This is a genomic window from Marichromatium bheemlicum (genome assembly GCF_012276755.1).
Lineage (GTDB): Bacteria > Pseudomonadota > Gammaproteobacteria > Chromatiales > Chromatiaceae > Marichromatium > Marichromatium bheemlicum.
In genome coordinates this window covers 1-56,383 of record NZ_JAAXKX010000009.1, presented here as the reverse complement: position 1 = coordinate 56,383, position 56,383 = coordinate 1, and the positions used below count along the sequence as shown (strand labels likewise).

The window sequence follows — 56,383 nt, the reverse complement described above, 5'->3', positions numbered from 1 at the left end:
GCCCACCGACCCCGAGATCGCGGCGATGCGTCGTGAACTCTGCGACCTGCGCAGCCTGTTGGTACAGCACCAGAATGCCAGCGAGGCGGCGCGCTGGGCCGCCCGCCATCCGCTCGCTGCCGAATTGGTGGGACGACTGACCGATTGCGGCTTCACCGACAAGCTCGCCCGTAGCCTCGCCGGCGGGATCCTTGAGGAGACCTCGGTGGAGAGCGCCTGGTCGCGGCTGCGCGCGCGGCTCTCGGCGGCGATCCCGACAGCGCACTCGCCGGTGCTCGATCATGGGGGAATGCTGGCGCTGGTGGGACCGACTGGGGTGGGTAAGACTACTACCTTGGCGCGATTGGCGCTGCGCCAGATCCGGCGCATGGGGCGTGACTCGGTCAGCCTGGTCTCACTTGACCGCCAGCGCATTGGCGCCTACAAGCAGTTGCAGGCATTCGGCCAGATGGCCGGGGTCTCGGTGATGTTGCTCGAGAGCGAACATGAACTGGCGGCGTTGTCGAGTCGCGCCGGTGATGGCAGACTGATTCTCATCGATACGGCCGGGCATGCTGCACGCGATGCCGCCGAGCGCCGATTGTTCGCGCAGGTGCGTGAGCGCATCGAGCTCGAGACCTGGCTGGTGATTGCCGCTACCCATCAGTCGATGGTGCTCAGACAGGTGCTCGAGGCGTTCCAGTCGAGCGAACCCTCGGCCCTGGTGTTGACCAAGGTGGACGAGACGGAACAGCTCGGCGAGACCCTGTCCGTATTGATGGAACAGCGGCTCGGTTTGATTTTTTACAGTGATGGTCAACGCATGACCGAAGATTTCCACAAGGTCGATACACTCTATCTCACCCGGCTGGCGCTCCAGGAGCGGGCCCACACCATGGCCGCGTCGGCCGCCGGCGCGCGCGCTCCACACGATGCGCTGGCAATGAACGCGATGTCGGCGCCGGCACGGGCATCTGCTGAACAGGGCGGCATGGTTCTGGAGTCGGTCTTGCCCTTCAGGACACCTGCCCATGCAATCGCCTAGCCGCCGGCTCAGGACCATCGCCGTTGCCAGTGGCAAGGGCGGTGTCGGTAAGACCAACGTTTCGGTCAACCTCGCCGTGGCGCTCGCGCGCCTGGGACGGCGGGTGATGCTGTTCGACGCTGATCTGGGGTTGGCCAATGCCGACCTGCTACTCGGGCTGCGCCCGACCAAGACCCTGCACGACCTGGTCGAGGGGCGGGTCGAGGGGCTCGACGAGATCTTGGTACAGGGGCCGCAGGGGCTGCAGCTCATCCCCTCGGCCTCGGGTATCGCCAGTATGGCCAACCTCACCCCGGCCGAGCACGCCGGGCTGATCCGTGCCTTCAGCTCCTACCGTCAGCCGCTCGATGTCCTCATCGTCGATACCTCGGCTGGGGTGCAAGAGTCGGTCACCGCCTTCTGCAGGGCGGTGCAAGAGGTCATCGTGGTCGTCTGCGACGAGCCGGCCTCACTCACCGACGCCTATGCGCTGATCAAGGTGTTGCACCAGGATCATGGCTTGCGTCGTTTCCGCATGGTCTGCAACATGCTAACGTCGCCCGAGGCCGGTCGGCGGCTGGTACGCAAGCTCTCGACGGTGTGTGCCCAATACCTGCCCGAGGTCATGCTCGAGGCATCCGGGATCATCCCGCTCGATGACAGCCTGCGCCGTGCGGTGCAGCGGCGTGGGCCGGTGGTCGATCTGTATCCGAGCAGCCCCTCGGGGCGTGCCTTCTCCGAGCTTGCGAACCGGGTCGAGCGCTGGCCCATCGCCGAGACCGACCTGGGCGGGATCGGCTTTTTCGTCGAGCGGATGTTGCAAAGTGCCTGATGGCCCCGAAACGTCCATTGCAGGGGTATCCTAGCCTGATCGACCGGCCCGATGAGCTGGTCGCGGCCAATGTCGACCTGGTCTACCGCATTGCTCACCATCTGGCGGCGCGGTTGCCGCCATCGGTCCAGCTCGATGACCTGGTACAGTCCGGGATGGTGGGCCTGATCGAGGCCGCCCGCCAGTTTCAGGCAGGGCAGGGGGCGACCTTCGCGACCTATGCGACCATCCGTGTCCGTGGTGCGATGATCGACGAGCTGCGCCGGGCGGACTGGACGCCACGTTCGGTCCACCGCAACACCCGCCGTATCGCCGAGGCGATCCGTGTGGTCGAGACGCGCGAGGGCCGCGCTGCGAGCGACGCCGAGGTTGCCGCCGAGCTTGAGATCGGGCTGACCGACTATCACGCGATGCTGCAGGACAGTGCGAGCGCCAACGTCCTCGGCATCGAGGACCTGGGGGGGCCGGAGATGGATGCCGAGCGCTGGTTGCCGGGCACCGAGGAGGCGCCCCCCGATCAGCTGCAGCAGGCACAGTTCCGCGTTGCCCTGGCCCAGGCACTGGGGGCATTGCCCGAGCGCGAGCGCCTGGTCATGAATCTGTACTACAACGAGGCGCTGAACCTTCGTGAGATTGGCGCGGTACTCGGGATCACCGAGTCACGTGTCAGCCAGATCCGTAGTCAAGCGGTGCACCGGTTGCGCGCGCGCCTGGCCGATTGGACCGACGGGGGCAGTGAGTCGCTGTTGTGATCGATAAATCCGACAATTGACACTGGGAGTTCAGTGTGGACAAAGGCATGAAGATCCTCGTCGTGGATGATTTCTCCACGATGAGACGCATCATCAAGAATCTACTGCGTGAGCTGGGGTTCAATAACACCATGGAGGCCGATGACGGCACCACGGCGTTGCCGATGCTCAAAGGGGGCGGCTTCGACTTCCTCATCACCGATTGGAACATGCCCAACATGGAAGGGATCGAACTGTTGCGCCAGGTGCGCGCCGACCCCGAACTCAAGGAGCTGCCGGTGCTGATGGTGACCGCCGAGGCCAAGCGTGAGCAGATCGTCGAGGCCGCCCAGGCCGGGGTCAATGGCTACATCGTCAAGCCCTTTACTGCCGAGACACTGAAAGAAAAGATCGATAAGATCTTCGAGCGGGTCGCTGGCTAGACTGGTCTTGAGCGGATGCCCCGTACCGCGGCCTTGCAGCGCTACCCGCTGTCACGTCACCGCCGGTGCGCGTGGAGGTGCACGCGAACCCGGCTCGTCCGGCATGCCTCCAGATGGCCCATTCACGCCAAGGGTAACCTTTTCGTTTGGCCTGGGAACAATCGATGGACAATGACGAAACACGTTTGACCGCGCAGCTGGGCCTGGCGCAGCAGTTGGTCGAGCACCTCCAGAACGGTGATGAGGACGGCGCCCGCCTGATCCTCCAGCAGCTGCGTCTCCCCTACGAGCGCGAGCTGTTCGAGGAGCTCGGCAAGCTCACCCGAGAACTGCACGAGGCACTGCAGAGTTTTCGTGGCGACTCGCGTCTGGTCGAGATCACCCAGGATGAGATCCCGGACGCCAAGGAGCGGCTCTCCTATGTCGTGACCATGACCGAACAGGCCACGCATCGCACCCTCAACGCGATCGACGAGGGGTTGCCCATCGCCGAACAGGTGCACGATAACGCGGTGCGGCTCTCCGAGCGTTGGGGACGGTTCCGGCGGCGCGAACTCTCGCTCGAGGAGTTTCGCGAGTTTGCACGTGAACTCGACGACTTCTTCACCGCCACCGGTCAGGAGACCGAGCGGCTGCGTTCGCTGATGTCCGAGATCATGATGGCCCAGGACTTCCAGGACCTCACCGGCCAGATCATCGGGCGGGTCATCCGGCTGGTGCAGGATGTCGAGGAGAACCTGGTCGGCTTGATTCGGCTCTCGAGCGGACGCATGGAGGGAAGGGCCGGTACACCTCCTGCCGAGACCGCCCCCGAGCAAACGCCAGCCCCCGAAACCGAGACCTCCCCCGCGCGGTCCGTGGGTCCGGCAGTGCCCAACACCAACGACGACATGGGGGATGTTGTCTCGGGTCAGGACGACGTCGACGCCCTGCTGTCCAGTCTCGGCTTCTAGTTGCCCGAGCCCATCGAGTTCAGAGGATAAGGTGAATGCCAATCGACCCGAATGACGAAATTCTTCAGGATTTCCTGGTCGAGGCCGGCGAGCTGCTCGAAGGCTTGAACGAGCAACTGATCGATCTGGAGCAGGATCCGACCAACCGGGACCTGCTCAACTCGGTCTTCCGCAGTTTCCACACCATCAAGGGCGGAGCGGGGTTTCTCAACCTCAACGCACTGGTCTCGGTTTGCCACCATGCCGAGGACGTCTTCAATCTGCTGCGCAACGGCGAACGTCAGGTCGACGCCCAGCTGATGGATACGGTGTTGCGGGTGCTCGACGTGCTCAATGTCATGTTCGGCGATCTGCAGGCGGGCAGGGAGCCCGAGCCGGCCGCCCCCGAGCTGATCACCGAGCTCGAGCAGCTGGCCTCGCCTGCTGCCGCGCCGGCCCCCGAGCCCCCGCCCGCTCCACCGGCGCCCCCATCCGTGGCTGCCGTGCCGGAGCCTCCTCCAGAGTCTCCGGTGCCGTCCCCGGAACCGGTGTCGGCCGAGCTTGCCACCGAGGGCGATGATGAGATCACCGAGCAGGAGTTCGAGGCATTACTCGACGCCCTCGGTGGTCCGTCCGGCGCGCTAGCCGAGCCGGACGTGGTCGAGTCCGACGCGGCGGTATCCCAGGCCGCCCCCCCCAGCGCCGCTGATGAGACGCCGGAGCACCCAGCGGACGCGGGGCAGGGCGATGACCTCATCACCGACGACGAGTTTGAGAACCTGCTCGATCAGCTCCATGGCAAGGGCGCCTTCTCGCCGACGCCCAAGCCGGCTGTCGCGGAGGCACCGGCCTCTGCGTCGCCCCCTAGCGACTCCCCCGCACCCGCCAAGCCAGCGCCGGCCCAGTCCAGTAGTAGTGCGGCGGCAGCGGCGGCACGTGCGGTCAAACAGGCATCGACCCCGACCGAGACCTCGGTGCGGGTCGATACCAATCGTCTCGATGAGATCATGAACCTGGTCGGCGAGCTGGTGTTGGTGCGCAACCGGCTGAGCATGCTGCGCTCGCAGACCGAGGACGACGAGGTCTCCAAGGCGATCAACTCGCTCGCCCTGGTCACAGCCGATCTGCAGGCGGCGGTGATGAAGACCCGCATGCAGCCGATCAAGAAGGTCTTCAGTCGCTTCCCGCGGGTGGTGCGCGACCTCTCGCGTTCGCTTGGCAAGGAGATCGACTTCCAGACCTATGGCGAGGAGACCGACCTCGACAAGAACCTGGTCGAGGCCCTGGCCGATCCCTTGGTACACCTGATCCGTAATGCCGTCGATCATGGCATCGAGATGCCGGATGTCCGTGAGGCCGCGGGTAAGTCGCGGCGCGGCAGCGTGACCCTGGGCGCAGCCCAAGAAGGCGATCACATCGCCCTCACCATCGAGGACGACGGGCGTGGGATGGATCCCGAGGTGTTGCGTCAGAAGGCAGTGGAGAAGGGGTTGCTCGAGCCGTCGATGGCCGAGCGGCTCTCCGATCGTGATGCCTTCAACCTCATCTTCATGGCTGGCTTCTCCACCAAGGAGGCGATCTCGGATGTCTCTGGACGTGGTGTCGGCATGGATGTGGTCAAGACCCGTATCGCCCAGCTCAACGGCTCCGTCGAGATCGATTCCGAACTCGGGCGTGGCACCCTGCTGCAGGTCAAGTTGCCGCTCACCCTGGCGATCCTGCCGGCGCTGATGGTGATCCTCGACGAGCGTCGTTTCGCCATTCCACTGGCCTCGGTCTCCGAGATCCTGGACCTCGATCTCTCGCGCAGCCGTTTCGTCGACGATCAGGAGGCGATCGTGGTGCGCAATCACGCACTGCCGATCTATCACATCGGTCGCTGGGTTCGTCCCGAGCGTGTCGAGGCCACGCGAGGCGAGGCCCATGTGGTGGTGGTCCAGGTCGGACAGCGTAAGGTTGGGCTGGTTGTCGACGGGTTGGTCGGACAGGAGGAAGTGGTGATCAAGCCGCTTGGTCTCGGGTTGCGTCATGTCTCCGGACTTGCGGGGGCCACCATCACCGGCGACGGTGGTATCGCGTTGATCCTCGATGTCCCCGAGCTGCTCAAGGTGATGGGGCGCTCGGAGTTCGGTGGTCGTCGCGATCTCGAACAGTCGGCCATGGCGACGGGGAGCTGATCGGTGCCGCTCAAGGTTGTCGTCGTCGACGATTCCGCCTTCTTCCGGCGTCGGATCGTCGAGATCCTGAATGCCGATATCGGTATCGAGGTCGTGGGTACCGCCGGTGATGGTCGTGAGGCCATCGAGGTGGTCAAGCGGCTCAAGCCCGATGTGGTGACCATGGACATCGAGATGCCGGTGATGGATGGCATCACCGCGGTACGCCGGATCATGGCCGAGTCACCCCGCCCGATCCTGATGTTCTCGACCCTGACTACGGATGGTGCGACCGCCACCCTCGATGCCTTGGACGCCGGCGCGATGGACTTCCTGCCCAAGCGCTTCAGCGAGATGGCCAAGGACGAGGACAGCGCCAAGATGCTGTTGCGCCGGCGGGTCCGGGCCCTCGCCCGGGGGCGCGGCGGATCCTCGGCCGTGGCCCGCTCGCCGGCTCGCACCGAGTCGCGTCAGCTGCCCTCGAGCCCTGCTCCCTCAACGCCAACTCAGGCACCGAGTCCGGCCGCGTCTGCGCCCCGCTCCTCGAGTAGCGTGCGAGGTGAATCGCTGCGCTCGCTGCGGGCGTTGCTGATCGGCACCTCGACCGGTGGGCCAGTTGCGTTACAAGAGGTGCTCAAGGCCCTGCCGGGGCGCTTTCCACTCCCGATCGTGGTGGTGCAGCACATGCCCGCGAGCTTTACTCCGGCCTTTGCCGATCGTCTCAACAACCTCTGTCAGATCGAGGTGCGCGAGGCGGCCGATGGCGATGTGCTCAAACCCGGGGTGGCGTTGCTTGCCCCCGGAGGAATGCAGCTGGTGCTCGAAGGGGGGGGGCAGCCACGGGTGCGGATCATCGACAGCCCGCCCGGGACGATCTACAAACCCAGTGTCGATATCACCTTCACCTCCGCCGTGGCCGCGTTGCGGGCCCAGGTCTTAGGGGTGATCCTGACCGGGATGGGGGCCGATGGACGAGAGGGCGCGCGTGCCCTCAAGGAACAAGGGGCTCGCATCTGGGCGCAGGATGCTGCCAGTTCGGTGGTGTTCGGGATGCCGGCTGCGGTGATCGAGGCCGGATTGGCCGATCAGGTGCTGGCATTGCAGGATGTCGGGCCGGCGCTCGTCAAAAGCCTCTGTTGAGCTGGACATCCTGACCCTGCTCGGGATCCTGTTGGGTCTCGTGGCCGTGGTCGGAGGGTCCATCGCCAAGGGCAGTGGTCTCGGTGCACTGTGGAACCTTGCTGCCTTCACCATCGTGGTGATCGGGACCTTGGGGGCTGCATTGGTCCAGGCCCGATTACCGGTGTTCCGCCACGGCCTGCGTATCCTGCCCTGGGTGGTGTTGACACCGCGACTGGACCCACAGTCGATGATTCGACGACTCGTCGACTGGGCGCACCTGTCACGGCGCGAGGGGCTGCTCGGGCTCGAGGCGCTCTCCGACGAGGAGTCTGATCCCTTCGTGCGCAAGGGGTTGCAGTTGCTCGTCGATGGCACCGAACCGCAGGTGCTGAGACAGATCCTGGAGTCCGACCTCGATAACCGCGAGCGCTTCGATCTGCAGGGTGCTAAGGTCTTCGAGAGCATGGGCATCTATGCCCCGACGCTGGGGATCATCGGTGCGGTGATGGGATTGATGGCGGTGATGCAGAACCTTGCCGATCCGAGCAAACTGGGGCCGGGGATCGCAGCGGCCTTCGTGGCCACCATCTATGGGATTGCCTCGGCCAACCTGTTGTTCCTGCCGGTCTCGAACAAGCTCAAGGGCCTGATCCAGGCGCGTGTCAATTACCAGACGATGCTCCTCGAGGGCCTGGTGGCAATCGCTGAGGGTGAGAATCCGCGCAACATCGAGAACAAACTAAGCGGTTTCATCCAGCGTTGAGGCGGCCCCATGACGCGGCGACGCAGACTCGAAGAGCATGCCAACCACGAGGCCTGGGCGATCCCCTACGGTGATCTAGTGACCCTGCTGATGGCCTTCTTCGTGGTGATGTATGCGGTCTCGAGCGTCGATGCCGGTAAGTACCGGGTGCTGTCGGACTCCATGGAGCAGGCCTTTGGCGTCGAACCCAAGGTGGCGCCGGTGCAGCTCGGTGATCCGCTGATCGGCGATGCGCTGATCGGCGAAGAGGTGCGTCGTTCGCTGGCTCCATTCAACGCCAGCCTGTCGATGCTCGACCCGGCCCTGCTCGATCCGTTGATCGATATGGCCGACTCCTCGGCCGACGTGGCGGTGCGGACGCTGCTCGAGGCCGAGCCGGATGCACGCCGCCGCGAAGTCTTGCGCGAGATCGGCGAGATGGCCGGCGAGATCGAGGGTGCGCTGGGCGGACTGATCGAGGACGGACGCATCCAGGTCGATCGCCAGGCCTATTGGCTCGAACTCGAGATCAACACCAGCCTGTTGTTTCTCAGCGGCTCGGCGACCCTGGAACCCGGGGCGTTGCCCGTGCTCGAAGAGGTGGCCAAGGTATTGGCCAAGCGCGATTCGCGCGTGCATGTCGAGGGGCATACCGACGACCTACCGATCGGTAACTCGATCTATCCCTCGAACTGGGAGTTGTCCTCTGGACGTGCGGCGACGGTGGTCAATCTGTTTGCACAGAATGGCGTCGATCCACGACGCATGGTGGCGATCGGCTATGGTGAATTCCAGCCCGTTGCCTCCAACGAGACCCCTGAGGGGCGGGCACGTAATCGGCGCGTGGCCATCGTGGTGCTGCCTGGGCCACCGCCGCGTTCCGACACCCGGGTCGAGCCCGAGTGGCTCAAGCGTGACCATGTTCCCGGTGCGGGCGAACCCGGGGCCGCGTCCGGGGATTGATCCGGGCGCCGCTGCCGACCATCATTCAGCATGACCTCCGGCAGTGCGTGACCGCCGGACATCAAGGCGAGGAATCCATGAGCGAACCAAACACCCAGACCAATAGCGTAGGTACCTCCTCCTCCTTCGTGACCTTCAGCCTGGCAGAGGAAACCTATGCCATCGATGTGCTGCAGGTCCAGGAGGTGCTCAAGATCACCGAGATCGCCCCCGTGCCCGGGGTCCCGGACTATATCCTCGGGATCATCAACCTGCGTGGTGACGTGGTCACCGTGATCGATGCGCGCCGACGCATGGGGTTGCCGCCCCGCACCCCTGACGATGCCTCGCGTATCGTCATCATCGACATCGACAACCAGAATGTCGGCATCCTGGTCGATGCTGTTGCCGAGGTGGTGCAGATCGATGCCAATTCGGTCGATCCGGCCCCCGCAGTGGGCAACGATCAGAGCAGTCGGTTCATCCTCGGGGTGACCAGTACCGAAGATGGCTTGACCATCCTGATCAGCCTCGAGAAGCTGCTCTCCGATGACGAGTGGGAATTGGTGCGCAGCGTCGGCTGAGTCGAGTCGATAGGGCGGCGAGCATGGTCCTGCCCCAGGGAGTGCGGCGGTTCAGGAGGGAAGTATGAGTGATCCGATCAAGCCGACGTTGCCCGTCCAATCAGGACTCAGGGGGCGCGATTCGGATGAGGACCAGGGACAGGCAGCATCGCTCTGGAGCCCACTGGTACGTCGCCAGGGTGAGCGGCGCGAGCGACGTCAGGGTGAGCGGCGTCGTGGTGAGCGGCGTCATCTCGAACGCCGGGCTGAGGAGCGGCGCACGCAGGAGCGTCGTGTTGGTGCTCCGCGTTCCCAGGAACGCCGTTCGCAGGAGCGGCGCCTGCTCGAGCGGCGCCAAGGCGAACGCCGCCAGGGTGAGCGGCGCCGCGCGGATGGCAAGCCACCGCGACTACACGGGGGCGCGCAGCAACCTCAGCAGCCGATCCGCAGGAAACGTCGAGGATTCATCGATGAATATGCCTAGTCTGATCGGGGGGAGAACACCCACGCTCACCGCCCCCGGCTGTTGCTGAGTCCATATCCCCTTGATCGGTCTGGCGGAAATCCTGGCCATGGTGGCCGTGTTGCTAGCGGCCCTTGCGCTCGCCGCCTGCGTCTATCTCGGGCGCGAGTTGCGGCGGTTGCGCCGTGAATTAGGGCGTCTGGACCCAGCCTTGCAGAGCCTGCATCGCGATCTCCGGGTCATCGCGGGTGAAAGTTTTCATCGTGGTCAGGATCGGATGATGCTGGTCAATGCCCTGGAGCGCCTGGCCGATCAGCAGCAGGAGATGCGTCTCGAGATGCGCATGCGGGACGCCGATCAGAGTCCCTACGCCCAGGCGATCAAGCTCATCCGCAGTGGTCAAAATCGCGAACAGGTGCGCCGACTCTGTGCCCTGACCGATGCCGAACTCGAGTTGTTGTTCGGTTTGCACGGCCACGGGCTCGGTGACGATCGGCCCCAAGATCGACTGTCCGATACCAGGACTTGAGGACTTGCGGCATCGTCAATCCGTCGCCTCCTCTGAGGTCGACGGGCGGGGATCGATGCCGGCGAGCGCGAACACGAATGCCAGGACCTCGGCAACGGCGACATAGAGTTCCGGTGGAATCTCGTCACCGATTGGAATCTGCGCCAGTGCCTCGGTGAGCTGGCGATCGGCGTGCAGCGGGATGTCGTGTGCCTCGGCGATGCGCACGATCTGCTCGGCGGTGATGCCTTGTCCGGAGGCGGTGATGCGAGGTGCGTTACGCGTGTCCCAGTGCAGTGCCACTGCCTTGCCTGGGGTCTGCTCACGCAGTTCGTCGTCTCTGCTCATGCCTGCTCGCTGAACAGGGGGCCAACCGGTCGTGCGGGGTCCGGGGTACGCCCTTGACCGGCATGTAGAGAGGCGATCTCGAGTTCGCGTGCCTCGAGTTGGTGGCGCAGCAGCGGTAACTGATGACGTAGTAATGCTGCGGTGGTTGCCTGCTCGGCCACGAGGCTGGCACGCAGTTGCTGCTCTTTGAAGGTAAGACGAATGGCGAGTGGGCCGAGTTCGGGCAGGTCCAGCCGCAGGCGGATGGTCCAGCCGGCCTCCTCGGCATCTTCTGGTCTTCGTTCACGCTCGATCTCGGCCTGGACCGTATTCACACCCCCGCCCTCACGATAAGGCAGCTCGAGCACCCAGCGTGGTTGCTCAGCCGGCTGCTCCAGTGGTTGTAGCTGAAGGCTGATGAGCTGTTTGAGCATCCCTTCGGCTTCTTTCTCCAGGGCCTTGCTCGCGGCGCTCGAGAGCAGGCTGCGCTGTGCTGCATCGGCGGTTACCTGATCCTGGTGGTGTCGTCTGAGTTGCTCGGCAATTTGTAATAACTGTCCCTTGAGGTCATCAGCGAGGGTGGTGGTGGCGCCTGGGGTGTGCGCAAGCTGTGCCAGTCGGGCCTCGAGCCAGATCCCTGAGCCCTCAACCCTTTGCTGCAGGCGTCCGGGATCGGTCAATGTGGCGCTGTCCGGCAAGCGGTTGAGCAGTCGAGTGAGGCGGGCCATGAGTGGATCGGTGGCGGCACCACTGTCGGGGGCGAGCCCCTTGGGGCTGGCTGGAGTAGGGGAGCTTAGCCGTTGAACCCAGTGACCGAGACCCTCGGCGAGTGCTTGCGCCTGGGGGAGGTGGGTCCTGAGTTGTTGAACCACCCAGTCGTGCGTCATCACCACACCGCCGCCGGGTGTCGGGGTGCCGGTTGCGGGGAGCAGGCGCAGGGTCGGGATGGGGCGCAGTGCGATGACCTCAGCGGTTACCGGTGTGGTCGGGGTGGGGGGAGCGGTCCCGGCGGCGGCTGGAGCGCTACCCTGTGGGCGACTGTTGCCGGGCATCAACAGCTGTAGACGCACGGGCGCTGACCAGACCGAATCCCCACCGGCGGGGCGGATCCGGGCGATGGTCTCGGTTGTGGTAGTGCTACGCGCCGTAGTGGACTCGAGCTTGAGTTCGAGTCGCAGACCCAGGGTCAACTCTAGGGGTTGACGCATCGGCTGGTGGGGGGAGGCGCCTTGGGGCTGCTGCGTCGTCTGCGCCTGGCGCGTGGTGTTTGAGCCGCCGCCGTGCATGGTAGCGGGGGTGAGCCGTTCTGCAACCTGAGTGAGCGCGCCGCTGCGAATCGGTGTGAGATCGGGCGTGCTGAGTCGTGCCAGGGATTGGGTCTGGACCAAGGACTGTGTTTGGCTCCCCTGAGCCCCCTGAGCCCCCTGAGCCCCCTGAGCCCCCTGAGCCCCCTGAGCCCCCTGAGGGGAGAGGTTGGGTCGTGGTGGTAGCGCTGTTGGTTTGGGGGGGATGGGTGCGCTCATCGGGGACGTCGGTGCGGGTTAGACGGCGACCTTGCGGGCCTCGCGTTGATAGTGCAGGGTCGCGCGCATCAGTGCGCGCTCGGTGCCCTGGTCGAGGTTGACGATGCGAAAGCCGGCCGCAAAGCGTCCGGGTTCGGCCACAGGACGGCTATTGATCAAGACCGCCTCTCCGGTCAACGGGGTGTTGAGCATCGGTAGCTGCATCCCGGTGTAATGCAGCAGGGTGCCGGGCTCGAGACGGGCGATATCGCTCCAGTCGACCTCGAGGCAGAAGCCCTTGGCCGAGAGATCGAGCAGTCGACCGCTGAGGGTGTCGCTCGAGTTGACATGGTGCAGATGGACACGGCGGATCTCGCCGAAGGGCAGGGGGGCGCGGAAGATCTCGCGGCGCTGTAGATAATTGAGCGCCTCGGGATAGGGGCAGCCATAAAGCGCGATTCCATCCTCCTCGAGGATGTCGGCGACCTGGGTCGAGAAACGGATGGCGATCCCCCGCAGGTTGCCATAGACGCGGATCTGATGCGCCTGACTGACCTGGTGGTGTCCCTCCTCGGGGTGGAGTTCGTCGAGAAACAGGGTGCGTTGCGTACTGTCGAGCCGGATCAGCGAGGAGGCGAACAGCGGACCGTCGGGATCGATGCGGACGTTGACCACCAGCAGGCGGTGATTCATGTCGCTGAGAATGGTGGAGATGCGCTGGGCGCTGGTGATCAGCTCTTCTGCGGCCATGGTGCTGCTCGGGTTGTGTGTGGCTCGGGGAGCGCCCGGGCGAATTGTGTGATGCCGCTGCGTCCGGGGTCAGGCGCGGCGGATGGTGCGTCAGGCGCGGCTGATGGTGCGGCTGTGTGGGGTGCCGTTGTCGGCCTGGCCGCGTGGGTCGTAGGTCGTGGCGTTGGGGTCTTCGCCGCGGAGGATACGTAGCGAGAGGGTGACGCGTTTGCGGTCGCGATTGATCAGTGCCGCATTGGTGCGGTTGAGCTGGTCGCAACGTACGATGAAGTCGCGCAACGCGTCCCAGCGCTCGGTGAGGGTGCGCTGTGGATCGACGTGTTCGAGCAATCGCTCCACCCCTTGGGCGTTGAAGGTGTGCCCGGCCTCCTCGACCCACTGCTTCATGCGCAGCGTTTCCTCCTCGAGCTGGTCGGCCAGTTGCTGTTTACCGGCGACGACGTGTTGCAGCTCGTCGGGATCACGCAACTCGATCGCCCGGGTCTCGTCGAACAACGCCTGCTCGAGACGCGTCGCTAAGGCGATGGCGGTCTCGAGTGAGTGCGCGAAGGGACCGGTGTGCTCCATGGACCAACCTCGTCAGACGGTGATTCAGGCCAACAGGCGCTCGAATTCGATGATGTTGTCGGCCAGTTGCTGATTGTCGATCGGATAGCGCCCCTCGGCGATGGCCTGCTTGATCTGCGCGACCTTGGCCTCGTCGACCGGTGGTTCGGCGGCGTCGGTGCGCGCTGCGCTCATGCTCTGGGCGGCCGAGGTCAGGGTGACCATTTCCCCACCCTCGCTGCCAGCGCGCGCCGGGGCCTCGCCCGCTGGCGCCTTGGCGCCGCCGCCGCGCACGCTGCTGCCGGTCGAGTTGTTGCCATCGGTGCGGAATGCGGTCTGGGTGAGGTTCTTGATGTCCATTGGCGTGGCTTCCGATCGACGTGGGCTCACAACTGGTAACGGCCGTCGACTAGGAAACTGTAGTCCATTGTCGTGTCTCCGTTGCAGCCCCACCATTGGCTACAATGGTACGTGGATATGCCCTGAGGGTTCCACATAACCTTCGACGATTCGGCGTGAGGAGCGGTTGCGTACCCGGATACGCTGCCCTGCCGTTCCGTCCTCGAGCGCCTCGCCGGACATTCGGACCATCAGGCCGCCACTCCCCGAGTAGATGGTGACCAGCTGTCCGCGCTCGACGAGCTTGCGGGGTGCGACATGGGCGCTGGTGAGAACCTGTCCCGGGGTCAGGGCACGTCGGGCCTCCATGCCGATGACGGCATCCAGCTCCTTGAAGTAACCGCCACTGAGGCTCGAGAGGGCCTGGCGCTCGCGGCGCAGGTCTTTCGCCTGCAAGCGTTGTTGTCGGGTGATCGGTCGCGCGACCACCAGCACCTGGGCGTAGCGCTCGACCCGTGCGGGTACGAAGATCGACCATGGTACCGGCTCGGTGCAGCGCAGGTTGACCGTGGTCGCGCCGACGGTGCGGGCGCCGGGGGCGAGGCTGGCGCTCGGGGTGCGAGCGCAGCGGGCCAGACGCAGGCGCGCATCGAGCTGGCCGACCTCGACCTCGACCTCGTCGGTGCCGCTGCGCTGGGTGATTGCGGAGAGATAGGTCGCAACGGTGTCGCGCAGGCGCTCGATCGACTCGACCTCATCGGCGTAGGCGGGCGCTACCGAGACGGCGGCAAGGAGCACGATGAGCGCGAGCGTGCCCCGTATCAGTGTCTGGGCGAGAGGGGAGAGGGGGCCGTCGGTGGCGATGGATGGCTGCATGGGGGTCACCACTGTGAGTCTGGGGGCGTCGAGAAACGGGTGCGTGGACGCCGGGTATCGGAAAACATGCAAAAATCACACCGTTCCCGATCACCGCGGAGTCGTCCACCGCTGTTGATCTGAGCGGTGGCATGCGGGACCTTGTGGTCCGAATTCATTCATGCAGCTCGTCTGCTTGGGCTATCATGCTCAAGGCGTAAGGCACCCTGGCCGGCGGGCCTCGACTTGGAGGTGGTAGATGAGTCAGTTTATTGACGATGTCGATCAGCGTACCCGCATGGTGGGGCAGAATCGCATGGAGTTGCTGCTGTTCCACCTCGGCGGCGATCAGACGTTCGGCATCAATGTGTTCAAGGTGCGCGAGGTGATCGCACGCCCCAAGCTGCAGCAGTTGCCTGGGGCGAGTGCGATCGTGCGTGGGGTGGCCACCATTCGCGATCGTACGGTCTCGATCATCGACCTGGCCCAGGCCATCGGCTTCATCGACAGGCCCGTGGACGACACCGACGCCAAGGTGATCGTCACCGAGTTCAACCGCTCGGTACAGGGGTTCTGGGTCTCTGCCGTCGATCGCATCGTCAACGTCAACTGGGAGACGGTGAAGCCTCCGCCACGTGGGACCGAACAGGAGAGCTACCTGGTGGCGGTCACCGAGGTCGAGGGCCGGCTGGTGCAGATCATCGATGTCGAACGGGTGTTTGCGGCCATCAATCAGCTCAAGGAGGACGTCTCGGAGACGACGCTGGAGCGTGCCGAGCACATCGATCACCACAAGTCCATCCTCGTGGTCGACGACTCCATGGTCGCACGCAAGCAGATCGAGCGGGCCATCGGCGAGATCGGTTTCCAGGTCGAGACTCGCTCCGACGGGCGTGCCGCGCTCGACTTCCTCGAGGAGCTGGCCGAGACGGGAGTGGTTGCCGATACCATCGAGATGGTCATCTCCGATATCGAGATGCCGCGCATGGATGGCTATACGCTGACCCGCAAGATCCGCGACAATAACAAGCTCAAGGACCTGCCGGTGGTGCTGCACTCCTCGTTGAGTGGCCAGTTCAACGCCGACATGGTCAAGCGCGCCGGGGCCAGCGACTTTCTGCCGAAGTTCGATCCGGACGAACTCGCGGCGATAGTGATGAAGTATGCCGGCCAGTCCGTTGGCGAGTCCTGACCAAGGCGGTTTTCCCCGTCCTCTTGAAGCTGAAAGTGTGAGTATTCCATTGATTGATTCGATCAGGGTGGTCCTGCGCCTGGGTAGGGCGGATGCGAACGGATGTATCGGTCGAGGTCTGTCGTGATAGATCCGCAAGACTACGCCGAATTCTCGCGCTTTCTCTCCGAGTGTTGTGGCCTGGTGCTGGGCGAGAACCGTCAGTATCTCGTCTCCAGTCGGCTCTCGCGGCTGCTCGGCGAGTTCTCCTTCTCCAGTGTCGAGGAGCTGCTGCGCGCACTGCGCCGTTCACCGGATCCGACGCTCAAGTCGCGCGTGATCGACGCGATGACCACCAACGAGACCTCCTGGTTTCGTGATGTCTATCCGTTCGAGATCTTGCGCCACGTCGTCCTCCCCGAGTTGGCCGAGAAGAAGCGTCCGATCCGTATCTGGTCGGCGGCCTGCTCGAGTGGACAGGAACCCTACAGTATCGCCATGGTGCTGGCCGAGTGGGAGCAGAGCTTCCCGCCGAAGAACATCCAGACCAGCGTGCTCGGAACCGATCTCTCCGATACCGTACTCGCCGAGGCGCGCGCGGGTCTCTACGATGGCCTCGGGATCGTGCGCGGGCTGAGCAAGGAGCGGCGCGATCGTTTCTTCGAGACCGTGCCCAACGGGCATCGCATCAAGCCCGATATCCAGCGCCGGGTGCGTTTCCAGAAGCTCAACCTGATGGAGTCCTACGCCGCACTCGGCAAGTTCGAGATCGTCTTCTGTCGCAACGTGTTGATCTATTTCTCGGCTGAGACAAAGCGTCGAGTCTTTGACGGTATCGCCCGACAGATGGAGCCCGGTGGCTATCTCTTCGTCGGCGCCTCCGAGTCGGTCGGCTCCTATACCAGCGCCTTCGAGATGGTGCGTACGCCCAAGGGGGCGGTGCTGCGGCGCCGCTAGCCGTTAGCGGCCCCGTGGCGATCCCGCCGTGCTGAAGAGGCGCGCGCGGGAAGCCCGCTGGCACCAACCCTGACCTCTGCTCTATTCTTTCCAGCCCAGCCCAGCCCAGCCCAGCCCAGCCCAGCCCAGCCCAGCCCAGCCCAGCCCAGCCCAGCCCAGCCCTGGTCCTTGTTCGTGACGCGCTGCCGGCGCTGTCAGCCTCCTTCTGTTTTTGGCTCAAAGTTTGCATTGGTTTTGCTAACTCAATGCGACGGGCATGTTCCAAATGAGTCTTTCACTCGATAAGGCACTGGGGATCCAGCCTGCGGCGGTACAGGTGCGGGCGCAGCGTCTGGAGCTGCTAGCCTCCAACCTTGCCAACGCCGACACCCCCAACTACAAGGCCCAGGACATCGATTTCAGGGCCGCGCTCGCCACTCAGGTCGAGCGTGATGACCTGCTGCGTCTGGAGCAGACGCAGCAAGACCATCTGCCACCGCCCCGCGCCGATCTGGACTCGGCGATGGCGCCGCTCTACCGCATCCCCTCCCAACCGGCACTCGACGGTAATACTGTCGATCCCCAGTTCGAGCGCGCCGCCTTCGCCGAGAACGCCATGCAGTTCCAGAGCAGCCTCGAGTTCCTCAACCGTCGGGTTTCCGGCATCCGCTCCGCACTACGCAAGGAGTAAGGCATGAGCACCCTCTTTAGTGTCTTCAACACCTCGGCCTCGGCGCTGACCGCGCAGTCGGTGCGCCTGAATACCGTCGCCTCCAATCTGGCCAATGCCAATACTGCGGCAAGCTCACCGGAGGAGACCTACAAGTCGAAGCAGGTGCTGTTCCAGACCCTGCTCGATCGCAGCGACCCCACGGGAGCGGCCCGTCCGGTGCGGGTGGCCGATATCGTCGACTCCACCGCTGAGCCGATCCCCAACTACGAACCCAACCACCCGCAGGCCAACGATGAAGGTTATGTCTTCCGTCCGGCGATCAGTGTGGTCGAGGAGATGGCCAACATGATGTCGGCCTCGCGCAGCTATGAGGCCAACGTCGAGGTGATGAATACCTCGCGTCAGCTGTTGCAGCGCACCCTGCAGGTCGGCCAGCGCTAGGAGCCCAGTCATGAGCGAGATCACCAATGACGTCCTCAGCGGTCTGGGGCTCAACAGTTATGAGGCCACCAAGAAGGAGCCGACGGACAATTCGCTCGGCCAGGAGGACTTCCTCAAGCTGATGACCACCCAGCTCTCCAACCAAGACCCGCTCAAACCGATGGAGAATGGTGAGTTCCTCGGTGAGATGGCGCAGTTCTCCACGGTCACCGGGATCGAGGAGTTGACCGTCGCCTTCGAATCGCTGGCGCAATCGTTCAGTCAGTGGCAGACCCTGCAAGGGGCCTCGCTGGTCGGTCGCGATGTGTTGGTGCCGGTGGAGAACTTCGAACTCCAGTCGGGCGAGGCGGTGCAGGGCGCCATCAGCCTGCCGAGTTCTGGGACCGGGGTCACGGTCGAGGTCTATGACGAGGCCGGGCAGGTGATTCGCACCATGGATCTCGGGAGCAAGGCATCCGGTTTGCATGATTTCACCTGGGACGGTTTGACGGATGCGGGCACGGAGGCGCCGAGCGGGACCTATGAATTCCGCTCCCGGGCGCTGCTCGGGGAGGGCTCGGAGGCGCTCTACACCCTGGTCAATGGCGAGGTCAACAGCGTCGCCCTGGGCGGGGAGGACAGCGGGCTGGTGCTGCAGGTGCAGGGCATCGGCAACGTCGATTTCAACAGTGTGTTCCGCATCGGTAGTTAGCGTGTGCATGGAGGCCGCGCGTCACCAGACCCGGGGACGTCATCGCAGATATCAGCTCTAGTTCAGGAGACGCATCATGCCTTTTCGCATCGGACTCAGTGGTCTGAACGCCGCCTCGGCCGACCTCGAGGTCACGGGTAACAACATTGCCAACGCCGGTACCGTCGGTTTCAAGGAGTCGCGTGCCGAGTTCGCCGATGTCTTTGCCGACTCCTATGGTGACATCGCCAAGACCGCCATCGGTTCGGGCGTGCGCCTGGAGGCGGTGACCCAGCAGTTCAACCAGGGCAACATCGACTTCACCGACAATGCCCTCGATCTCGCCATCAATGGTGAGGGCTTCTTCGTGCTCAACGACAACGGCGAGCAGGTCTATACCCGTGCCGGGGCCTTCCAGGTCAATCGCGACGGCTTCGTCGTCAACAGCGCCGGTCAGCGCCTGCAGGTGTTCCCGCCGATCGAGGAGAACAGCCCCGATCCCAATTTCAGCACCGGCCAGTTGAGCGACCTGCGTCTCGAGTTCGGCGACAACCCGCCGCGCTCGACCTCGGAGGTGGACATGTCGCTCAACCTCAGTTCCGAGGCCGAGCAGATCGTCGACGAGGAGGCGGGGGTGATCGACGTGACGGCCGTGCTCGCTGGTGGTAGTGCAGTGACTGAATCGCGTGTCTTTGTGGTTGACTCCAGCAATCCAGCCTATCTGGCCGGCGATATCATCACTTATGACGAGACCAATAACCAGTACACTGATAATGGCGGTAATGTCATCCCGGCTGAGAACGTCACCGTCAGTGGTGACAAAACCACCATCACCTATAACGGTTGGTCGATGGAGTTGTTCGGCGCGCCGGCCGATACAGACCAATTCACTATCGGGCCCTCCTTCAATGCCGAGGCGGCGGCTGGCAACACGGGGGCTGTTACCAATGTCGATGTCGCAGTGACCAATTCGTCGAACCCAGATATCCTCGAGCCTGTGACCCTCGTTTATCAGGGTGCTAATGCTGTGACAGGCGAAGAGGAATATCTACTCAACGGTAGGTTGGTGACGGCCAATGTGGTGGCTGGTGAACACGTCATTGAAGAGAATGGTTGGCAAATGACTCTAACTGGAGGAGTGCCAGCCGTTGATGACGAGTTCACCCTGGCCTTCGAGCCCGGCGCTCCGGTGAAGTTTGATCAAACCGACCCCAATTCATATCAATATTCGACTTCGCTGACCCTCTACGATTCGCTCGGTGCGCCGCGTACCGCGACCATGTACTTCGTCAAGACGGAAAACACCCTGGAATGGGAGGCCTATGTCGATCTCGCCGGTTCCAACCTGTCGCCACCGCAGCCGCAAGGCCCGGTGAAGCTCACCTTCGATTCCAACGGGGTGATGACCAGTCCGACCACGGCCACTGATTTCGAATTCGATCTGGCCAACTACGATCCGGTCAACGGCGGTAAGCTCGGAGAGATCGATCCAGCGACCGGAGAGGCCTCCGGTGTGGTCTCGATCGACTTCTCCGACATCACCCAGTTCGGGCCTCAGTACTCGGTCGACGACCTCAATCAAGACGGCTTTACTACCGGGCGTCTGGTCGGGTTCGATGTCGATCAGTCGGGGGTGGTGTTCGCGCGCTACACCAACGGTCAGGCGGCGGCCTTGGGGCAGGTGGCGTTGGCCAACTTCACCAACCCGCAGGGCCTGCTCAAGCTCGGCGACAACAATTGGGCGGAGTCCTTTGCCGCCGGTGATGTGGTCTATGGCGAGGCCGGCACCAGCAGCCTGGGGTTGGTGCAGTCGGGCGGGCTCGAGGCCTCGAACGTCGATCTCGCCGAGGAACTAGTCAACCTGATCGTCGCGCAGCGTAACTATCAGGCCAACGCGCAGACCATCTCCACGGCCGACGCCATCACCCAGACCATCATCAATATCCGCTAAGGCGCGGGTCACGGGGCTGAGTCATGGATCGTTTTCTGTACATCGCGATGTCCGGGGCCAAGGAGAATCTCTACGCCCAGAGCATCAACAACCACAACCTGGCCAATGCCGACACCCATGGCTTCCGTCAGGCGCTGGCCGATGCCTACACCGCGCCGGTGCGCGGGCCGGTGTATCCGTCGCGCGACTATGTACAGGTCGGCAACGAGGCCATTGACTTCACCCCGGGGCCGTTGCAGAGCACCGGGCGCGATCTCGATGTCGCCGTCCGCGGCGAGGGCTTCATCGCCGTCCAGGCGCCGGACGGGGGTGAGGCCTACACTCGTGCCGGCAACCTGCACGTCGACAACGTCGGCATCCTGCGTACCGAGCGCGGGTTGCCGGTGCTCGGTGACGGCGGGCCGATCGCGGTGCCGCCCTTCGAGTCGATCCTGATCGGTACCGACGGCACCATCACCGTGCGCCCGCAAGGCGCCGCCCCCAACACCTTGGCTGCGGTCGAGCGCATCCGCCTGGTCAACCCCGACACCGACAACCTGATGCGCACGGATGATGGCCTGATTCGTGCAAAGGATGGTCAACCGGTGCCGCCGGATGCCGATGTCCAGGTCGTCACCGGGATGCTCGAGGGTAGCAACGTCAATACCGTGGCGGCGCTTACCCGGCTGATGGAGCTTTCCCGGCACTTCGAGATGCAGGTCAAGATGATGGATACCGCCGACAGTCTCGAACAGACCAGCAATCGACTGCTGGGGATCAGTTAACCGCGTCCGCGCCATGACAGGAGCTGCACCATGAATCGTGCCCTCTGGGTCGCCAAGACCGGACTCGATGCGCAGCAGACGCGCATGTCGGTCGTCTCCAACAACCTCGCCAACGTCAACACCACCGGCTTCAAGAAGGGGCGGGCGGTGTTCGAGGACCTGCTCTACCAGACCGTGCGCCAGCCCGGTGCCCAGGCCACCCAAGAGGCACAGCTGCCCTCGGGCCTGACCCTGGGGACCGGCGTGCGCACCGTGGCCACTGAGAAGCTATTCAATCAGGGCAACCTGATCCAGACCGAGAACGCCCTCGACATGGCCATCGAGGGGCGCGGCTTCTTCCAGATCCTGCTGCCCAACGGTGAGATCGGCTACACCCGCGACGGCTCCTTCCAGCTCAACGCCGACGGCGAGGTGGTGATGTCCAACGGCTATCCGCTGCAGCCGGGGCTGGTGGTCCCCGAGGACACCCAGTCGCTGACCATCGGCAAGGACGGGACCGTCACCGCCCAGCTGCCCAACCAGCCAGAAGGGGTGGAGCTGGGGATCATCCAGCTGGCCGATTTCATCAACCCCGCCGGGCTGCAGCCGATGGGCGAGAACCTGTTCCTCGAGACCGGCGCCTCGGGCGCGGCGCAGCAGTCCAACCCTGGTCTCAACGGCATCGGCACCGTGATCCAGGGCACCCTCGAGAGCAGCAATGTCAACATCGCCGAGGAACTGGTCAACATGATCGAGACTCAGCGCGCCTACGAGGTCAACTCCAAGGCCGTCTCCGCCGCCGATCAGATGTTGCAGTTCGTCAACAACAACCTGGCCCGCTGACGGCCGGGACGAGGCACCGCATGAACACCCGCCCCTTGATGACACTGGCACTACTCTCCACCGCACTCTCCGGGTGTGCCAGCCTCGATCCGCCGCGCCCCGGCGACTCGCCCGAGTATCAGCCGGTGGCGCCGTCCACCGCGGCCGCCAGCGCCTTCAATACCGGCGCGATCTTCCAGCAGGCGCAGGCCAAGACCCTGTTCGAGGACTACAAGGCGCGGCGGGTCGGCGACATCCTCACCGTCGAACTCGACGAGAGCACCAATGCCCAGAAGACCGCCGAGACCTCGACCTCCAAGGACTCCGGCTATTCGATGGATCTCGGCAGCGTCAGCATTGCCGGTCGTCCGGTGACCGCCGGCGGTGCTTCGCTGTTCGCCGCCGAATCGAACGCCGGGCGCACCTTCGACGGTGCCGGTGACTCCAAGCAGAGCAACCAACTCACCGGTAGCATCACTGTGACCGTCGCCCAGGTACTGCCCAACGGCAACCTGGTGGTGCAGGGCGAGAAATGGCTGGGGATCAACCAGGGGCAGGAATACGTCCGGTTGCGCGGGATCGTGCGCCCGGTCGACATCAGCGCCAGCAATACGGTGCAATCGACCCAGGTCGCCAACGCCCAGATCTACTACGGCGGCACCGGGGCGCTGGCCGACAGCAATGGCCCGGGATGGCTCACCCGCATCGCCAACAGCCCGCTGTTCCCCTTCTGAGGGATGGGCAAGAGGTTTGACATGAACGATCGCAGTCGCGCCTTGCTGCTCTCGCTGCTCTTTTGCCTGCTGGCGCCACTGGCGTTGGCAGGCAATATCGAGGCCCCGGATGATGTCAGGATGACGCGGGTCAAGGACCTCGCCACCATCTCCGGTGTGCGCGACAATCAGCTGCTCGGCTATGGCCTGGTCGTCGGGCTCGACGGCACCGGTGACCAGACCACCCAGACCCCCTTCACCATCCAGACCATGAAGAACATGCTCGGCCAGCTCGGCATCACCGTGCCGGCCGATGTCAACCCCCAGCTCAAGAACGTCGCTGCGGTGATGGTGACTGCAGATCTGCAGCCCTTTGCCAAGCCGGGGCAGCGCATCGACATCACCGTCTCGTCGATGGGTAACGCCAAGAGCCTGCGCGGTGGCACCTTGCTGATGACCCCGCTCAAGGGCGCCGATGGTGAGATCTATGCCATGGCACAGGGTAATCTGATCGTCGGTGGTTTCGGTGTCGAGGGCGCCGACGGCAGTCGGGTCACCGTCAATGTCCCGAGCGTCGGCCGTATTCCCCGGGGCGCGACGGTCGAGCGCGAGGTGCCGAGCGCCTTCGCCCAGGGCGGGCTGATGGTGATGAACCTGCATCGTCCTGACTTCACCACCGCCAGCCGGCTTGCCGAGGCGGTCAATCGCACCTTCGGCAACGATGTCGCCCAGCCGATGGACGCCTCCTCAGTGCAGATCCATGCCCCGGCCGACCCGGGGCGTCGGGTCGACTTTGTCGCCACCCTGGAGAACCTGGAGGTGGAGACCGGCGAGCCCGCCGCCCGGGTGGTGATCAACTCACGCACCGGTACCGTGGTCATCGGTTCCGGGGTGCAGGTCTATCCCGCCGCCGTCTCGCACGGCAGCCTCACCGTGACCATCAGCGAGGACGCGCTGGTCTCGCAGCCGCAACCGCTCGGCGGTGGTCAGACCGCGGTGGTGCCCGATACCGACATCGACGTGACCGAGGAGAACAACCGCATGTTCCTGTTCGCCCCGGGGACCTCACTCGACGAGATCGTGCGTGCGGTCAACAACGTCGGCGCCGCGCCCGGTGACCTGGTCTCGATCCTCGAGGCGCTGCGCGAGGCCGGCGCGTTGCGCGCCGAGCTGGTGGTGATCTAGCCATGCTGCCGCTCGACTCCAGCTCTGCGCTCACCGCCCGGGCGGGCCTCGGTAACCGTCTGGCCGCTGACCCGGCGAGCCTGAAATCGCTCGGTACCGTGGTGCGGCGCAACGATGCCGCCGCGCTCGATACCGCCGCGCGCGCCTTCGAGTCGCTGCTGGTCGGGCAGATGCTCAAGCAGATGCGCACCGCCTCGCTCGGCGAGGGCATCCTCGACTCGCAGCACAGCCGCATGTACCAGGAGATGCACGATCAGCAGATCGCCGCCAACCTGAGCGAGGGGCGGGGGCTGGGCATCCGTCAGGCGCTGCTACGCCAGCTCTCGCCGGCGGGGCAGGCGCTCGATCCCGAGGCCGGCGCCGAACGCACCCTCAGCGTCCCCGAGCGCACCCCTTGGTTGCGGCGGATGCACCCGGCGGCGACCTCGACCGATGCGGCATCGACCGCCCGGAACGAGGAGGCCGCCCCGGGTGCGACCTCGACGGGCATCGCCCGCGCCGGCGCGGGGCGTTGGCCGCCGCGTGATGCGCAGGAGTTCCTCGACTATCTCGCCCCGCACGCCGAGCAGGCCGCCGCGCGCCTGGGGGTCGACCCGCACGTGTTGCTCGCGCAGTCGGCGCTGGAGACCGGTTGGGGGAAGCACGTGCCGCGTCATGCCGACGGTAGCAGCAGCTTCAACCTCTTCGGCATCAAGGCCAATCGCGCCTGGGAGGGCGAGCGGGTCTCGGTCGGCACGCTCGAGTATCGTGACGGCGTGGCGCGGCGCGAACAGGCGCGTTTCCGGGCCTACCCGAGTCCCGCTGGCTCATTCGAGGACTATGTCGATTTCCTCCAGCGCAATCCTCGTTATGGTGATGCGCTGGCCAGTGCCGACTCGCCGCGCGATTTCGTGCGTGGGTTGCAGCGCGCCGGCTATGCTACCGATCCGCGCTATGCTGAAAAGGTCCTCAGCATCCACGCCAGGCTGCAACGGATGAGTGCCGAGCAGGCCGCGGAAGCGACTGGTGCGACTCAAGTTTCTCGTGCCCAGGCCGATAAGACTCAGGCACGGGGGTAGGGGGTGCGGCGTATTCTTCATCACGGCCCAAGCGGGTGGTCGATCCTGGTTGACGGCACCCTGGCATCCATCAACCGGCAGATCCACGGGAGACGGGTATGAGTATTCTCGGGACGGGGGTATCGGGGCTGCAGGCCTTCCAGCGTGCGCTCGCCACCACCGGACACAACATCGCCAATGCCGCCACCGAGGGTTATACCCGCCAGCGGGTCGACTTTAGTACCCGCACGCCCCAGTTCACCGGTGGTTACTACGTCGGTCAGGGGGTCGGTGTCGACGGTATCCGCCGCATCCAGGATGACCTGGTCGATGCACGGCTGCGCACCAGCCTCTCGGACAACGGCTATGGCTCGGTTCGTGCCGGCTTCGCCGAGCGTGTCGACAGCCTGCTCGCCGACGCCACCACCGGCATGGCGCCGGTGCTCGAGAACTACTTCGCCGCTGTCCAAGACGTCGCCGACGACCCCACCTCGATCGCGGCGCGCACCGCCATGATCGGCGAGGCCGACAGCCTCGTCGAGCGGTTCTCGCGCGTCAGTGGCGAACTCCAGGAGCAGCGCGGTCTGCTCAACGGTCAGATCCGCGCCAGCGTCGACGAGATCAACCAGATCTCCGGTGCGATCGCCGAACTCAACACCCAGATCGTCACCGGTGATTCGCGCGGCAGCCAGCCCAACGACCTGCTCGACCAGCGTGATCTGCTGCTCAATCAACTCGCCGCGAAGGTCGATCTCAACACCACGGTGCAGAACGACGGTTCGATCAACGTCTTCATCGGTAACGGTCAGTCGCTGGTCGTCGGCGCCGAGGCCCGTGAGCTGGTCGCTCGCTCCTTCTCCGGCGACGGCAACCTCGAGATCGGTCTTCAGGTCTCGGGGGATCACCCGCCGGTGAACATCTCGCGCTTCATGACCGGCGGTGAGCTCGGCGCCATGCTCGAGACCCGCTCGAACATCCTTGATCAGGCGCAGAACACCCTGGGCTTCATCGCGCTCAACCTGGGGACGGCGTTCAACGAGCAGCATGCCCTTGGCATCGATCGGGACGGCAATCTTGGCGGTGAGCTCTTCTCCCTACCAGAGCCCGATGTCTTCCCGACCCCGGGGAATGGCGCGAGTGGTCAGATCGAGGTCACCATCGAGGACGTTGGTGCGTTGACGCCGAGCGACTACCAGCTGCGTTTTACCGGTAGTGCCTACCGCCTCGAGACCCTGCCTGATGGTACCGATATCCCCTTGACCCTCGACCCGGACGATTCGAATGTGCTGATCGGTGGTGGGTTGCGGATCGATACCAGCGATATCTCGGAGGCTGCGTCACGCGATCAGTGGTTGATCCAGCCGACGCGTTATGCCGCCGACTCGGTGGCGGTCGCGATCCGCGACCCGGAGAAGATCGCCGCCGCCGGGGCCATGGTCGCCGATGCCGGCGATCTCAATGCCGGCACGGCGCAGATCACCTCGATCGTCGCCGTTGACGGCGACGATCCGCGGCTGCTCAACAGCGCCGTGGTCGGCTACAACGGCTATGGCTATACCCTCGATGGCGTCGAGTTGCCGCCGAGCGCGGTCAACGTCGACGAGCAGGGTTTCACCACTATCAGCGCCAACGGTTGGGCGCTGACCCTCGATGGCACGCCCGAGGTCGGCGACGAGTTCTCCGTCGCCGGCAATGGCGGCGTCGACATTGCCCTCGATGAGGGCAATCTGCGCCCGGAGGTGGTCAGCCGCAGTGTCACCGACACCACTGACCCCGATTTGCTCAACGAGGTGGTGATCGAGTTCGACGGCACCGACTACACCCTCGACGGCGTTGCCCTGACACCACCGGATCTCACCACGCTGCCCTCGGGCAACATCCAAATCACCGCCAACGGCTGGCAGCTCGAGCTGCAGAACGATTGGATCGCCGGTGATCGCTTCACCGTCGGTGGCGGCGGCACCTTGGCGGTGACGCCGAACGCCGGCAACACTGGCACGGCAGCGGTGCTCGAGAGCCGCGTCACCGATCCCGAGGCGGATTTCTCGACGCCTTCGACTCTGGCCTTCAACGGCACCAACTACGTCCTCGACGGCACCGTGCTGCCGAATTCGGCGGTCGAGGTGGCGCCGGACGGCAATACCACCACCATCACCGCCGGCGGCTGGGCGCTGACCCTCGACTCGCAGCCCGCCGCGGGAGACCAGTTCGACATCGGCGGCCTTGCCGAGATCGCCGTCTATCCCGATCCGGCCAATGGTGTCAGCGCCGCCGAGGTGCGGGTGACCGACCGCGAGCACCCGCGTTTTGCCGATACCGTCGAACTCAGCTACGACGCCACCACCTTCCAGTACAGCCTCGATGGCGTGCCGCTGCCGACCTCGGCGGTGAGCGGGAGCGCCGATGGGCGAGTGACCATCGCCGCCAATGGTTGGGAGGTCACCCTCGAACGTGCACCCAATGATGGCGAGGTCTTCGAGATCTCCGGCAACACCCAGCGCACCGGCGACAACCGCAACATGCTCGAGCTGACCCAGCTCCAGGACGCACGTGTCCTGGAGGGCGACGAGAGCATCCAGAATGGTTACAACAGCCTGATCTCGGAGGTCGGCACTCAGACCCGTCAGGCGCAGATCGTGCGCGACGCCAGCGCCACCCAGCTCGAGTCGGCCCAGGCCCAGCGTGAGTCGATCTCTGGGGTGAACCTCGACGAGGAAGCGGCCAATCTGTTGCGCTACCAGCAGGCCTATCAGGCCTCGGCACAGGTGATTGCCACCACCAGTACCATCTTCGATACCCTGATCAACGCGGTCAGGCGCTAAGTTTCCCGGAGACCAGCCAGCATGCGTATCTCCACCCAGCAGGCCTTCCAGAGCGGCGTCACGGCAATGCAGCGGGCGCAGTCGAATCTCAGCCACACCCAGCTGCAACTGGCCACCGGGCGGCGTATCCTCACCCCCGCCGATGACCCCGCCGGGGCGACCCAGGCCGGTCAGCTCAATGCCGCGATCCGGGCCACCGAGCAGTACCAGCGCAACGCCGACTATGCCCGGCCACGGCTCGAGCAGGAGGAGGCGAACATCATCGCCACTGAAAACCTGCTGCAGCGTGCCCGTGAACTGGTGCTCGCGGGTAACAACGACACTCAGAACGACCAGACCCGTGGCTATCTCGCCAGCGAGATTAGACAGTTGCGCGACGATCTAATCGACATCGCCAACACCAAGGACGCCAACGACGAATACCTGTTCGCCGGGACCCGCTCGTTCGTCCAGCCCTTCAACAAGGAGGCTGACGGCTCGGTCGGTTATGTCGGCGCCCAGGGGGCTGGCGCGGTACGCGAGGTCGAACTCTCGTCGACCAGCACCATCACCGTCGGTGACAGTGGCGATGTCCTTTTCATGGACCTGCCCGAGCGCAGCGGTCAGGTGCTCGAGGCGCGCCAGCGGTTGGGTAATACTGGTTCGCTGGTAGTCGAGGGGACGCGGACCGTAGACCAAGAAAATCTAGCTTTGCCTTCGGCAGAACTGGATCCGGGAAATGATCCCACTAGTACGCTGCAGGTTGACAGTACGGAAGTTGATGACCAGGGCCGCTTTAATGCTCGCGTAAGCGAGCAATTTGAAATCGTTTTTGACGATAGTAGCGGCCCCATGCAATACAGCGTTTTGGATGAGGCTGGAAACTTTGTTCGAGATCAAAGTGGGGTAGAGATTAAGGATCGTGCTTATACGAGTGGAGATCCGATTATATTCGCTGGACGTCGCGTTACCCTAAGTGGAACTCCGATGACTGGAGATAAGGTAATTTCGCCGCCTCCAGAGGATTTTGAAGCTGACCTTTCTGCTCAATTTGAAATTAAGTTTTCAAAAAAAAGTAACGGCGATATGGTTTACACCGTGTCCGACGACCTTGGTAAACCGCTACTTGAAGATATTCCCTATAGCAGTGGGACTCCGATCGAGTTCGCCGGACGTAGCGTGACCCTGAGTGGCGAGCCCGACGATGGCGATGTCGTGGTCTCGCGTCCGGCCAAGGAGCGCGATATCTTCACCACCCTCGACGAGATCGCCACCGCGCTGGAAACCCCGGTGAGCGATCCCGAGGTCCGGGATCGACTCTCCGAGTCGGTCGAGATCGCGCTCGTCAACATCGACGCCGGGCTCGATCGTTTCAGTGAGGTCAGGAGTACCGTCGGCACCCGCTTGCAGACGCTCGAGACCCAGACCGAACTCAATGCCGAGCGCGGTCTCAATCTCGAGAGAGCGCTCTCTGACATCCAGGACCTCGACTACGCCGAGGCGATCAGTCGCTTCAGGCTGCAAGAAGTGGTCCTTCAGGCCGCGCAGCAGACCTATGTGCAGGTCAATCGGCTGTCGCTGTTCGACTTCCTCTAGGGTGTGTCTCGCGTCGACATCCTATTTGGGGCCTCCATAGGCCTTGCGCATCCGCTGCACGGTGTGTGCGGGGCGTTGGTCTTGGGGGGTCTCGCCGGGCGGTGTCCGCAGCCGTTGCAGCTCGCGTAGGATCTCGGCGCGTCCGGCGATCGCTCGCGTCTCGGCCCGGCCCTCCTGCTCGAGCACCTGTTGTAGTCGCTGTCGCGCCGACTCGCTCAGCGTCTCTGCCGAGACGCTCGCGCACAGCCGCTCGATCAGTACGCGCCGTCGTTTCTGCAGTCGTTCGACCAGCGGCCAATCGGCGCCGGTCGCGGCACCGAGTAATTGCGCGGTGGCATGTTCGAGTTGGCTGATCAGGTCGTCCGGCATGGTCATGGTCCGCGCCCCTTGTGACTAGGTTGAGTGGGGTGGCGTGCGACGGCCGCCCGGTGCCCGGACTGTGCCACCGGGAGCAGTTGCCGGGCAAGCACTGCTGGTTTTTGGATGCACTCTGGATCGGTGCTAGGATGCCGAGCATGCATGCGGGGCAGGTGGGCTGTGTGCGCCGCCTCCCGAACCTCCAACGTCAACTGGAGCGACGATCGTGACCGACTCCCAACGACTGCTCGATCAAGCCATCGAACATCAGCGTGGCGGACGGGCTGAAGCCGCCGAATGGCTGTATCGTGCGGTGCTGGCGCTCGACGCCGATCATGCCGAGGCCAATCACAATCTCGGTATCATCGAGATCGAGCGTGGTGATGTGGATGCCGGGCTGGCGCACGTCCAGCGGGCGCTTGATCTGGCCCCGGAGATGGGTGGTTATTGGCTGACCCTGATCGAGGGCCTGCTGGTCGCCAAGCGCCCGACGGAGGCCGCCGAGATGATGGAGCGGGCGCGCGGCCTCGGGCTCGACTCGCCGGAGGCCGACGCGCTCGGTGTACGTCTTGCCGAGGCCCTCGCCGGAGCGGAGCAGACACCACCGACGACGACGGGCTCGCCCCCGAGTCCGGCACCAGCCCCGAGCCCGGTACCCGAGGTGGGGACGCTCGCTGCCGGTGAACCGGTGCCACCGTCACCCGCCGGAACCGATACGCCATTGCTGCTCACGCTCGCCGATGGCATGCGCATCTATGTCCCCAATGATATCGACGCCATGCCGACCTACCTGTTGCTCGAACACGAGGACTGGCCCGAGCCCGAGTTGGCGCTGGTGCGCCGCCTGGTCGAGGGTGATGATCTGGCCCTCGATCTCGGCGCTGGCCTCGGTGTCTATAGCTTGGCGATGGCGCATGCGATGGGGCAGGGGAGTGGGCAGGTGTTGGCGCTCGAGCCGGTGGCCGAGTCGGCGGCGTTGTTGGCGCTGAGCCTGACCGAAAACGACCTGGTCGGGCGAGTCCACGTGCTCGAGCAGGCGCTGGCCGCCGCCCCTGGGACGGTCGAGATCAAGGTTCGCGAGCCGGTGCGTCCACATAGTCTGGAGCCCCCCCAGACCACGCGTACCGTCTCTGCACTCACCCTCGATGGGCTCCTGCAACAACCGGCATGGCCGGCCGCCGCCAGCCCTGCGCTGGTGCGTCTGAACCTAGCCGATGCCGACCTGCCCGGGGTGCTCGACGGAGGGAGGGCGTTCTTCGCCGCGTACGATCCGTTGCTGATGTTCCGGGTCACCCCAGCGGCCGATCTGGGGGCATTGCGCCAGGCACTCGGGGCGATCGGCTATCAGCTCTACCGTCAGGTCGATGCCCTCGGTGCGTTGGCTCCCTGCGGTACGGAAGAAACACTCGACGGGCGCCGGCGCAACCTCTTTGCCAGCACCTCAGCACGGGCCGAGCGGCTGCGTGGACGTGGCCTGATGGTATGAAGCGGCTCAACTGGAGATGACGATGACCGAGAGCGCATGGTACATCCGGCTGGGCAACTACCCCTATGCCCAGCCCTTCCTGATCGATTGGCAGATCGCTGATCACGATCGTGATCCCTTCTGGTCACGCTACGAGGCGGCGCTCGAGCGCTACCTCGACAGTCACGACCAGGATGCTGCGGTGGGTGAGCGCTATCAGGCGCTGACCGAGGCGCTGGCGCGTTTTGTCGAGATTCGTTCCGAGGGCGACGGCCATCTTGCCACTCGCATGGCATTGATCCGCATCCTCTTCGACCTCGGTGAGCGTCAGCGGGCCGGTAACGAGGTGGCGGCCCTGCTCCAGGGCATGACCTGGCTGGCCGAACCGATCCCGGATGATCTGCAGATCCACGTCAATCGACCGTTGATTGCGCCCATGCCGGCCTTCGATCGGCGTCCGGTCAGCGGTGACCTGGGGCTGTGGTTGCAGGCCGCGTTGCTCGAGACGCTCGAGGTCACCAAGGCCGACTCGTCTTACTTCCACAACGACCTGCATCTGTTCAAGCTGCTGTTATCCAACCCCAATCACAGCCTGGAGATGGAGCGTCGCCAGCGCCTGCTCGCCACCCGGTTGGGGATCCCGCTCGGCCCGCCCGAGGTTGCGGCCGCCGATCGTGACCTCCGCCCCGAGCGAAATGCCGAGGTCTGGTCGCTACTGCGCGCGCCGACCTGAGGGGCGCGTGGCGCCGCACGCCAAGCGCTGCTCGGCCTGAACACGGCGCGGCGCTGATGCGCTCGCGTCCAAGCACTGTCCTCGTCATGGGCGAGGACAGTGCAGTCCTGTCGACACGGCATCTCCGCGCATGCGAGCACGCTTGGGTCGTTGGCGATGGTGGCCGACGCCACGGTGTACTCGAGCACGCCCGGCCCGCCCCGCCATGAGTTCCAGCCCGCCACGATCGCCGGCGCCGAGCGAGGCGTCGGGTCGGTGCTCGGCTGAGTTCTGTTCGGTTGTGGCCGACCCGACCTGCTGGAGATCGAGCACTCGATCCGGGGTCCTCGGCGCCGTGCCGTCGGTGTCGCGCTCTGTCCTTGGGTGGCGATCGGCGTATCGACTGCGTTGCAGCTAACCGCTCTCTGGCTACTTGGCCGCGGAATCGACCGCGCAGTATCCTGCAAGCCCCATCCATCGACCTTGCCGACAACCATGATTCAAGCGTCGTCCCTCCCTCATGCGCTCTATCGTGCCGAGCAGGCCCGCGCGATCGATCGCGCCGCCTGTGCCCAGCTCGCCATCAGTGGTCGTGTGTTGATGGAGCGTGCCGCGCGTGCCGCACAACGACTGGTGCGCTTACGTTGGCCGCAGGCGCGGCGGATATGTGTGCTGGTCGGGGGCGGTAACAACGGGGGCGATGGCTATGCCCTGGCGCGGTTGCTGCGCGAGGCCGGACTCGAGGTGCGGGTGTTGAGTCTGGTCGATCCTGGGCGGCTGCACGACGAGGCGGCTGCGGCCTATCGCGATTGGCGGGATGTTGGGGGGCAGGTCGAGCCCTGGAGCGGGGTGTTGCCGGCGGCGGAGTTGTTGGTCGATGCCTTGCTCGGTATCGGCTTGGAACGACCGTTGCGTGCGACCTGGGCAGAGGCGGTGAGCGCGCTCAATGCTCATCCGGCCCCGGTCCTGGCGCTCGATATCCCTACGGGTCTGCATGCCGATCGCGGTTGTGTGCTCGGTGCGGTGGTGCGAGCGAGCGCCACCCTCAGCTTCATCGTACTCAAGCAGGGGGCGTTGACCGGGGCCGGTCCCGGCTGCTGTGGTCAGCTCTACTGGGATGCGCTGGGCGTGCCCGAGGCGTTGCTGGTGGCCGAGTCGGCGAGCGCGCTGCGAATCGACTGGGCCAGTCAGCGAACCTGTCTGGAAGCGCGTCGCGGCGACGTCCACAAGGGGCAGTGTGGCCATGTGTTGGTGATCGGCGGTGCGCCGGGGATGTCGGGAGCGGCGCGTCTGGCCGGTGAGGCGGCGCTGCGTGGTGGCGCCGGGCTGGTGACCATCGCCACCCACCCCGACCATGCGGCCCTGCTGAACCTGACCCGACCGGAGCTGATGGTGCGAGGGGTCGTCTCGGGCGCTGACCTGACACCCTTGCTCGCCGTTGCCGACGTGGTGGCCATCGGTCCCGGGCTCGGTCGCGATGATTGGGGGCGTGGGCTGTGGCAGCAGGCGTGCGAGTGCGGGTTGCCGCTGGTGGTCGATGCCGATGCCCTGAACCTGCTCGCCGAGGTGCCCGTGCACCGTGACGACTGGGTACTCACCCCACACCCGGGCGAGGCGGCCCGGTTGCTTGGTTGCGAGGGTGGGGCGGTGAGCGCCGATCGCTTTGCAGCGCTGGCGGCGTTGCGCCAGCGCTATGGCGGTACCCTGGTGCTCAAGGGGGCCGGGACCCTGGTCGGCGGTGCGGCCGAGACGCCGCCGGCGATCTGTAGCGATGGTAATCCCGGCATGGCGACCGCTGGCGCCGGGGACGTGCTCACCGGGGTCATCGCCGCGCTGATCGGCCAGGGGCTGACGTCGGAGCGCGCCGCCCGCACCGGCGTCTGTCTGCATGCCGCCGCTGGCGATCACGCCGCGCTCGAGGGTTCGCGTGGCATGGTTGCCGGTGACATCATCGCGGCCCTGCGCACCCTGGCCGATGGGAGTGAATAACCATGCATGAGATCCATCTCGCCGACGAGGCCGCTCAGCTCGCGCTCGGGGGGCGTCTGGCCGAACGACTGCGCGCGCCCTTCGTGCTCTATCTGCAGGGTGATCTTGGCTGTGGCAAGACCACCCTGACCCGTGGGTTGCTGCGTGGGCTCGGTCATCAGGGGGCCGTGCGCAGTCCGACCTATACCCTGATCGAGCCCTATACGCTCGCTACCACCCAGCTCTATCACCTCGATCTCTATCGGCTCACCGACCCCGAGGAGCTTGACTATCTCGGGCTGCGCGACCTGCTCGAGATCCCGGCGATCTGGGTGATCGAATGGCCGGAGTGTGGCGCCGGTGCGCTACCGCCGCCGGATCTACGACTGCAGCTCGAGCATCGGACCGATGGTCGTTGTCTGCGCCCCGTGGCCACCACCGAGGCGGGGTTGGCGCTGGCCCGTGTGCTCTATGAGGGATAGCTGTGGTGCAGGGGAGACAACGTGCTCCAAAGCTTTTCAAAAAGCTAGGCTAATCCTTGGTTTTTTCTTGGAATAGTTTGGGTGAAGCTGCTATCTTAAAAACAACGAATCGTCCACTGCCGGGCCTTGGTTGGCGCCTCTGTCGTGCTCCCGTGGCCCTTGAAAGACCGTGTCGCCGGCGTCCCGACGACCTTGAGGCTGCGACGTGAAACGGGTTTTTGCTCTCCTCTTCTGTGTCCTGCTGACCCGGCCCGTGCTCGCCGCACAGGTCACGGTCGAGGGTGCGCGCCTCGGTGTCGAAGACGGTCGCACCCGGGTCGTGCTCGATACCCGCACCGCCGTTACCCACAAGATCTTCACCTTGCAAGGGCCCGACCGGGTCGTCGTCGATCTCAGCGATGCTCGGTTGGCCGGCGCGCTACCCCGGCCGCGCGCCAATGATCCGGCGCTCGTCGGGTTGCGTAGCGGCATCCGTGACAAGACCGATCTGCGTATCGTCTTCGACCTGAAGGGACCGGTTCGGGTCAAGAGCTTCAGTCTGCCGCCGGAGCGCCGCCATGATCACCACCGTCTGGTGATCGATCTGTTGCCGCGTGCCGCCGATGCGCCGCCGCGTACCACGGTGGTGGCCGGTCGACGTCAGTCGCCCTCACGCCCTGAGGTGCTGATCGCCATCGATGCCGGTCATGGTGGCGCCGACCCCGGCGCCATCGGCAAGCGTGGCACCTACGAAAAGGATGTCACCCTGGCCATTGCCCGCAAACTCGCCGCCCTGGTCGAGCGCGAACCAGGTATGCGCCCGCTGATGATCCGCGACGGCGATTACTATGTGCGGCTACGCCAGCGCATCGAGAAGGCGCGTAAACACCAGGCCGATCTCTTCATCTCCATCCACGCCGATGCCTTCACCAACGATCGCGCCCACGGCTCCTCGGTCTATACCCTGTCGTTCAATGGCGCGAGCAGCGAGGCGGCGCGCTGGCTGGCCAATCGCGAGAACGCCGCCGATCTCATCGGTGGCGTCAACATCGCCGACAGCGACGACCTGCTCGCCAGCGTGCTCATCGACATGACCCAGAACGCCACCATTGAACACAGCACCGAGGCCGCCAGTGCCGTGCTCTCGCATCTGGGGCGGATCAGCGACCTGCACAAACGCCGTGTCCAGCGCGCGGGGTTCGCGGTGCTCAAGTCCCCAGACATCCCCTCGATGCTGGTCGAGACCGCCTTCATCACCAATGCCGAAGAAGAGCGACGCCTGCGTGATCCCGCCCACCAGGAGCGCCTGGCTCAGGCCATTCTCACCGGGATCAAGGCCTACTTCCGCAAGTACCCGCCCCAGGGCGCGTTGTTGCAGGCGGCCAACGGTCGGTCGAACCCGCGGCGCCATGTCACCCACCGTGGCGACACCCTTTCCGAGATCGCCCAGCGCTATCGTGTCAGCCTCTCCTCGCTGCGCGCCGAGAACGGCCTGATCGACGACACCATCCGCGTCGGCCAGGTGCTCGCCATCCCCGAGGACTCGTGACCTCGCCAGCCGCTAAAAAAGCTTGAACCGCAAAGGGGAGATAGCCACCGGCTTTCAGCTATCAGTCGCCAGTGAGGGGAGGGCTTGTCTCGTCCGCGATAGTTGATTACAGACCGATACTGGAGGCTGTTGACTGAAAGCTGACCACTTTCTTCGCGTCCTTCGCCCGTTCGCGGTTCGCGTGGGCTTTCAGTGGCCAACCTCCAGCAGAGCGCCACGCCTGCGCTGGGGGCCTGAACACACAAACCCTTTGCGCGCTTTGTGTCTTTGCGGTTCAATGCCGCTGGCCGCTGGCCGCTGGCCGCTGGCCGCTGGCCGCTGGCCGCTGGCCGCTGGCCGCTGGCCGCTGGCCGCTGGCCCGGCGGGTGAGAGGCGAGTCGATCGATGGGGTGAGTGACCGATAGGCCCAATGCCGATCATCGGCATTTGCGCGTGCTCTCTCATCCCATCCCGCCTTCAATCCCTTCGTGCCCTTGGCGCCTTTGTGGTTCGACCTATTGCTGGTCGCCCTTGCCGTCTGCGCGCCGATCTGGTTCCATCTGCGCGATGGCTTCCCCGATCCGTACCCTCGCTCCCCATCTCGTCAACCAGATCGCCGCCGGCGAGGTCGTCGAGCGTCCGGCCTCGATCGCCAAGGAGCTGATCGAGAACAGCCTCGATGCCGGTGCCGAGCGCATCGAGATCGAGGTGGAGCAGGGAGGGGTGAGGCTGCTGCGGGTGCGTGATGACGGTTGTGGCATCCCGCGCGACGAGTTGGGGCTGGCGCTCTCGGCCCATGCCACCAGTAAGATCGCCGCGCTCGAGGACCTCGACGGCATCGTTACCCTGGGCTTTCGTGGCGAGGCGTTACCGAGCATCGCCTCGGTCAGTCGCCTGACGCTGACCTCGTGTCCGCGCGAGGCGCCCGCGGACACCCCGGCCTGGAGTCTTGGTGTCGGTGCCGATGGCAGGCTCGAGTCGCCGCGCCCGGCCGCGCACCCGCCCGGCACCTCGGTCGAGGTGCGTGAGTTGTTCTTCAATACTCCGGCGCGGCGCAAGTTCCTGCGCACCGAGCGCACCGAGTTCGGACACCTCGAGCAGGTGGTGCGGCGTATCGCCCTGGCCTGTCCCGAGGTCGGTTTCGTGCTGCGCCACAATGGCCGCCAGGTGTTCGACCTCGCCCCGGCCGGTGGCGAGACGACGCGTGAGCGCGCCCGGCTCGCTCAGCTGCTCGGCCAGTCCTTCGCCGAGCAGGCGTTGACGGTGGAGGCCGAGGCCGTTGGGTTGCGGCTGCACGGTTGGGTCTTGCCGCCGGCCTTCTCGCGCAGCCAGGCCGACCAGCAGTACTTCTACGTCAATGGCCGCATGGTGCGCGATAAGCTGGTGGCGCACGCGGTGCGTCAGGCCTTCAGCGATGTGCTCCATCACGCCCGTCATCCGGCCTTCGTGCTGTTTCTCGAACTGCCGGCGCGTCAGGTCGACGTCAACGTCCATCCGGCCAAGCACGAGGTCCGCTTCCGCGAGAGCCGTCAGGTGCATGACTTCCTGTTCAGCAGTCTGCAGCGGCGACTCGCCAGCGGTGTACTCGGGGAGGCGGCGGCCGCCACGACTGCGCCTGTCGCGCCGCCCGAGGTGACCGACGCGTCTGCCCCGGTCGCTCCTCCTGGCGCTCGCCGGCGCTCGATGCCAGCGGCCCGCGCCGGGGGCGGCGCCATGGGGACGGCCTGCGGTGGGCATGATCGCGGCACGGGCGTTCATGCCGGGGTCGCCGAACGCCCGGCGCGCTATCAGGCCGATCTCCTCTTCCAGCAGCCACGCCCGGCGGCTGCGCCATTGGCGCCTGTGCCCGACGCCATGGTCGAGACGCCGACAGCCGCTACCGCGCCCCCGTCGCCACCCCATCAGCACGCGGCCTCGGCCGCCGCGCCGCCGCCACTCGGCTTCGCCTTGGGACAGGTCAATGGGGTCTTCCTGCTCGCGCAGGCCAGCGACGGGCTGATCGTGGTCGATATTCACGCCGCGCATGAGCGCATCGGTTACGAGCGGCTCAAGCAGGCCTGGGCGCGGGGGCGTATCATCTCCCAACCATTGCTGCTGCCGGTCACCCTTCAGGTCAGTCGGGCCGAGGTCGAGTTGCTGGAGACGCAGTGCGAGACCCTGGCTCGGTTGGGCCTGGTGATCGAGCCACTCGGTGCCGAGACCCTGGTGATCCGCGAGGTCCCGGCGCTATTGCGTCAGGCCGAGATCGCGCCGCTGGTGCGTGATCTGCTGTCCGATCTCGCCGAGCACGGCCGCAGTACGCGGCTCGATGCGGCCATCGACGCGGTGCTCGCGACCATGGCCTGTCACGGTGCGGTGCGCGCCAATCGTCGGTTGACCCTCGAGGAGATGAATGCGTTGCTGCGCGAGATGGAGCAGGTCGAGCGTATCGATCAGTGCAATCACGGTCGCCCGACCTGGGTGAAGATGACCCACGACCAACTCGACCGGCTGTTCGAGCGTGGCCGCTGAGCCGCGCGCACCCCGACGCATTCCCGAGAGGACCGCCCCGCCATGACCGTCTCGACCGACCCACGACCGTGGGCCATCCTGCTGCTCGGCCCGACCGCCGCCGGCAAGACCGATCTCGCCGTCGAGCTGGTGCGTCGGTTACCGTGTGAGATCATCAGTGTCGATTCGGCGATGGTCTATCGCGGCATGGACATCGGTACCGCCAAGCCCGGACCCGAGGTGCTCGCCGAGGCCCCGCACCGGCTCATCGATATCCTCGACCCGAGTGAATCCTATTCGACCGCACAGTTTCGTGCCGATGCCTTGGCGGCGATGGCCGAGATCAGTGCACGGGGGCGGATCCCCTTGCTGGTCGGTGGCACCATGCTCTATGTGCGCGGTCTGTTGCGCGGCCTGGCCGAGTTGCCGGGGGCCGACCCGATGGTGCGAGCCGCACTCGAGGCCGAGGCCGCACGACTCGGTTGGCGGGCGATGCACGCGCGGCTCGCCGCAGTCGATCCGGCGAGCGCGGCGCAGATCCACCCCAACGACCCGCAGCGTATTCAGCGTGCGCTCGAGGTCCACGCCCTTGCCGGCCGGCCGATGAGCGCCCTGATCGCCGAGGCCCGGGCCCGCGCCGAGCCACCCTATCGATGGGTGAAGCTGGTGCGCGCCCCCGCCGAGCGCGCGCTGTTGCATCAGCGTATCGAGCAGCGCTTTCGCGGGATGCTCGGGCAGGGGCTGGTGGGTGAGGTCGAGCGACTGTGGGCGCGCGGGGACCTGCACCCGGAGCTGCCCTCGATGCGCTGCGTGGGTTACCGCCAGGTGTTGAAATACCTGCATGGTGAATACGACGATGTGGAGCTGCTGCAACGCGGTATCTACGCCTCCAGACAGCTCGCCAAGCGTCAGCTGACCTGGCTGCGCGCCGAACCCGACTGCCACTGGCTCGATGATCGGCCCGACCCTTGCGCGCAGGCCCTGGCGGTGCTCGAGGCGGCCGGTGTCACTACCCCCGTGTGCGCCTGAGCCTTGGATCCAGTGCCTGGTCCTTGCCGTGGCGCCCCTCGGCGAGGCATGCTCATCGAGCCCCCGGCCTGGGGGTGTGCTCCAAGCCGGCTGGCGCCGGAATCAGGCAGGATGTCTGCGACCATCGCGTGCCCTGGTGCGTGGTGATGGCGTGCGTGAGCGAGACCGGGGTAGGGCGCTGACTCAAGGCCAAGGCGCGCGGGGACCGCGGGCGCAGGGCATCTGCCGAACGAATGACAACAAGGAGACTCAACGACATGGCAAAGGGCCATAGCCTGCAAGACCCGTTTTTGAACACCCTGCGCAAGGAGCGTGTACCGGTCTCGGTGTTCCTGGTCAACGGTATCAAGCTACAGGGACAGATCGAGTCCTTCGACCAGTTCGTCGTACTACTCAAGAACAACGTCAGTCAGATGATCTACAAGCATGCGATCTCGACCGTGGTGCCGGCGCGTAACATCAAGCTGCCACCGGCCGATGAACCGCAGAAAACCGAGGGCAAGTCAGACGATGCCTGAGTTGCGCATGCCTGAGGGCCAGGGGCTGCACGGTGTTTGAGCGTCCCGATGTCGGTGAACGGGCCATCCTGGTCCAGATCGACCTCGGCGGCGAGCGCGTCGAGGACGATCGCCGCGAGGAGTTCGTCCTGCTCGCCGAGTCGGCCGGTGCCGAGGTGTTGGCGACCCTCCGTGGCAGTCGTGCCGCGCCCGATCCGCGCTATTTCGTCGGGACCGGTAAGGCCGAGGAGCTCAAGGGGTTGGTGGCTGCCAGTGAGGCCGATCTGGTGATCGTCGACCATCCGCTCTCGCCGGCACAGGAGCGCAATCTCGAGCGGCTGGTGCAGTGCCGGGTGCTCGATCGCTCCGGGCTGATCCTCGACATCTTCGCCCAGCGCGCGCGCTCCTTCGAGGGTAAGCTGCAGGTGGAGCTGGCGCAGCTGCGTCACCTCTCGACCCGGCTGGTGCGCGGCTGGACCCACCTCGAGCGCCAGAAGGGCGGCATCGGGCTACGCGGTCCGGGCGAGACCCAGCTCGAGACCGACCGCCGGCTGCTCGGCAAGCGGGTGGCGATGCTCGAACGCCGGCTCGGCAAGATCGAGGGGCAACGCGCACAGGGGCGCAAGGCGCGCGCCAAGGCCGAGCTCTCGGTGGTCTCGCTGGTCGGCTACACCAATGCCGGTAAGTCGACGCTGTTCAACCGTCTCACCGAGGCCGGGGTGTTCCAGGCCGATCAACTGTTCGCCACCCTCGATCCGACGCTGCGTCGCCTGGCGTTGCCCCACGGCGATCGGGCGCTGCTGGCCGATACCGTCGGCTTCGTCAGCGATCTGCCCCATGAGCTGGTGGCCGCCTTCCGCTCGACCCTGGAGGAGGCGCGCAACGCCGCCTTGCTACTGCACGTGATCGACGCCGCAGCGGGACACCGGGCGCGGTTGATCGGTGACGTCGAGCTGGTGCTCGACGAGATCGGTTGCAGCGAGATCCCGCGTCTGGAGGTGTTCAACAAGATCGACCGGCTCGAGGAGGGCGAACCGCGCCTCGAGCGTGATGCCGATGGGGTGGCGGTGCGGGTGTGGATCTCGGCGCGCGAGGGCGCGGGGATCGAGCTGCTGTTACAGGCGATCGCCGAGCGTGTCGGTGATCAGCGCGTCGAGTGTCGGGTACGGCTCGAGCCGGCTGATGGTCGGGTGCGGGCGCTGCTCTTCAGCCATGCCCAGGTCTTGGTCGACACCCCGCTGGAGAGCGGTGGCTGGGAGATGGCCTTCAACATCGCGCGCACCGATCTCGAGCGTCTGCGCGCGCGTGATCCGCGTCTGGCCGCCTGTCTTGAACCCTGACGGTCATCGCAGCGGGGCGTTTGCCCCGTTCCCGGGAGCCATCTTAGAATGACACCTTCGATCTGGCCCTGGGCGCGTGTCCGAGCGGCCGCGTCTTGCGATATCGCTTGATATCGGCCTCGTACGTCGGCATTGTTCTACGCGATATTTCACTGCCATCGGATTTGTCGTGAGGCCCTGTTTGCAGTGGCTGGATCGTCAACCCCCGACAGGGCAATCCGGGACGACTCCCCAACCAACCAGTACAGACGGAGAAGCTATGGCCTGGAACGAGCCAGGTGGCGGTAACAAAGATCCTTGGAGTGGCGGCGGCGACCAGGGACCGCCAGACCTCGACGAGGTGGTGCGTAAGCTCCAAGAGCGCCTGGGCGGACTCTTTGGTGGCAAGGGGGGCGGACAGGGCGGCCCGAGTGGCGGTCCCGGTCGTGATCTCAGCCTGCGCCTGATCGGTGTGGCAGTGGCCGTACTGGTGGTGATCTGGCTGGCCTCCGGTATCTACATCGTCGGTCCGGCCGAACGTGGTGTCGAAACCCGCTTCGGCGAACTCACCGAGACCACCGGGCCGGGGCCGCATTGGCACATCCCCGCACCGATCGAGTCGGTAACCAAGGTCAATGTCGACGAGATTGCAACCTTCAGTCACAAGGCCTCGATGCTCACCCAGGACGAGAACATCGTCGATGTCGAGCTGACGGTGCAGTCGCGCATCCAGGACGCGGCCAACTATCTGTTCCAGGACCAGAACCCTGAGAAGACCCTGCGTGATGCTACGGTGACGGTGGTGCGCGTGACCATCGGTGGCAGCAAGCTCGACTATGTCATGACCGAGGGTCGTAGCGCGGTGGCGGTGACCATCAAGGAGCGCATCCAGGCGCTGATGGATCAGTACAAGACCGGCCTCGAGGTGACCACGGTCAACATGCAGCCGGCCAAGCCGCCGGAGCAGGTCAAGGCCGCCTTTGACGATGCCATCAAGGCCCGCGAGGACAAGGAGCGCATCGAGAACCAGGCCGAGGCCTATGCCAACGAGGTGTTGCCGCGTGCCCGAGGTGAGGCTGCGCGCATCATCGCCGATGCCAAGGCCTATCGCGACAAGGTGATCGCCGAGTCCGAGGGTGAGGCGGCGCGCTTCAGCGCCATCCTCACCGAATACCAGAAGGCCCCGGAGGTGACGCGTGAGCGTCTCTATCTCGAGACCATGGAGCAGGTGCTGGGTGACAATGCCAAGGTCGTGCTCGATGTCGAGGACGGCGGCAACAGCCTGATGTACCTGCCCATCGATCAAATGCTCAAGCAATCAGCAACACCGGCCCAGAGCGGCCAGGCCGTCTCGGCGCCGGCCGCGGCGACGCCGGCGAGCGCCAGCGGGGCGGGTGAGGCCATGCCCCAGCGCATCGTGGACCGTGAGCGGAGGACGCGTTGATGAATCAGTACAGGACCCTGCTGCCGATCGGCGTCGCGGTGCTCGCGCTCCTCGTCTACAGCTGTACCTTCGTGGTCAAGCAGTACGAGGTGGCGATCAAGCTGCGACTCGGTGAGATCGTCTCCGATCAGTACGGCCCCGGGCTGCACTTCAAGCTGCCCTTGATCAACACCATCGAGGTCTTCGATCGTCGCATCCAGACCCTCGACTCGCGTCCGGAGCGCTTCCTGACGATCGAGAAGAAGGACGTGATCGTCGACTCTTACGCCAAGTGGCGGATCTCCAATGCGGCGCAGTTCTTCCGCTCCACCGGTGGCAGCAGCGCGCGGACCAGCCGCCTGCTCTCGGAGCGGATCAACACCAGCCTGCGCGACGAGTTCGGTAAGCGCACCATCCAGGAGGTGGTCTCCGACGATCGTCTGGAGCTGATGCAGATCCTCACCAAGGAGGTCAACGCCAACACCGAGGACCTCGGCGTCGAGATCGTCGACGTGCGGGTGAAGAAGATCGACCTGCCGCCCGAGGTCAGTGAATCGGTCTATCAGCGCATGCGCGCCGAGCGTGAGCGCGTCGCCCGTGACCTGCGAGCCAAGGGCTCGGAGGCCGCCGAGCGCATCCGCGCCGATGCCGATCGCCAGCGCACCGTGATCACCGCCGAGGCCTATCGTCAGTCCGAGGAAATCCGTGGTGAGGGTGATGCGCGCTCGGCCGAGATCTACGCCAACGCCTATAGCGTCGATCCCGAGTTCTACGCCTTCTACCGGAGCCTCGGTTCCTATCGCCAGGCCTTCGGTAATGGCGGTGACGTGTTGGTGCTCGAGCCCGACTCGGAGTTCTTCCGCTTCTTCCGTCAGCAGCAGGCGCCGGTCGAGGCCATCGGCCGCTGATCCTGGTCGCGCTGACCGCTTGTGCGTGGCCCTTTGGGGCCACGCCGCCATTCCCTTCTTGATCGACGCCCCGCCCGGGGCGTCCACGTTTCAGCGACGCCTGCGCTTTTGCGCTAAAAGTTCGTATCTTGTTGACAAGAAGCAGCTTTTGCGTCGATCTTTTGTTTTCTACCCTGTTGTCGGGGCGTTTTCTGGTGTCCGAACGATGGACAAATGCCCTTGTGTCTGGAAAGATGGGCGCCTTTTGAAAGGGTGCCGACCCGGTTGCGCCCGCGTGCTTCGGGGCTGGTCGAGGACGTCTGGTCGTGGATGAACTGCTGATCGCGCTGGCACTGATGCTGGTGATCGAGGGGATCTGGCCGTTTCTCTCGCCGCGAGGCTTTCGGCGCGCGCTGTTGTTGATGGTGGCCGAGCGTGATCGGACCCTGCGTCTGGCCGGGCTGACGAGCATGCTCGTCGGGCTCGGGCTGCTCTACCTGGTGAATTGAGTCTTAGTGTGCTGATGAATGATGAACGGTGGCTGTTGCCAGCCGGAATCGATGAAGTGCTACCGCCCCAGGCCCGCGTGATCGAGGGGCTGCGCCGTGAGTTGCTGGATCTCTATGGCGGCTGGGGTTATGAGTTGGTCATCCCGCCGTTCATCGACTATCTCGACTCGCTGCTGACCGGGACCGGTCAGGACCTCGACCTGCAGACCTTCAAGCTCACCGACCAGGTCACTGGGCGGTTGCTCGGGGTGCGGGCGGACATGACCCCGCAGGTCGCGCGTATGGATGCCCATCACCTGCGCCGTGACGTACCGCAGCGCCTGTGCTATCTCGGCACCGTGCTGCGGACCCGGGGCGATGGCTTCGGCGGGACGCGCAGTCCGCTCCAACTCGGCGCCGAGATCTATGGGCATGCCGGGGTCGAGAGCGACATCGAGATCCTGCGTCTGATCATGCTCACGCTGCGTGCGGCGGGGATCGACGAGAGCTATCTCGATCTGGGGCATGTCGGTATCTTCCGCGGGCTGGCCCGCCAGGCCGGGCTCGACGCGACCCAGGAACACGCCCTGTTCGAGGCGTTGCAGCGCAAGGCCATCCCCGAGATCGAGCAGTTGGTCGGCAGTTTCGGCGTCAGTGGTGCCGCTGCCGATATGCTGGTCGCGCTCGCCGAGCTCAACGGGGCCGATGCCCTGGTCCGGGCCGAGCAGGTGTTGAGTCGTGCCGATCAGCCGGTCCAGGCCGCGCTCGATGAGCTGCGCCGCATCGCCGAGGGCCTGCAGCGCTGGCTGCCCGAGGTGCGGGTGCACTACGACCTGGCCGAGCTGCGTGGCTATCGCTACAAGACCGGCGCGGTGTTCGCCGCCTTCGTCCCCGGCTGGGGGCTGGAGGTCGCGCGTGGCGGCCGCTATGACGATATCGGCCGGGTCTTCGGTCGAGCCCGCCCGGCGGTCGGCTTCAGTGTCGATCTCAAGGAGTTGCTGCGTCACGGTCATGGGCTCGAACAGCGCTATTGCGCCGACACGCCGGTGCTCGCGCCGGCCGTCGCCGACGCGGCGCTGCGTGGCGAGATCGAGCGGCTGCGCGCCGCTGGCCGGCGGGTGATCGAGGCACTGCCCGGGGTCGAACAGGATCCACGTCAACTCGGCTGCAGCCAGGTGCTGGTGCAGCGTGAGGGACGCTGGGAATTACAAGCTATCGATGCGGAGTAGGAAAGAGTCTAGATGGGCAACAACGTCGTTGTAATAGGCACCCAGTGGGGCGACGAGGGTAAGGGCAAGGTCGTCGACCTGCTCACCGATCGTGCTGGCGCCGTGGTGCGCTTCCAGGGTGGACACAATGCCGGCCACACGCTGGTGATCGACGGGGCCAAGACCGTCCTGCACCTCATCCCCTCGGGCGTGCTGCGCGAAGGCGTGCGTTGCCTGATCGGCAACGGCGTGGTGCTCTCGCCGCAGGCGCTGCTTGATGAAATGGCGATGCTCGAGCAGGCCGGGGTGCCGGTGCGCGAGCGTCTCGGCATCAGTGCCGCCTGTCCGCTGATCCTGCCCTACCATGTTGCGCTCGACCAGGCGCGCGAGCGGGCGCGCGGTAGCAATGCCATCGGTACCACCGGGCGTGGTATCGGCCCGGCCTACGAGGACAAGACCGCGCGGCGTGGCATCCGTCTCGGCGAGTTGCTCGACGCCAGCCACTTCGAGGCGCGTCTCGGTGAGGTGCTCGACTACCACAACTTCGTCCTCGAGCACTACTACAAGCTCGCGCCGCTCGAGCTGGCGCCGATCCGTGACGAGGCCCTGGCCCATGCCGAGGCGCTGCGTCCGCTGATCGTCGATGTCCCCGGGCTGTTGCACCAGATGCGCGCCCAGGGTCAGGACGTGCTGTTCGAGGGCGCGCAGGGTTCGCTGCTCGACATCGACCACGGCACCTATCCCTTCGTCACCTCCTCGACCACCACCGCTGGTGGTGCCGCTAGCGGCAGTGGGGTGGGGCCGCGCGACCTCGACTATGTGTTGGGGATCGTCAAGGCCTATACCACCCGGGTCGGGGCTGGCCCCTTCCCCTCGGAGCTGTTCGACGACGACGGCAATCATCTCGGGGTGAAGGGCGCGGAGTTTGGTGCGACCACCGGGCGCAAGCGCCGTTGTGGCTGGCTCGACATGGTCGCGCTCAAGCGCTCCTTCGCCATCAATAGCGTGACCGGCATCTGCATCACCAAGCTCGACGTGCTCGACGGCATGGAGCGGGTGCGTATCTGCACCGGCTATGAACTCGACGGCGAGCTGCTCGAGACCCCGCCGGTGGGCAGTGAGGCGATGGCCCGCTGCACCCCGCGCTACCTCGATCTGCCGGGGTGGAGTGACTCGACCGTCGGGGCCGACAGTTACGAGGCGCTGCCGGAGAACGCGCGCCGATATCTTGAGACCATCGAACAGCTGAGCGGTCTGCCGATCGACCTGATCTCGACCGGCCCCGATCGCATGCAGACCCTGATCCGGCGTCATCCGTTCGACGTCTGAGGGCAATCGTCATGACCGAGATCTCCTTTTCCGAACTCTTCCTCGAGGGCCTGCAGTTGATGGGCGTGGGGATGACCATCGTGGTCTCCTTCCTGATCCTGCTCATCGGCGTGCTTCATCTGGTGGCCGCCGCAGTGCGCCGCTGGGCCCCCGAGGAGGCCGCGCCCGAGGCGCGACCTGCCTTCCCGCAAGGTACCGGGGCCGTCAATGATCGTCGCCTGACGGCGGCGATCACGGCTGCAATCGTCCAGTACCGGAAGCGACGCCGGACCTGACACCCAGGGGTCCGTCTGTAACCGAGTCGTCGTCGGTGGGTGTACCCATCCGGCCGGCGATGGCTCCGATCGCGAACTTCGACATCGAACCTTCACCATGAACGATCCCAAGCCGCTCGGTATTACCGAGGTCGTCCTGCGCGACGCCCATCAGTCCCTGCTCGCCACCCGGCTGCGTCTCGAAGACATGCTGCCGATCGCGCCCAAGCTCGATCAGGTGGGCTACTGGTCCATGGAAAGCTGGGGCGGGGCGACCTTCGACGCCTGCATCCGTTACCTGGGCGAGGACCCGTGGGACCGTCTGCGTCAGCTCAAGGCAGCGATGCCGAACACCCCGCAACAGATGCTGCTGCGTGGGCAGAACCTGCTCGGTTATCGCCACTACGCCGATGACGTGGTCGCCTCCTTCGTCGAGCGCGCTGCGGTCAATGGCATCGATGTCTTCCGCGTGTTCGACGCGATGAACGACCTGCGCAACCTCGAGGCTGCGATCAAGGCCGTGCTCGCCACCGACAAGCACGCCCAGGGCACCATGTCCTATACCGTCAGCCCGGTGCACGATCTCGACTACTGGGTCGATATGGGGCGGCGTCTCGAGGACATGGGGTGCCACTCGATCTGCATCAAGGACATGGCCGGCCTGCTCAAGCCCTATGTCGCCGAGCAGTTGGTCACCCGTCTCAAGGCAAGTTGCTCGATCCCAATCGCGATGCAGAGCCATGCCACCACCGGCATGAGCACCAGCACCATCGTCAAGGCGGTCGAGGCGGGGATCGACATGGTCGATTCCGCAGTCTCCTCGATGAGCATGACCTATGGGCATTCGCCGACCGAGTCGGTGGTCGCCATCTTCGAGGGTGGCGAGCGCGCCACCGGGCTCGATCTCAACCTGCTCGAGGAGATCGCTGCTTACTTCCGCGAGGTGCGCAAGAAGTACGCGAAGTTCGAGGGGGCGCTCAAGGGCGTCGACTCGCGCATCCTGGTCGCCCAGGTGCCGGGTGGCATGCTCACCAACATGGAGAACCAGCTGCGCGAACAGGGCGCGAGCGACCGCCTCGACGAGGTGCTGATCGAGATCCCCAAGGTGCGCGAGGACCTCGGCTTCATCCCGCTGGTCACCCCGACCTCGCAGATCGTCGGTACCCAGGCGGTGCTCAACGTGCTCATGGGTGAGCGCTACAAGAGCATCACTGCCGAGACCGCCGGCGTGTTGCGCGGCGAATACGGTGCGACCCCCGCGCCGGTCGACACCGAGCTGCAGCAGCGGGTGCTCGAAGAGGGTCAGACCCCGATCACCTGCCGCCCGGCCGACAATCTCTCCCCGGAGATGGAGTCGCTGACCACGCAGCTCCAGGAGATCGCCGAGGAGCGTTCGCTGCGTCTGGCCGACGCGGTGGTCGACGACGTGCTCACCTATGCGCTCTTCCCTCAGGTTGGGCTCAAATTCATCGAGAACCGCGACAACCCCGAGGCCTTCGAGCCGGCGCCCTGGACCGAGTCGCCGGTGGCCGAGGCGGGTAGGGCGGTGGCCGCTGCGCCGGCCGCTGCGGAGGCAGTCGCCGAGGCCTATCGGGTCGAGGTCGATGGTCATGCCTACAACGTTCGCGTCTCGCCCGAGGGCGCCGTCGAGATGATCGCGCCGGCGGCGGGCGCGGCGCCCGCCGCCGCACCCGCGAGCGGTGGTGCCGCGCAAGACGTGCCCGCACCGCTGGCCGGCACCGTGTTCAAGGTGTTGGTCAAGCCTGGTGATCAGATCGCCTCCGGTGACGTGGTGATGATCCTCGAGGCGATGAAGATGGAGACCGAGGTGCGCACGCCCGAGGGTGGTACCGTGGCCGCGGTCTGTGTCTCCGAGGGCGATGCGGTGCAGGTCGGTCAGGCCCTGCTGACCCTGAACTGAGCCCACGCCCATGGAAAAGTTGTTACTGCTTTGGCAGTCCACGGGGCTGGCCAATTTCACCTGGGGGCAGGCGCTGATGATCGGCGTCGGCGGGGTCCTGATCTATCTGGCGATCGCCAAGAAGTTCGAGCCGCTGCTGCTGCTGCCGATCGGTTTCGGCGCCATCCTCTGTAACACGCCGGTGGCCGGGATCGGTGGTCCCGACGGTATGATCGGCATGATCTACCACGTCGGCATCGAGACCGGGATCTTCCCGCTGCTGATCTTCATGGGTGTCGGGGCCCTGACCGACTTCGGCGCTCTGATCGCGCGGCCCTCGACCCTGTTGCTGGGCGCCGCGGCACAGTTCGGCATCTTCGCCACCCTGCTCGGGGCGATTGCGTTGAACCTGATCCCCGGGTTCGATTTCAGCATGGCCGATGCCGCCTCGATCGCGATCATCGGTGGCGCCGACGGTCCGACGGCGATCTTCCTCGCCTCGCAGCTCTCGCCCGATCTGCTCGGCGCCATCGCCGTGGCCGCGTACTCCTATATGGCGTTGGTGCCACTGATCCAGCCGCCGATCATGCGCGCACTGACCAGTGAGTCCGAGCGTCAGGTCAAGATGGAGCAGCTGCGCCACGTCTCCAGGCTCGAGCGCATCCTCTTCCCGTTCTCGGTGCTGGTGCTGTGCGTGGCCTTGTTGCCCTCGGCCGCGCCGCTGATGGGGATGCTGATGTTCGGTAACCTGCTGCGCGAGGCGGGTGTGGTCGATCGGCTCAGCCGTGCCGCGCAGAACGAGATCATCAATGTGGTCACCATCATGCTGGGCCTGGCCGTCGGCTCCAAGCTCTCGGCCGAGATGTTCCTCAACGTGCAGACGCTCGGCATCCTGCTACTCGGCGCGCTGGCCTTCTGCATCGGTACTGCCACCGGCGTGGTGATGGGTAAGATCATGTGCAAGGTCACCGGAGGGAAGGTCAACCCGTTGATCGGTGCCGCCGGTGTCTCGGCGGTGCCGATGGCCGCGCGCGTGGTCAACAAGGTCGGCCTCGAATCGGACCATCACAACTTCCTGCTGATGCATGCCATGGGGCCGAACGTGGCCGGTGTCATCGGCTCGGCGGTGGCCGCCGGTGTCCTGCTCGCGCTGGTGGGCGGGTGAGCCATGGAAGTTGACGAAATCAGCAAAACTGGGTTAATTTGACCAGCTTATGTCAGCGTCGTTGCCTGACCGACTAGATCCTTGGCGGGCCGCCCAGGCCGACCGTGTCTTCAGCGGCACGGTCGAGCTTGCGCGGTTGCCAAGGTTGGCCGAGGCCGTCATCGGGCTCGCCCCGGTGCCTGGAGGTGTCTCCGAGGTCTGCTACCGTCTCGCCTTCGCGCGAGACGCACTGGGGTTCGTGCGGGTGAGCGGAACGGTCCAGGCCGTGCTCCGACTGCCCTGCCAACGCTGTCTCGGCGAGGTCGAGTTGGCGGTGGACGCGCCCCTGGCCCTCGGGTTGGTGCGTGGTGAGCAGCAGGCCGAGCGGCTCGGTGAAGACCTCGATCCGGTGTTGGTCGAGGACGACGAGCCGGTGTGCCCGCGCGACTGGATCGAGGACGAGCTGCTGCTCGCGATCCCGGCGGTGCCACGCCATGCCCCGGGCGATTGTGTGGCGCCGGCGTCTCCCGAGTCGGTCGCGGCCGATGACCGGGAGGTCGCGGCGGCTGACGTCGCCGAGCATGACAACCCGTTTGCGATCCTGGCGCGCTTGAAGTCGCCCGGGCGCGACGAGGACTGATGGTTTCGTAATTCCGATCAACACGGCCTCTCGTGTCGACGAGATGCCAGATCCGTACCTGGAGATAACAATGGCAGTTCAGCAGAATCGCAAGACCCCTTCCAAGCGTGGCATGCGTCGCTCCCACGACGCCCTGACCAAGCCCACCCTCTCGGTCGAGCCTTCGAGCGGCGAGACCCATCGTCGTCATCATGTCTCGGCCGACGGGTTCTATCGCGGCCGTAAGGTTGTGGACAAATCTGAGTGATCCGCCAGGTCCGTTTCGGGTCCCCAGGGTCGCGGCACGCGAGTCGATCAGCGATGGCAGAGCCTTGCACCATTGCGCTGGACGCCATGGGTGGCGATCGCGGCGCCAGTGTCGTGGTCCCCGCGGCACTCAAGTATCTCGCCGACAACCCGCATGCGACACTGATCCTGGTGGGCGACGAGCAGCGCCTCGAGGTGTTGCTCGACGGGGCCAGTCGCGAGCGTCTGCGGATCCATCACGCCTCCCAGGAGGTGGCGATGGACGAACTGCCGTCGCGGGCGCTGCGTGGCAAGAAGGACTCGTCGATGCGCGTGGCCATCGATCTGGTCCGTGCCGGCGAGGCCGATGCCTGTGTCAGTGCCGGTAACACCGGTGCGTTGATGGCGACGGCGCGCTTCGTCCTCAAGACCCTGCCGAGCATCGATCGGCCGGCGATCAGCACCACGGTGCCCTCGCTCCACGGCCACACCCACATGCTCGATCTCGGTGCCAATGTCGACTGCTCCGGGGCGCATCTGTTCCAGTTCGCCGTCATGGGCAGCGAGCTGGCGACCGTCGTCGACGGGATCGATCATCCCAAGGTCGCGCTGCTCAACATCGGTCAGGAAGAGATCAAGGGCAACGAGCAGGTCAAGCAGGCCCACGAGTTGTTGCTCAACAGCAGCCTCAACTATGTCGGCTACGTCGAGGGTGATGGCATCTACCTCGACGATGTCGACGTGATCGTCTGTGATGGCTTCATTGGTAACGTCGCGCTCAAGTCGAGCGAAGGCGTGGCCAAGTTCGTGCGCCACTCGCTGCGCAAGCAGTTCAAGCGCAACTGGTTCAGCCAGCTCGCCGGGCTGGCCGCGATGCCCATCCTCAAGCGCTTCAGCCGCGATATCGACCCACGCCGTTACAACGGCGCGAGCCTGCTCGGGCTGCGTGGCATCGTGGTCAAGAGCCATGGTGGTGCCGACGAGGTGGCCTTCGAGAACGCGATCTATATCGCCGAGAAGGAGATCCGCGAGAACATCCCCAAGCGGATCGGCGAACAGGTCGGGCGCCAGCTCGAGGGTAGCGGACAATACAGGGAAACCGCCTGATGAAGTATTCCCGCATTCTCGGGACCGGGAGCTATCTGCCGGCCCGCGTCATGACCAATGCCGATCTCGAGGGTATCGTCGATACCTCCGATACCTGGATCCGGGAACGCACGGGAATCGAGAAACGTCACCTGGTCAGCGACGGGGAGAGCAGCTGCGATCTGGCCGAGCAGGCCGCTCGCAAGGCGCTGGAGGCGGCCGGCATCGCCGCCTCCGACCTCGACCTGATCCTGGTGGCGACGACCACGCCAGATCAATTCTTTCCGAGCACCGCGACGCTGCTGCAGCAGCGCCTCGACGTGCACGGTTGCCCGGCCTTCGACCTGCAGGCCGTGTGCGCAGGCTTCGTCTATGCAATGGACGTGGCCGACAAGTTCATCCGCACCGGCGCGGCCAAGCGCGCGCTGGTGGTCGGCACCGAGACCTTCTCGCGTATCCTCGATTGGAGCGATCGCACCACCTGCGTGCTGTTTGGCGACGGCGCCGGTGCGGTCGTCCTCGAGGCCGCCGACGAACCTGGCATCCTCTCTACCCATCTTCACGCCGATGGCGCCTACAAGGACCTGCTGCAGGTCCCCGGTGGGCTCGGCAACGGCCACCCCGACGCCCGCTTCGTCCAGATGAAGGGCAACGAGGTGTTCCGTATCGCCGTCACCACCCTCGGGCGCATCGTCGAGGAGACCCTCGAGGCCGCAGGCCTCACCAAGTCGGACATCGACTGGCTGATCCCGCATCAGGCCAACATCCGTATCATCCAGGCGACCGCGCGCAAGCTCGATCTGCCGATGGAACGGGTGGTCGTGACCGTTGCCGAACATGGCAATACCTCCTCGGCCTCCATCCCCCTGGCCCTCGATCAGGCCGTGCGCGACGGGCGTATTCGCCGTGGCGAGACGCTGCTGATGGAGGCCTTCGGGGGCGGTTTCACCTGGGGATCGGTCCTGGTCCGTTACTGATTTCCCTCTTGTAACTCCCTGTATTGCGATGCCACAACAACTTGCCGTTTTCTTTCCCGGTCAAGGGTCGCAGGCGCTCGGTATGCTCGATGCCCTTGCCGCGACCTACCCCAGCGTCCGTCATACCTTCGAGGAGGCCGCTGACGCCCTCGGCCAGGATCTCTGGCAACTGGTGACCAGTGGTCCCGAGGACGCGCTCAACCGCACCGAGAACACCCAGCCCGCCATGCTTGCCGCCGGTATCGCCGTGTGGCGGGTGTGGCGTCAGGCCGGCGGTGCGCCGGCCACGGTGATGGCTGGCCACTCGCTGGGCGAGTACAGCGCCCTGGTCGCCGCCGAGGCGCTAGGTTTTGCCGATGGTGTGCGTCTGGCCGCCGAGCGTGGTCGGCTGATGCAAGCGGCGGTGCCGCCGGGTGAGGGCTCGATGGCCGCGCTGCTCGGTCTCGACGACGACACCGTGATCGCACTCTGCGCCGAGCAGGCCGGCGGCGAGGTGCTCGAGGCGGTGAACTTCAACTCCCCCGGTCAGGTGGTGATCGCCGGCGCCAGCACCGCGGTCGCGCGTGCCGTCGAGGCGGCCAAGGCCGCCGGCGCCAAGCGTGCGGTACAGCTGCCGGTGAGCGTGCCCTCGCACTGCGCGCTGATGCGCCCGGCCGCCGAGCAACTCGCCGAGCGTCTCGCCGAACTCGATCTCACGCTGCCCCAGGTGCCGGTGTTGCACAATGTCAACGTCGCCCCGGCCGCAGATGTCGCCGAGTTGCGCGATCTCCTGGTGCAGCAGCTCTATCGCCCGGTACGCTGGGTCGAGACGGTGCGCAAGGTCGCCGGTGACAGGGTACCGGCGGCGATCGAATCGGGTCCGGGCAAGGTGCTGGCCGGACTCTGCAAGCGTATCGACAGGAACATGACGACGCTGCCGGTCTTCGACCCGAAGACCCTCGAGGCGGCACTGGAGGCGACAGCCAATGCTTAAGGGTGAAATCGCGCTCGTCACGGGCGCCTCGCGTGGAATCGGTCGGGCCATCGCCATGGCGCTGGCCGAACAGGGTGCAGCGGTGGCCGGTACCGCGACCAGCGAAGCCGGTGCCGCGGCGATCGAGCAGGCGCTCAAGGACGCCGGCCATCAGGGCATTGGCCTGGTGCTCAACGTCTCCGATCCGGAATCGATCAAGACCACGCTCGCGACCCTCACCGAGCGTCTCGGGGCACCCACCATCCTGGTCAACAATGCCGGGATCACCCGCGACAACCTGCTGATGCGGATGAAGGACGATGAATGGGATTCGGTCATCGAGACCAACCTCTCCTCGGTCTATCGTCTGGTCAAGGCCTGTCTGCGGCCGATGACCAAGGCGCGCAAGGGACGCATCATCAACATCGCCTCGGTGGTCGGGACCACCGGCAATGCCGGCCAGACCAACTATGCCGCGGCCAAGGCCGGGATGATGGGCTTTACCAAGTCGCTCGCCCGCGAGGTCGGTGCCCGAGGCATCACCGCCAACTGCGTCGCCCCGGGGTTCATCGACACCGACATGACCCGGGTGTTGCCCGACGCCCAGCGCGAGGCGCTGCTCGGCTCCATCCCGCTCGGTCGACTCGGCGCCCCCGAGGAGATCGCCGCTGCCGTGACCTTCCTCGCCTCTCCCGGCGGGGCCTACATCACGGGTGAGACGCTGCATGTCAACGGTGGCATGCACATGGCGTGATGCGCCGGCTTCGTCATTGATATAAATGACTTATATCAATCGGTTAGGGTTTTTACTTAAGGCTGTTTATCGGCTTTCATCGACCCTCGTTTGTCACTAGAATACGGGCTGGCTCAACGAGGGCCACTTTATTCATTCCGGAGGAATCTTTCATTATGAGCAGCGTTGAAGATCGAGTTCGCAAGATTGTTGTCGAGCAGCTGGGTGTCAAAGAGGAAGAGGTGACCGCTGAGTCGTCCTTCGTCGACGATCTGGGTGCGGACTCCCTCGACACCGTGGAACTGGTCATGGCCCTTGAAGAGGAGTTCGAGACCGAGATTCCTGACGAAGACGCTGAGAAGATCACCACGGTCCAGCAGGCCATCAACTACATCAACGAGCACCAGGCCTGAGGCAGGGTTGCTGTCCGCGCGCAGGCATCCGTCGGAGACGGAAGCCGCACGCGGCTCGACCCGCCGAATCGTGGTGTACTGAACGAAAGGGGTAAGCAATGGCAGGCAGAAGGGTAGTTGTCACTGGGCTGGGTCTAGTGGCGCCAGTTGGTCTGAACGTCAAGTCCGCTTGGGACAGCATCCTTGCCGGCAGGAGTGGGATCCAGCCGATCACGCACTTCGACATCGAACCGTTCAGCAGCCGTTTCGGTGGGCCGATCTATGGCTTCGATCCGAGCGAGTACGTCGCCGAGAAAGATGCCAAGAAGATGGACAAGTTCATCCACTATGGTGTCGCCGCCGGCTCTCAGGCCATTGCGGATGCCGCGCTGGAGATCGATGAGTCGAACTGCCGTCGTATCGGTGTCGCCGTCGGGTCCGGCATCGGTGGTATCACCGGTATCGAGAACAACTACGAGGCCTATCGTTCCAAGGGGCCGCGTCGGATTTCTCCCTTCTTCGTGCCGGCCAACATCGTCAACATGGTGGCGGGCAATCTCTCGATCAAATTCGGCCTCAAGGGCCCGAACTACTCGATCGTCTCGGCCTGTGCCACCGGTACCCATAACATCGGCGAGGCCGCGCTGATGATCCGTCACGGTTATGTCGACGTGATGCTCGCCGGTGGTGCCGAGATGGCGACCTCGCCGGTCGGTCTCGGCGGCTTCGCCGCGGCGCGTGCACTCTCCACCCGCAACGACGATCCCGAGGGCGCGAGCCGCCCGTTCGACAAGGAGCGCGACGGCTTCGTGCTCAGTGATGGTGCCGGCGTGGTGGTGCTCGAGGAGTACGAGCGGGCCAAGGCGCGTGGTGCGCACATCTACGCCGAGCTGGTCGGTGTCGGCATGAACTCCGATGCCTACCACATGACCGCCCCCTCGACCGATGGCTCGGGCGCGGCCGACTGCATGCTGTTGGCGCTCAACGATGCCGGTCTCAATCCGGAGCAGGTTGACTACATCAACGCCCATGGCACCTCGACCGTGGCCGGCGACATCGCCGAGACCACCGCGGTCAAGCGCGCCCTTGGCGACCATGCCTACAAGACCATGGTCAGCTCCACCAAGTCGATGACCGGCCACATGCTCGGTGCTGCCGGTGGCGCCGAGGCGGTGTTCTCGGTGCTTGCGCTGCGCGATCAGGTCGCGCCGCCGACCATCAACTACACCACCCCGGACCCCGACTGCGACCTCGACTACGTGCCCAACACCGCGCGTGAGTCGAAGCTCGACGTGGTGATGTCGAACTCCTTCGGTTTCGGCGGCACCAACGGTTCCCTGGTGTTCCGTCGCGTCTGATCCGGTGTTCCCGTCGTGGGCCGGGCCCGGAAGGCGCCCGGCCCCGGGGGGGCACCCCCCCCCGCC

The 56,383-nt window shown here is 65.3% G+C and carries 57 protein-coding genes and 1 pseudogene (1 of these 58 cut by a window edge); 51 read left to right on the top strand and 7 right to left on the bottom strand.

The window, feature by feature from the left end:
- The 12 genes from flhF to HF203_RS08130 form a co-directional block, all read left to right on the top strand.
- Positions 1–1,024: the 3' portion of a flagellar biosynthesis GTPase FlhF gene (gene flhF, locus HF203_RS08185; protein ID WP_168668526.1), read on the top strand. 248 nt of this gene lie to the left of the window's left edge; the window shows 1,024 of its 1,272 coding nt (coding positions 249–1,272); its start codon lies beyond the left edge, outside the window; it ends in the stop codon at positions 1,022–1,024.
- A complete protein-coding gene (locus tag HF203_RS08180; RefSeq protein WP_168668524.1) occupies positions 1,011–1,835 on the top strand; it encodes a MinD/ParA family protein in 825 nt (274 codons plus the stop codon). The genes flhF and HF203_RS08180 overlap by 14 nt, the downstream gene beginning before the upstream one ends.
- Positions 1,832–2,587 (top strand): RNA polymerase sigma factor FliA, encoded by a 756-nt coding sequence (locus HF203_RS08175; RefSeq protein ID WP_168668651.1) that lies wholly within the window; start codon positions 1,832–1,834, stop codon positions 2,585–2,587. The genes HF203_RS08180 and HF203_RS08175 overlap by 4 nt, the downstream gene beginning before the upstream one ends.
- Positions 2,588–2,634: 47 nt before the next feature.
- Entirely contained in the window at positions 2,635–3,009 is a 375-nt protein-coding gene (gene cheY, locus HF203_RS08170) for a chemotaxis response regulator CheY (protein ID WP_210424690.1), read from the top strand.
- 164 nt (positions 3,010–3,173) lie between these two features.
- The gene (locus HF203_RS08165) at positions 3,174–3,962 is read left to right on the top strand and encodes a protein phosphatase CheZ (RefSeq protein WP_168668520.1); all 789 of its coding nucleotides are present in this window, start codon (positions 3,174–3,176) and stop codon (positions 3,960–3,962) included.
- A gap of 35 nt (positions 3,963–3,997) precedes the next feature.
- Entirely contained in the window at positions 3,998–6,118 is a 2,121-nt protein-coding gene (locus HF203_RS08160; RefSeq protein ID WP_168668518.1) for a chemotaxis protein CheA, read from the top strand.
- Positions 6,119–6,121: 3 nt separating this feature from the next.
- Entirely contained in the window at positions 6,122–7,237 is a 1,116-nt protein-coding gene (locus tag HF203_RS08155) for a chemotaxis-specific protein-glutamate methyltransferase CheB (RefSeq protein WP_168668516.1), read from the top strand.
- Between the two features lies 1 nt (position 7,238).
- A complete protein-coding gene (locus HF203_RS08150) occupies positions 7,239–7,982 on the top strand; it encodes a flagellar motor protein (protein WP_168668649.1) in 744 nt (247 codons plus the stop codon).
- Between the two features lie 9 nt (positions 7,983–7,991).
- Entirely contained in the window at positions 7,992–8,924 is a 933-nt protein-coding gene (gene motD / locus HF203_RS08145) for a flagellar motor protein MotD (RefSeq protein WP_168668514.1), read from the top strand.
- 77 nt (positions 8,925–9,001) lie between these two features.
- A complete protein-coding gene (locus HF203_RS08140; protein ID WP_168668512.1) occupies positions 9,002–9,487 on the top strand; it encodes a chemotaxis protein CheW in 486 nt (161 codons plus the stop codon).
- Between the two features lie 64 nt (positions 9,488–9,551).
- Positions 9,552–9,950, top strand: coding sequence for a hypothetical protein (locus HF203_RS08135; RefSeq protein ID WP_168668510.1), 399 nt, complete (start codon positions 9,552–9,554; stop codon positions 9,948–9,950).
- 88 nt (positions 9,951–10,038) lie between these two features.
- Complete coding sequence (locus HF203_RS08130) at positions 10,039–10,458, top strand: DUF2802 domain-containing protein (protein WP_168668508.1); 420 nt, start codon at positions 10,039–10,041, stop codon at positions 10,456–10,458.
- Positions 10,459–10,473: 15 nt separating this feature from the next.
- On the opposite strand, the gene HF203_RS08125 is transcribed toward HF203_RS08130, so the two are convergent.
- From HF203_RS08125 to flgA, 6 genes are all read right to left on the bottom strand, one after another.
- Complete coding sequence (locus tag HF203_RS08125) at positions 10,474–10,785, bottom strand: EscU/YscU/HrcU family type III secretion system export apparatus switch protein (protein ID WP_168668505.1); 312 nt, start codon at positions 10,783–10,785, stop codon at positions 10,474–10,476.
- On the bottom strand, positions 10,782–11,972 hold the full coding sequence (gene fliK, locus HF203_RS08120) for a flagellar hook-length control protein FliK (protein ID WP_168668503.1): 1,191 nt from the start codon (positions 11,970–11,972) through the stop codon (positions 10,782–10,784). The genes HF203_RS08125 and fliK overlap by 4 nt, the downstream gene beginning before the upstream one ends.
- A gap of 333 nt (positions 11,973–12,305) precedes the next feature.
- Complete coding sequence (locus HF203_RS08115) at positions 12,306–13,016, bottom strand: flagellar brake protein (protein ID WP_168668501.1); 711 nt, start codon at positions 13,014–13,016, stop codon at positions 12,306–12,308.
- A gap of 90 nt (positions 13,017–13,106) precedes the next feature.
- Positions 13,107–13,583 (bottom strand): flagella synthesis protein FlgN, encoded by a 477-nt coding sequence (locus HF203_RS08110; RefSeq protein WP_168668499.1) that lies wholly within the window; start codon positions 13,581–13,583, stop codon positions 13,107–13,109.
- Between the two features lie 24 nt (positions 13,584–13,607).
- Positions 13,608–13,922 (bottom strand): flagellar biosynthesis anti-sigma factor FlgM, encoded by a 315-nt coding sequence (gene flgM / locus HF203_RS08105; RefSeq protein WP_168668497.1) that lies wholly within the window; start codon positions 13,920–13,922, stop codon positions 13,608–13,610.
- Positions 13,923–14,021: 99 nt separating this feature from the next.
- Entirely contained in the window at positions 14,022–14,777 is a 756-nt protein-coding gene (gene flgA / locus HF203_RS08100; RefSeq protein ID WP_168668495.1) for a flagellar basal body P-ring formation chaperone FlgA, read from the bottom strand.
- A 238-nt stretch (positions 14,778–15,015) separates the two neighbouring features.
- Between flgA and HF203_RS08095 the strand changes: the two genes are divergently transcribed.
- The 14 genes and pseudogenes from HF203_RS08095 (at position 15,016) to flgL (ending at position 29,495) form a co-directional block, all read left to right on the top strand.
- Entirely contained in the window at positions 15,016–15,948 is a 933-nt protein-coding gene (locus HF203_RS08095; protein WP_168668493.1) for a chemotaxis protein CheV, read from the top strand.
- Between the two features lie 123 nt (positions 15,949–16,071).
- Positions 16,072–16,884 (top strand): CheR family methyltransferase, encoded by an 813-nt coding sequence (locus HF203_RS08090; protein WP_168668491.1) that lies wholly within the window; start codon positions 16,072–16,074, stop codon positions 16,882–16,884.
- 265 nt (positions 16,885–17,149) lie between these two features.
- The gene (flgB, locus tag HF203_RS08085) at positions 17,150–17,554 is read left to right on the top strand and encodes a flagellar basal body rod protein FlgB (RefSeq protein ID WP_168668489.1); all 405 of its coding nucleotides are present in this window, start codon (positions 17,150–17,152) and stop codon (positions 17,552–17,554) included.
- Positions 17,555–17,557: 3 nt separating this feature from the next.
- Positions 17,558–17,977: a flagellar basal body rod protein FlgC gene (flgC, locus tag HF203_RS08080; RefSeq protein ID WP_168668487.1), complete on the top strand. Its 420-nt coding sequence runs from the start codon at positions 17,558–17,560 to the stop codon at positions 17,975–17,977.
- Positions 17,978–17,987: 10 nt separating this feature from the next.
- Positions 17,988–18,668, top strand: coding sequence for a flagellar hook assembly protein FlgD (locus HF203_RS08075; protein ID WP_168668486.1), 681 nt, complete (start codon positions 17,988–17,990; stop codon positions 18,666–18,668).
- A gap of 76 nt (positions 18,669–18,744) precedes the next feature.
- Positions 18,745–19,437, top strand: a pseudogene (locus HF203_RS16345) (flagellar hook-basal body complex protein); the annotation flags it as partial.
- 60 nt (positions 19,438–19,497) lie between these two features.
- Positions 19,498–20,598, top strand: coding sequence for a flagellar hook protein FlgE (locus HF203_RS16340; protein WP_210424697.1), 1,101 nt, complete (start codon positions 19,498–19,500; stop codon positions 20,596–20,598).
- Positions 20,599–20,621: 23 nt separating this feature from the next.
- Complete coding sequence (locus HF203_RS08065) at positions 20,622–21,362, top strand: flagellar basal body rod protein FlgF (protein WP_168668484.1); 741 nt, start codon at positions 20,622–20,624, stop codon at positions 21,360–21,362.
- A 30-nt stretch (positions 21,363–21,392) separates the two neighbouring features.
- Positions 21,393–22,184 carry a flagellar basal-body rod protein FlgG gene (flgG, locus tag HF203_RS08060; RefSeq protein ID WP_168668483.1) on the top strand — a complete coding sequence of 264 codons (792 nt, stop codon included), beginning with the start codon at positions 21,393–21,395 and terminating at the stop codon, positions 22,182–22,184.
- Between the two features lie 20 nt (positions 22,185–22,204).
- Positions 22,205–22,897: a flagellar basal body L-ring protein FlgH gene (gene flgH, locus HF203_RS08055; protein ID WP_168668482.1), complete on the top strand. Its 693-nt coding sequence runs from the start codon at positions 22,205–22,207 to the stop codon at positions 22,895–22,897.
- Positions 22,898–22,918: 21 nt separating this feature from the next.
- Complete coding sequence (locus HF203_RS08050) at positions 22,919–24,061, top strand: flagellar basal body P-ring protein FlgI (RefSeq protein WP_168668481.1); 1,143 nt, start codon at positions 22,919–22,921, stop codon at positions 24,059–24,061.
- 2 nt (positions 24,062–24,063) lie between these two features.
- Entirely contained in the window at positions 24,064–25,119 is a 1,056-nt protein-coding gene (flgJ, locus tag HF203_RS08045; protein WP_168668479.1) for a flagellar assembly peptidoglycan hydrolase FlgJ, read from the top strand.
- A gap of 98 nt (positions 25,120–25,217) precedes the next feature.
- Positions 25,218–27,920, top strand: a complete 2,703-nt coding sequence (gene flgK, locus HF203_RS08040) for a flagellar hook-associated protein FlgK (RefSeq protein WP_246221702.1) — start codon at positions 25,218–25,220, stop codon at positions 27,918–27,920.
- 21 nt (positions 27,921–27,941) lie between these two features.
- The gene (gene flgL, locus HF203_RS08035; RefSeq protein WP_168668477.1) at positions 27,942–29,495 is read left to right on the top strand and encodes a flagellar hook-associated protein FlgL; all 1,554 of its coding nucleotides are present in this window, start codon (positions 27,942–27,944) and stop codon (positions 29,493–29,495) included.
- 21 nt (positions 29,496–29,516) lie between these two features.
- Here flgL and fliT read toward each other — a convergent pair whose 3' ends face one another.
- On the bottom strand, positions 29,517–29,870 hold the full coding sequence (fliT, locus tag HF203_RS08030) for a flagellar protein FliT (protein WP_168668475.1): 354 nt from the start codon (positions 29,868–29,870) through the stop codon (positions 29,517–29,519).
- Between the two features lie 208 nt (positions 29,871–30,078).
- On the opposite strand from fliT, the gene HF203_RS08025 reads away from it, so the two are divergent.
- The 25 genes from HF203_RS08025 to fabF all read left to right on the top strand — a co-directional run bounded on the left by HF203_RS08025 (position 30,079) and on the right by fabF (position 56,317).
- The gene (locus HF203_RS08025; protein ID WP_168668473.1) at positions 30,079–31,338 is read left to right on the top strand and encodes a class I SAM-dependent methyltransferase; all 1,260 of its coding nucleotides are present in this window, start codon (positions 30,079–30,081) and stop codon (positions 31,336–31,338) included.
- A 22-nt stretch (positions 31,339–31,360) separates the two neighbouring features.
- Positions 31,361–32,050: a hypothetical protein gene (locus HF203_RS08020; protein ID WP_168668471.1), complete on the top strand. Its 690-nt coding sequence runs from the start codon at positions 31,361–31,363 to the stop codon at positions 32,048–32,050.
- A 474-nt stretch (positions 32,051–32,524) separates the two neighbouring features.
- Positions 32,525–34,018 (top strand): NAD(P)H-hydrate dehydratase, encoded by a 1,494-nt coding sequence (locus tag HF203_RS08015; protein WP_168668469.1) that lies wholly within the window; start codon positions 32,525–32,527, stop codon positions 34,016–34,018.
- Between the two features lie 2 nt (positions 34,019–34,020).
- The gene (gene tsaE / locus HF203_RS08010) at positions 34,021–34,479 is read left to right on the top strand and encodes a tRNA (adenosine(37)-N6)-threonylcarbamoyltransferase complex ATPase subunit type 1 TsaE (RefSeq protein ID WP_168668467.1); all 459 of its coding nucleotides are present in this window, start codon (positions 34,021–34,023) and stop codon (positions 34,477–34,479) included.
- A gap of 205 nt (positions 34,480–34,684) precedes the next feature.
- Positions 34,685–36,007, top strand: a complete 1,323-nt coding sequence (locus HF203_RS08005) for an N-acetylmuramoyl-L-alanine amidase (protein ID WP_168668465.1) — start codon at positions 34,685–34,687, stop codon at positions 36,005–36,007.
- A gap of 546 nt (positions 36,008–36,553) precedes the next feature.
- A complete protein-coding gene (gene mutL / locus HF203_RS08000; protein ID WP_168668463.1) occupies positions 36,554–38,497 on the top strand; it encodes a DNA mismatch repair endonuclease MutL in 1,944 nt (647 codons plus the stop codon).
- Between the two features lie 42 nt (positions 38,498–38,539).
- Positions 38,540–39,505, top strand: coding sequence for a tRNA (adenosine(37)-N6)-dimethylallyltransferase MiaA (gene miaA, locus HF203_RS07995; RefSeq protein ID WP_168668461.1), 966 nt, complete (start codon positions 38,540–38,542; stop codon positions 39,503–39,505).
- Between the two features lie 257 nt (positions 39,506–39,762).
- Positions 39,763–40,023 carry an RNA chaperone Hfq gene (hfq, locus tag HF203_RS07990; RefSeq protein WP_168668459.1) on the top strand — a complete coding sequence of 87 codons (261 nt, stop codon included), beginning with the start codon at positions 39,763–39,765 and terminating at the stop codon, positions 40,021–40,023.
- Between the two features lie 32 nt (positions 40,024–40,055).
- Positions 40,056–41,342, top strand: a complete 1,287-nt coding sequence (gene hflX, locus HF203_RS07985; protein ID WP_168668457.1) for a ribosome rescue GTPase HflX — start codon at positions 40,056–40,058, stop codon at positions 41,340–41,342.
- A 259-nt stretch (positions 41,343–41,601) separates the two neighbouring features.
- The gene (hflK, locus tag HF203_RS07980; RefSeq protein ID WP_168668449.1) at positions 41,602–42,765 is read left to right on the top strand and encodes an FtsH protease activity modulator HflK; all 1,164 of its coding nucleotides are present in this window, start codon (positions 41,602–41,604) and stop codon (positions 42,763–42,765) included.
- Positions 42,765–43,652 carry a protease modulator HflC gene (gene hflC, locus HF203_RS07975; RefSeq protein ID WP_168668447.1) on the top strand — a complete coding sequence of 296 codons (888 nt, stop codon included), beginning with the start codon at positions 42,765–42,767 and terminating at the stop codon, positions 43,650–43,652. The genes hflK and hflC overlap by 1 nt, the downstream gene beginning before the upstream one ends.
- A gap of 305 nt (positions 43,653–43,957) precedes the next feature.
- The gene (locus HF203_RS07970; RefSeq protein WP_168668445.1) at positions 43,958–44,140 is read left to right on the top strand and encodes a DUF2065 family protein; all 183 of its coding nucleotides are present in this window, start codon (positions 43,958–43,960) and stop codon (positions 44,138–44,140) included.
- 14 nt (positions 44,141–44,154) lie between these two features.
- The gene (locus HF203_RS07965) at positions 44,155–45,348 is read left to right on the top strand and encodes an ATP phosphoribosyltransferase regulatory subunit (protein ID WP_168668443.1); all 1,194 of its coding nucleotides are present in this window, start codon (positions 44,155–44,157) and stop codon (positions 45,346–45,348) included.
- A gap of 12 nt (positions 45,349–45,360) precedes the next feature.
- Entirely contained in the window at positions 45,361–46,656 is a 1,296-nt protein-coding gene (locus HF203_RS07960) for an adenylosuccinate synthase (protein WP_168668441.1), read from the top strand.
- Between the two features lie 11 nt (positions 46,657–46,667).
- Positions 46,668–46,931, top strand: a complete 264-nt coding sequence (locus HF203_RS07955) for an OadG family protein (protein ID WP_168668439.1) — start codon at positions 46,668–46,670, stop codon at positions 46,929–46,931.
- 97 nt (positions 46,932–47,028) lie between these two features.
- Positions 47,029–48,831 carry a sodium-extruding oxaloacetate decarboxylase subunit alpha gene (gene oadA / locus HF203_RS07950; RefSeq protein ID WP_168668437.1) on the top strand — a complete coding sequence of 601 codons (1,803 nt, stop codon included), beginning with the start codon at positions 47,029–47,031 and terminating at the stop codon, positions 48,829–48,831.
- A 10-nt stretch (positions 48,832–48,841) separates the two neighbouring features.
- On the top strand, positions 48,842–49,975 hold the full coding sequence (locus HF203_RS07945; protein ID WP_168668435.1) for a sodium ion-translocating decarboxylase subunit beta: 1,134 nt from the start codon (positions 48,842–48,844) through the stop codon (positions 49,973–49,975).
- 61 nt (positions 49,976–50,036) lie between these two features.
- A complete protein-coding gene (locus tag HF203_RS07940) occupies positions 50,037–50,594 on the top strand; it encodes a YceD family protein (protein ID WP_168668433.1) in 558 nt (185 codons plus the stop codon).
- 70 nt (positions 50,595–50,664) lie between these two features.
- Positions 50,665–50,841 (top strand): 50S ribosomal protein L32, encoded by a 177-nt coding sequence (gene rpmF, locus HF203_RS07935; RefSeq protein WP_168668431.1) that lies wholly within the window; start codon positions 50,665–50,667, stop codon positions 50,839–50,841.
- Positions 50,842–50,894: 53 nt separating this feature from the next.
- Entirely contained in the window at positions 50,895–51,926 is a 1,032-nt protein-coding gene (plsX, locus tag HF203_RS07930) for a phosphate acyltransferase PlsX (RefSeq protein WP_168668429.1), read from the top strand.
- Positions 51,926–52,882, top strand: a complete 957-nt coding sequence (locus HF203_RS07925; RefSeq protein WP_168668427.1) for a beta-ketoacyl-ACP synthase III — start codon at positions 51,926–51,928, stop codon at positions 52,880–52,882. Before plsX ends, HF203_RS07925 begins: the two co-directional genes overlap by 1 nt.
- 28 nt (positions 52,883–52,910) lie before the next feature.
- The gene (gene fabD, locus HF203_RS07920) at positions 52,911–53,855 is read left to right on the top strand and encodes an ACP S-malonyltransferase (protein ID WP_168668425.1); all 945 of its coding nucleotides are present in this window, start codon (positions 52,911–52,913) and stop codon (positions 53,853–53,855) included.
- Positions 53,848–54,588, top strand: coding sequence for a 3-oxoacyl-ACP reductase FabG (fabG, locus tag HF203_RS07915; RefSeq protein WP_168668423.1), 741 nt, complete (start codon positions 53,848–53,850; stop codon positions 54,586–54,588). Before fabD ends, fabG begins: the two co-directional genes overlap by 8 nt.
- A gap of 155 nt (positions 54,589–54,743) precedes the next feature.
- Positions 54,744–54,980 carry an acyl carrier protein gene (acpP, locus tag HF203_RS07910; RefSeq protein WP_168668421.1) on the top strand — a complete coding sequence of 79 codons (237 nt, stop codon included), beginning with the start codon at positions 54,744–54,746 and terminating at the stop codon, positions 54,978–54,980.
- Between the two features lie 98 nt (positions 54,981–55,078).
- Complete coding sequence (fabF, locus tag HF203_RS07905; RefSeq protein ID WP_168668419.1) at positions 55,079–56,317, top strand: beta-ketoacyl-ACP synthase II; 1,239 nt, start codon at positions 55,079–55,081, stop codon at positions 56,315–56,317.
- Positions 56,318–56,383: the final 66 nt, after the last annotated feature.

Coding starts and splice junctions, on each gene's coding strand:
- flgG (WP_168668483.1), top strand. CDS start 21,393: ATGAATCGTGCCCTCTGGGTCGCCAAGACCGGACTCGATGCGCAGCAG.
- HF203_RS16340 (WP_210424697.1), top strand. CDS start 19,498: ATGGAGTTGTTCGGCGCGCCGGCCGATACAGACCAATTCACTATCGGG.
- cheY (WP_210424690.1), top strand. CDS start 2,635: ATGAAGATCCTCGTCGTGGATGATTTCTCCACGATGAGACGCATCATC.
- fliK (WP_168668503.1), bottom strand. CDS start 11,972: ATGCGTCAACCCCTAGAGTTGACCCTGGGTCTGCGACTCGAACTCAAG.
- flgK (WP_246221702.1), top strand. CDS start 25,218: ATGAGTATTCTCGGGACGGGGGTATCGGGGCTGCAGGCCTTCCAGCGT.
- HF203_RS08115 (WP_168668501.1), bottom strand. CDS start 13,016: ATGGCCGCAGAAGAGCTGATCACCAGCGCCCAGCGCATCTCCACCATT.
- HF203_RS08130 (WP_168668508.1), top strand. CDS start 10,039: ATGGTGGCCGTGTTGCTAGCGGCCCTTGCGCTCGCCGCCTGCGTCTAT.
- HF203_RS08110 (WP_168668499.1), bottom strand. CDS start 13,583: ATGGAGCACACCGGTCCCTTCGCGCACTCACTCGAGACCGCCATCGCC.
- hfq (WP_168668459.1), top strand. CDS start 39,763: ATGGCAAAGGGCCATAGCCTGCAAGACCCGTTTTTGAACACCCTGCGC.
- HF203_RS08075 (WP_168668486.1), top strand. CDS start 17,988: ATGAGCGAGATCACCAATGACGTCCTCAGCGGTCTGGGGCTCAACAGT.
- flgC (WP_168668487.1), top strand. CDS start 17,558: ATGAGCACCCTCTTTAGTGTCTTCAACACCTCGGCCTCGGCGCTGACC.
- hflK (WP_168668449.1), top strand. CDS start 41,602: ATGGCCTGGAACGAGCCAGGTGGCGGTAACAAAGATCCTTGGAGTGGC.
- HF203_RS08140 (WP_168668512.1), top strand. CDS start 9,002: ATGAGCGAACCAAACACCCAGACCAATAGCGTAGGTACCTCCTCCTCC.
- HF203_RS08160 (WP_168668518.1), top strand. CDS start 3,998: ATGCCAATCGACCCGAATGACGAAATTCTTCAGGATTTCCTGGTCGAG.
- HF203_RS08015 (WP_168668469.1), top strand. CDS start 32,525: ATGATTCAAGCGTCGTCCCTCCCTCATGCGCTCTATCGTGCCGAGCAG.
- HF203_RS08180 (WP_168668524.1), top strand. CDS start 1,011: ATGCAATCGCCTAGCCGCCGGCTCAGGACCATCGCCGTTGCCAGTGGC.
- HF203_RS07960 (WP_168668441.1), top strand. CDS start 45,361: ATGGGCAACAACGTCGTTGTAATAGGCACCCAGTGGGGCGACGAGGGT.
- flgL (WP_168668477.1), top strand. CDS start 27,942: ATGCGTATCTCCACCCAGCAGGCCTTCCAGAGCGGCGTCACGGCAATG.
- flgM (WP_168668497.1), bottom strand. CDS start 13,922: ATGGACATCAAGAACCTCACCCAGACCGCATTCCGCACCGATGGCAAC.
- HF203_RS07955 (WP_168668439.1), top strand. CDS start 46,668: ATGACCGAGATCTCCTTTTCCGAACTCTTCCTCGAGGGCCTGCAGTTG.
- plsX (WP_168668429.1), top strand. CDS start 50,895: ATGGCAGAGCCTTGCACCATTGCGCTGGACGCCATGGGTGGCGATCGC.
- flgJ (WP_168668479.1), top strand. CDS start 24,064: ATGCTGCCGCTCGACTCCAGCTCTGCGCTCACCGCCCGGGCGGGCCTC.
- rpmF (WP_168668431.1), top strand. CDS start 50,665: ATGGCAGTTCAGCAGAATCGCAAGACCCCTTCCAAGCGTGGCATGCGT.
- tsaE (WP_168668467.1), top strand. CDS start 34,021: ATGCATGAGATCCATCTCGCCGACGAGGCCGCTCAGCTCGCGCTCGGG.
- oadA (WP_168668437.1), top strand. CDS start 47,029: ATGAACGATCCCAAGCCGCTCGGTATTACCGAGGTCGTCCTGCGCGAC.
- motD (WP_168668514.1), top strand. CDS start 7,992: ATGACGCGGCGACGCAGACTCGAAGAGCATGCCAACCACGAGGCCTGG.
- flgA (WP_168668495.1), bottom strand. CDS start 14,777: ATGCAGCCATCCATCGCCACCGACGGCCCCCTCTCCCCTCTCGCCCAG.
- fabD (WP_168668425.1), top strand. CDS start 52,911: ATGCCACAACAACTTGCCGTTTTCTTTCCCGGTCAAGGGTCGCAGGCG.
- HF203_RS08165 (WP_168668520.1), top strand. CDS start 3,174: ATGGACAATGACGAAACACGTTTGACCGCGCAGCTGGGCCTGGCGCAG.
- fabF (WP_168668419.1), top strand. CDS start 55,079: ATGGCAGGCAGAAGGGTAGTTGTCACTGGGCTGGGTCTAGTGGCGCCA.
- fabG (WP_168668423.1), top strand. CDS start 53,848: ATGCTTAAGGGTGAAATCGCGCTCGTCACGGGCGCCTCGCGTGGAATC.
- HF203_RS07925 (WP_168668427.1), top strand. CDS start 51,926: ATGAAGTATTCCCGCATTCTCGGGACCGGGAGCTATCTGCCGGCCCGC.
- HF203_RS08065 (WP_168668484.1), top strand. CDS start 20,622: ATGGATCGTTTTCTGTACATCGCGATGTCCGGGGCCAAGGAGAATCTC.
- fliT (WP_168668475.1), bottom strand. CDS start 29,870: ATGACCATGCCGGACGACCTGATCAGCCAACTCGAACATGCCACCGCG.
- hflC (WP_168668447.1), top strand. CDS start 42,765: ATGAATCAGTACAGGACCCTGCTGCCGATCGGCGTCGCGGTGCTCGCG.
- HF203_RS08095 (WP_168668493.1), top strand. CDS start 15,016: ATGAGTCAGTTTATTGACGATGTCGATCAGCGTACCCGCATGGTGGGG.
- HF203_RS08020 (WP_168668471.1), top strand. CDS start 31,361: ATGACCGAGAGCGCATGGTACATCCGGCTGGGCAACTACCCCTATGCC.
- HF203_RS08135 (WP_168668510.1), top strand. CDS start 9,552: ATGAGTGATCCGATCAAGCCGACGTTGCCCGTCCAATCAGGACTCAGG.
- HF203_RS07965 (WP_168668443.1), top strand. CDS start 44,155: ATGAATGATGAACGGTGGCTGTTGCCAGCCGGAATCGATGAAGTGCTA.
- acpP (WP_168668421.1), top strand. CDS start 54,744: ATGAGCAGCGTTGAAGATCGAGTTCGCAAGATTGTTGTCGAGCAGCTG.
- mutL (WP_168668463.1), top strand. CDS start 36,554: ATGGCTTCCCCGATCCGTACCCTCGCTCCCCATCTCGTCAACCAGATC.
- HF203_RS07945 (WP_168668435.1), top strand. CDS start 48,842: ATGGAAAAGTTGTTACTGCTTTGGCAGTCCACGGGGCTGGCCAATTTC.
- flgB (WP_168668489.1), top strand. CDS start 17,150: ATGAGTCTTTCACTCGATAAGGCACTGGGGATCCAGCCTGCGGCGGTA.
- miaA (WP_168668461.1), top strand. CDS start 38,540: ATGACCGTCTCGACCGACCCACGACCGTGGGCCATCCTGCTGCTCGGC.
- HF203_RS08125 (WP_168668505.1), bottom strand. CDS start 10,785: ATGAGCAGAGACGACGAACTGCGTGAGCAGACCCCAGGCAAGGCAGTG.
- HF203_RS08050 (WP_168668481.1), top strand. CDS start 22,919: ATGAACGATCGCAGTCGCGCCTTGCTGCTCTCGCTGCTCTTTTGCCTG.
- flgH (WP_168668482.1), top strand. CDS start 22,205: ATGAACACCCGCCCCTTGATGACACTGGCACTACTCTCCACCGCACTC.